This is a genomic window from Acidovorax sp. CCYZU-2555 (assembly GCF_018413525.1).
In the GTDB taxonomy this organism is placed as follows: domain Bacteria; phylum Pseudomonadota; class Gammaproteobacteria; order Burkholderiales; family Burkholderiaceae_C; genus Comamonas.
In genome coordinates, this window is the sequence record NZ_JAHCDD010000047.1 from 1 (window position 1) to 46,287 (window position 46,287).

49 protein-coding genes and 1 pseudogene are annotated in these 46,287 nt (G+C 66.0%); 30 read left to right on the forward strand and 20 right to left on the reverse strand.

From position 1 onward, the window contains the following. The 4 genes from KHY18_RS16590 to KHY18_RS16605 all read left to right on the forward strand — a co-directional run. On the forward strand, nucleotides 1-580 hold a 580-nt coding region (locus KHY18_RS16590), incomplete at its 5' end, for a peptidylprolyl isomerase (RefSeq protein WP_213302169.1). Between the two features lie 68 nt (nucleotides 581-648). Continuing rightward, a complete protein-coding gene (locus KHY18_RS16595) occupies nucleotides 649-1,155 on the forward strand; it encodes a peptidylprolyl isomerase (RefSeq protein ID WP_213302172.1) in 507 nt (168 codons plus the stop codon). A gap of 103 nt (nucleotides 1,156-1,258) precedes the next feature. Then, entirely contained in the window at nucleotides 1,259-2,074 is an 816-nt protein-coding gene (locus KHY18_RS16600; RefSeq protein WP_213302176.1) for a UDP-2,3-diacylglucosamine diphosphatase, read from the forward strand. Beyond that, a complete protein-coding gene (locus tag KHY18_RS16605) occupies nucleotides 2,071-2,895 on the forward strand; it encodes a M90 family metallopeptidase (RefSeq protein WP_213302179.1) in 825 nt (274 codons plus the stop codon). Before KHY18_RS16600 ends, KHY18_RS16605 begins: the two co-directional genes overlap by 4 nt. A gap of 3 nt (nucleotides 2,896-2,898) precedes the next feature. Here KHY18_RS16605 and KHY18_RS16610 read toward each other — a convergent pair whose 3' ends face one another. The 5 genes from KHY18_RS16610 to KHY18_RS16630 all read right to left on the reverse strand — a co-directional run bounded on the left by KHY18_RS16610 (nucleotide 2,899) and on the right by KHY18_RS16630 (nucleotide 5,771). Next, nucleotides 2,899-3,552, reverse strand: a complete 654-nt coding sequence (locus KHY18_RS16610; protein ID WP_213302318.1) for an alpha/beta hydrolase — start codon at nucleotides 3,550-3,552, stop codon at nucleotides 2,899-2,901. Between the two features lie 66 nt (nucleotides 3,553-3,618). Beyond that, a complete protein-coding gene (gene arfB, locus KHY18_RS16615) occupies nucleotides 3,619-4,026 on the reverse strand; it encodes an alternative ribosome rescue aminoacyl-tRNA hydrolase ArfB (RefSeq protein ID WP_213302182.1) in 408 nt (135 codons plus the stop codon). Next, nucleotides 4,023-4,877 (reverse strand): alpha/beta fold hydrolase, encoded by an 855-nt coding sequence (locus tag KHY18_RS16620; RefSeq protein ID WP_213302185.1) that lies wholly within the window; start codon nucleotides 4,875-4,877, stop codon nucleotides 4,023-4,025. The genes arfB and KHY18_RS16620 overlap by 4 nt, the downstream gene beginning before the upstream one ends. Further along, nucleotides 4,871-5,314, reverse strand: coding sequence for a type II 3-dehydroquinate dehydratase (gene aroQ / locus KHY18_RS16625; protein ID WP_213302188.1), 444 nt, complete (start codon nucleotides 5,312-5,314; stop codon nucleotides 4,871-4,873). Before aroQ ends, KHY18_RS16620 begins: the two co-directional genes overlap by 7 nt. A gap of 64 nt (nucleotides 5,315-5,378) precedes the next feature. Then, nucleotides 5,379-5,771: a hypothetical protein gene (locus KHY18_RS16630; RefSeq protein ID WP_213302191.1), complete on the reverse strand. Its 393-nt coding sequence runs from the start codon at nucleotides 5,769-5,771 to the stop codon at nucleotides 5,379-5,381. Between the two features lie 191 nt (nucleotides 5,772-5,962). Between KHY18_RS16630 and KHY18_RS16635 the strand changes: the two genes are divergently transcribed. The 3 genes from KHY18_RS16635 to KHY18_RS16645 all read left to right on the forward strand — a co-directional run bounded on the left by KHY18_RS16635 (nucleotide 5,963) and on the right by KHY18_RS16645 (nucleotide 9,680). Then, nucleotides 5,963-7,777 (forward strand): glutamine--tRNA ligase/YqeY domain fusion protein, encoded by a 1,815-nt coding sequence (locus tag KHY18_RS16635; RefSeq protein ID WP_213302194.1) that lies wholly within the window; start codon nucleotides 5,963-5,965, stop codon nucleotides 7,775-7,777. A 71-nt stretch (nucleotides 7,778-7,848) separates the two neighbouring features. Beyond that, on the forward strand, nucleotides 7,849-8,784 hold the full coding sequence (locus tag KHY18_RS16640; protein WP_213302197.1) for a class I SAM-dependent methyltransferase: 936 nt from the start codon (nucleotides 7,849-7,851) through the stop codon (nucleotides 8,782-8,784). Between the two features lie 41 nt (nucleotides 8,785-8,825). Next, entirely contained in the window at nucleotides 8,826-9,680 is an 855-nt protein-coding gene (locus KHY18_RS16645; protein WP_213302201.1) for a M23 family metallopeptidase, read from the forward strand. A gap of 5 nt (nucleotides 9,681-9,685) precedes the next feature. On the opposite strand, the gene KHY18_RS16650 is transcribed toward KHY18_RS16645, so the two are convergent. Further along, nucleotides 9,686-10,237, reverse strand: a complete 552-nt coding sequence (locus tag KHY18_RS16650) for a DUF2242 domain-containing protein (protein WP_213302321.1) — start codon at nucleotides 10,235-10,237, stop codon at nucleotides 9,686-9,688. Nucleotides 10,238-10,546: 309 nt separating this feature from the next. Here KHY18_RS16650 and KHY18_RS16655 point away from each other — a divergent pair, with 309 nt between their 5' ends. After that, nucleotides 10,547-11,374, forward strand: coding sequence for an META and DUF4377 domain-containing protein (locus KHY18_RS16655; protein WP_213302204.1), 828 nt, complete (start codon nucleotides 10,547-10,549; stop codon nucleotides 11,372-11,374). 37 nt (nucleotides 11,375-11,411) lie between these two features. On the opposite strand, the gene KHY18_RS16660 is transcribed toward KHY18_RS16655, so the two are convergent. Beyond that, nucleotides 11,412-11,750 carry a MoaF-related domain-containing protein gene (locus tag KHY18_RS16660; protein ID WP_213302209.1) on the reverse strand — a complete coding sequence of 113 codons (339 nt, stop codon included), beginning with the start codon at nucleotides 11,748-11,750 and terminating at the stop codon, nucleotides 11,412-11,414. A gap of 239 nt (nucleotides 11,751-11,989) precedes the next feature. Here KHY18_RS16660 and KHY18_RS16665 point away from each other — a divergent pair, with 239 nt between their 5' ends. Further along, nucleotides 11,990-13,261, forward strand: coding sequence for an MFS transporter (locus KHY18_RS16665; RefSeq protein WP_249729178.1), 1,272 nt, complete (start codon nucleotides 11,990-11,992; stop codon nucleotides 13,259-13,261). Between the two features lie 4 nt (nucleotides 13,262-13,265). On the opposite strand, the gene rarD is transcribed toward KHY18_RS16665, so the two are convergent. Next, nucleotides 13,266-14,153 carry an EamA family transporter RarD gene (rarD, locus tag KHY18_RS16670; RefSeq protein ID WP_213302211.1) on the reverse strand — a complete coding sequence of 296 codons (888 nt, stop codon included), beginning with the start codon at nucleotides 14,151-14,153 and terminating at the stop codon, nucleotides 13,266-13,268. 157 nt (nucleotides 14,154-14,310) lie between these two features. Here rarD and KHY18_RS16675 point away from each other — a divergent pair, with 157 nt between their 5' ends. Continuing rightward, nucleotides 14,311-15,123 (forward strand): pseudouridine synthase, encoded by an 813-nt coding sequence (locus tag KHY18_RS16675; protein ID WP_249729179.1) that lies wholly within the window; start codon nucleotides 14,311-14,313, stop codon nucleotides 15,121-15,123. On the opposite strand, the gene KHY18_RS16680 is transcribed toward KHY18_RS16675, so the two are convergent. After that, nucleotides 15,062-16,012, reverse strand: coding sequence for a DHH family phosphoesterase (locus tag KHY18_RS16680; RefSeq protein ID WP_213302218.1), 951 nt, complete (start codon nucleotides 16,010-16,012; stop codon nucleotides 15,062-15,064). The two genes, KHY18_RS16675 and KHY18_RS16680, sit on opposite strands and share 62 nt — an antisense overlap. 65 nt (nucleotides 16,013-16,077) lie before the next feature. Then, nucleotides 16,078-16,524, reverse strand: coding sequence for a hypothetical protein (locus KHY18_RS16685; protein WP_213302221.1), 447 nt, complete (start codon nucleotides 16,522-16,524; stop codon nucleotides 16,078-16,080). Between the two features lie 206 nt (nucleotides 16,525-16,730). Here KHY18_RS16685 and KHY18_RS16690 point away from each other — a divergent pair, with 206 nt between their 5' ends. Beyond that, the gene (locus KHY18_RS16690; RefSeq protein WP_213302224.1) at nucleotides 16,731-17,288 is read left to right on the forward strand and encodes an MgtC/SapB family protein; all 558 of its coding nucleotides are present in this window, start codon (nucleotides 16,731-16,733) and stop codon (nucleotides 17,286-17,288) included. A 129-nt stretch (nucleotides 17,289-17,417) separates the two neighbouring features. Further along, the gene (locus tag KHY18_RS16695; RefSeq protein WP_213302227.1) at nucleotides 17,418-18,614 is read left to right on the forward strand and encodes a M20 aminoacylase family protein; all 1,197 of its coding nucleotides are present in this window, start codon (nucleotides 17,418-17,420) and stop codon (nucleotides 18,612-18,614) included. Nucleotides 18,615-18,638: 24 nt separating this feature from the next. Here KHY18_RS16695 and ylqF read toward each other — a convergent pair whose 3' ends face one another. After that, complete coding sequence (gene ylqF, locus KHY18_RS16700; RefSeq protein ID WP_213302230.1) at nucleotides 18,639-19,604, reverse strand: ribosome biogenesis GTPase YlqF; 966 nt, start codon at nucleotides 19,602-19,604, stop codon at nucleotides 18,639-18,641. Nucleotides 19,605-19,687: 83 nt separating this feature from the next. Here ylqF and KHY18_RS16705 point away from each other — a divergent pair, with 83 nt between their 5' ends. Together KHY18_RS16705 and KHY18_RS16710 are read left to right on the forward strand one after the other, a co-directional pair. Continuing rightward, nucleotides 19,688-19,981 (forward strand): hypothetical protein, encoded by a 294-nt coding sequence (locus tag KHY18_RS16705; protein ID WP_249729180.1) that lies wholly within the window; start codon nucleotides 19,688-19,690, stop codon nucleotides 19,979-19,981. 8 nt (nucleotides 19,982-19,989) lie between these two features. After that, the gene (locus KHY18_RS16710; RefSeq protein WP_213302327.1) at nucleotides 19,990-20,193 is read left to right on the forward strand and encodes an oxidoreductase-like domain-containing protein; all 204 of its coding nucleotides are present in this window, start codon (nucleotides 19,990-19,992) and stop codon (nucleotides 20,191-20,193) included. 121 nt (nucleotides 20,194-20,314) lie between these two features. On the opposite strand, the gene gshA is transcribed toward KHY18_RS16710, so the two are convergent. After that, nucleotides 20,315-21,844: a glutamate--cysteine ligase gene (gene gshA / locus KHY18_RS16715; RefSeq protein ID WP_213302233.1), complete on the reverse strand. Its 1,530-nt coding sequence runs from the start codon at nucleotides 21,842-21,844 to the stop codon at nucleotides 20,315-20,317. A gap of 607 nt (nucleotides 21,845-22,451) precedes the next feature. Here gshA and KHY18_RS16720 point away from each other — a divergent pair. The 13 genes from KHY18_RS16720 (at nucleotide 22,452) to KHY18_RS16780 (ending at nucleotide 34,374) form a co-directional block, all read left to right on the forward strand. Continuing rightward, nucleotides 22,452-22,748, forward strand: coding sequence for a 2Fe-2S iron-sulfur cluster-binding protein (locus KHY18_RS16720; RefSeq protein WP_213302236.1), 297 nt, complete (start codon nucleotides 22,452-22,454; stop codon nucleotides 22,746-22,748). Between the two features lie 207 nt (nucleotides 22,749-22,955). Next, a complete protein-coding gene (gene ribBA / locus KHY18_RS16725; RefSeq protein WP_213302239.1) occupies nucleotides 22,956-24,077 on the forward strand; it encodes a bifunctional 3,4-dihydroxy-2-butanone-4-phosphate synthase/GTP cyclohydrolase II in 1,122 nt (373 codons plus the stop codon). Between the two features lie 3 nt (nucleotides 24,078-24,080). Then, nucleotides 24,081-24,545, forward strand: a complete 465-nt coding sequence (gene ribH / locus KHY18_RS16730; protein ID WP_213302242.1) for a 6,7-dimethyl-8-ribityllumazine synthase — start codon at nucleotides 24,081-24,083, stop codon at nucleotides 24,543-24,545. Between the two features lies 1 nt (nucleotide 24,546). Beyond that, nucleotides 24,547-25,083, forward strand: a complete 537-nt coding sequence (gene nusB / locus KHY18_RS16735; RefSeq protein WP_213302245.1) for a transcription antitermination factor NusB — start codon at nucleotides 24,547-24,549, stop codon at nucleotides 25,081-25,083. A gap of 82 nt (nucleotides 25,084-25,165) precedes the next feature. Then, nucleotides 25,166-26,350 carry a pyridoxal phosphate-dependent aminotransferase gene (locus KHY18_RS16740; RefSeq protein WP_213302248.1) on the forward strand — a complete coding sequence of 395 codons (1,185 nt, stop codon included), beginning with the start codon at nucleotides 25,166-25,168 and terminating at the stop codon, nucleotides 26,348-26,350. A gap of 6 nt (nucleotides 26,351-26,356) precedes the next feature. Beyond that, complete coding sequence (gene ybgC, locus KHY18_RS16745; RefSeq protein ID WP_213302251.1) at nucleotides 26,357-26,764, forward strand: tol-pal system-associated acyl-CoA thioesterase; 408 nt, start codon at nucleotides 26,357-26,359, stop codon at nucleotides 26,762-26,764. After that, nucleotides 26,761-27,465 (forward strand): protein TolQ, encoded by a 705-nt coding sequence (tolQ, locus tag KHY18_RS16750; protein ID WP_213302254.1) that lies wholly within the window; start codon nucleotides 26,761-26,763, stop codon nucleotides 27,463-27,465. The genes ybgC and tolQ overlap by 4 nt, the downstream gene beginning before the upstream one ends. 21 nt (nucleotides 27,466-27,486) lie before the next feature. After that, entirely contained in the window at nucleotides 27,487-27,915 is a 429-nt protein-coding gene (locus tag KHY18_RS16755; RefSeq protein WP_213302257.1) for a biopolymer transporter ExbD, read from the forward strand. Between the two features lie 29 nt (nucleotides 27,916-27,944). Beyond that, nucleotides 27,945-29,078: a cell envelope integrity protein TolA gene (gene tolA / locus KHY18_RS16760; RefSeq protein ID WP_213302261.1), complete on the forward strand. Its 1,134-nt coding sequence runs from the start codon at nucleotides 27,945-27,947 to the stop codon at nucleotides 29,076-29,078. Nucleotides 29,079-29,565: 487 nt separating this feature from the next. Then, nucleotides 29,566-30,930: a prephenate-dependent tRNA uridine(34) hydroxylase TrhP gene (gene trhP, locus KHY18_RS16765; RefSeq protein ID WP_213302264.1), complete on the forward strand. Its 1,365-nt coding sequence runs from the start codon at nucleotides 29,566-29,568 to the stop codon at nucleotides 30,928-30,930. A gap of 70 nt (nucleotides 30,931-31,000) precedes the next feature. Then, nucleotides 31,001-31,795, forward strand: coding sequence for a plasmid replication/partition related protein (locus KHY18_RS16770; RefSeq protein ID WP_213302267.1), 795 nt, complete (start codon nucleotides 31,001-31,003; stop codon nucleotides 31,793-31,795). Between the two features lie 31 nt (nucleotides 31,796-31,826). Further along, nucleotides 31,827-32,936 (forward strand): NADH:flavin oxidoreductase/NADH oxidase, encoded by a 1,110-nt coding sequence (locus KHY18_RS16775; protein ID WP_213302270.1) that lies wholly within the window; start codon nucleotides 31,827-31,829, stop codon nucleotides 32,934-32,936. Nucleotides 32,937-32,961: 25 nt separating this feature from the next. Next, the gene (locus KHY18_RS16780) at nucleotides 32,962-34,374 is read left to right on the forward strand and encodes an aminotransferase-like domain-containing protein (protein WP_213302330.1); all 1,413 of its coding nucleotides are present in this window, start codon (nucleotides 32,962-32,964) and stop codon (nucleotides 34,372-34,374) included. Here KHY18_RS16780 and KHY18_RS16785 read toward each other — a convergent pair. The 7 genes from KHY18_RS16785 to gabT all read right to left on the reverse strand — a co-directional run bounded on the left by KHY18_RS16785 (nucleotide 34,371) and on the right by gabT (nucleotide 43,079). After that, nucleotides 34,371-35,138: a DNA alkylation repair protein gene (locus tag KHY18_RS16785; protein ID WP_213302274.1), complete on the reverse strand. Its 768-nt coding sequence runs from the start codon at nucleotides 35,136-35,138 to the stop codon at nucleotides 34,371-34,373. The two genes, KHY18_RS16780 and KHY18_RS16785, sit on opposite strands and share 4 nt — an antisense overlap. Next, the gene (locus KHY18_RS16790; RefSeq protein WP_213302277.1) at nucleotides 35,135-35,644 is read right to left on the reverse strand and encodes a MarR family winged helix-turn-helix transcriptional regulator; all 510 of its coding nucleotides are present in this window, start codon (nucleotides 35,642-35,644) and stop codon (nucleotides 35,135-35,137) included. Before KHY18_RS16790 ends, KHY18_RS16785 begins: the two co-directional genes overlap by 4 nt. 459 nt (nucleotides 35,645-36,103) lie before the next feature. Further along, a complete protein-coding gene (locus KHY18_RS16795) occupies nucleotides 36,104-37,102 on the reverse strand; it encodes a Bug family tripartite tricarboxylate transporter substrate binding protein (RefSeq protein ID WP_213302281.1) in 999 nt (332 codons plus the stop codon). A gap of 51 nt (nucleotides 37,103-37,153) precedes the next feature. After that, nucleotides 37,154-38,935, reverse strand: a complete 1,782-nt coding sequence (ilvD, locus tag KHY18_RS16800) for a dihydroxy-acid dehydratase (protein ID WP_213302303.1) — start codon at nucleotides 38,933-38,935, stop codon at nucleotides 37,154-37,156. 190 nt (nucleotides 38,936-39,125) lie between these two features. Then, nucleotides 39,126-40,577, reverse strand: a complete 1,452-nt coding sequence (gene ccoG, locus KHY18_RS16805) for a cytochrome c oxidase accessory protein CcoG (RefSeq protein ID WP_213302306.1) — start codon at nucleotides 40,575-40,577, stop codon at nucleotides 39,126-39,128. A gap of 285 nt (nucleotides 40,578-40,862) precedes the next feature. Further along, nucleotides 40,863-41,792, reverse strand: coding sequence for a 2-hydroxyacid dehydrogenase (locus KHY18_RS16810; RefSeq protein ID WP_213302308.1), 930 nt, complete (start codon nucleotides 41,790-41,792; stop codon nucleotides 40,863-40,865). Nucleotides 41,793-41,795: 3 nt separating this feature from the next. Further along, entirely contained in the window at nucleotides 41,796-43,079 is a 1,284-nt protein-coding gene (gabT, locus tag KHY18_RS16815; RefSeq protein WP_213302310.1) for a 4-aminobutyrate--2-oxoglutarate transaminase, read from the reverse strand. Nucleotides 43,080-43,405: 326 nt separating this feature from the next. Here gabT and KHY18_RS16820 point away from each other — a divergent pair, with 326 nt between their 5' ends. From KHY18_RS16820 to KHY18_RS16830, 3 genes are all read left to right on the forward strand, one after another. Further along, nucleotides 43,406-44,020 carry a helix-turn-helix domain-containing protein gene (locus KHY18_RS16820; RefSeq protein ID WP_213302312.1) on the forward strand — a complete coding sequence of 205 codons (615 nt, stop codon included), beginning with the start codon at nucleotides 43,406-43,408 and terminating at the stop codon, nucleotides 44,018-44,020. 97 nt (nucleotides 44,021-44,117) lie between these two features. After that, nucleotides 44,118-44,885, forward strand: coding sequence for a class II aldolase/adducin family protein (locus tag KHY18_RS16825; RefSeq protein WP_213302314.1), 768 nt, complete (start codon nucleotides 44,118-44,120; stop codon nucleotides 44,883-44,885). A gap of 348 nt (nucleotides 44,886-45,233) precedes the next feature. Then, nucleotides 45,234-46,112 carry a Bug family tripartite tricarboxylate transporter substrate binding protein gene (locus KHY18_RS16830; protein WP_349630309.1) on the forward strand — a complete coding sequence of 293 codons (879 nt, stop codon included), beginning with the start codon at nucleotides 45,234-45,236 and terminating at the stop codon, nucleotides 46,110-46,112. On the opposite strand, the pseudogene KHY18_RS16835 reads toward KHY18_RS16830, so the two are convergent. After that, nucleotides 46,105-46,287, reverse strand: a pseudogene (locus KHY18_RS16835) (GntR family transcriptional regulator); the annotation flags it as partial. The gene KHY18_RS16830 and the pseudogene KHY18_RS16835 sit on opposite strands and share 8 nt — an antisense overlap.

Below are 46,287 nucleotides of genomic sequence, written 5' to 3' on the forward strand. Positions count from 1 at the left end.
TTCCCGCAGAAAAACCACTTTCGCGCTGGCCGGTCTGGCCCTGTCCACCGGCCTGTTCGCGGCCACCGGCGCCAGCGCGCAGACTTCGCCCCAGGTCGAACTCAAGACTTCGCTGGGCGCGATCGTGCTCGAACTCGACCCTGCCAAGGCGCCCAAGACCGTCGCCAATTTCCTGCAGTATGTGAACAGCAAGCACTACGACGGCACCATATTCCACCGCGTGATGGACGGCTTCATGATCCAGGGCGGTGGCTTCACCGCCGACATGCAGCAAAAGCCCACGCAGCCGCCGATTCCGCTCGAAGCGCGCAACGGCCTGAAGAACGACAAGTACACGGTCGCCATGGCGCGCACCGGTGACCCGAACTCGGCCACGGCCCAGTTCTTCATCAATGTCGCGGCCAATGCCTCGCTCAACGCGCCCCAGCCCGACGGCCACGGTTACGCGGTGTTCGGCAAGGTCGTGCGCGGCACCGACGTGGTCGACAAAATCCGCGCGGTCGCCACGGGCAATCGCGGCATGCACCAGAATGTGCCCACGACGGCAGTGACCATTCTCTCGGCGCGCGTGCTGCCCTGAGAATCGTCTGAGCGGCCTGTCTGGGCCACAATGCCTCCCCCTTTTCCACCCCATCCAAAGGAACTCCCATGAGCAACCCACAAGTTGAACTGCACATCGCCGGCCAAGGCGTGATCACCATCGAACTCGACGCCGAAAAGGCGCCCAAGTCGGCCGAAAACTTCCTGGCCTATGTGAACAAGGGCTACTACAACAACACGATTTTCCACCGTGTGATTCCCGGCTTCATGGTCCAGGGCGGCGGTTTCGAGCCTGGCATGACGCAGAAGGACAGCGACGCGCCCATCGAGAACGAAGCCAAGAACGGCCTGAAGAACACCAAGTACACCCTGGCGATGGCACGCACCAGCGACCCGCACTCGGCGTCGGCCCAGTTCTTCATCAACGTCGCCGACAACGGCTTCCTGAACCACACCGCTCCCAGCGCCCAAGGCTGGGGCTACGCCGTGTTCGGCAAGGTGATCAAGGGCACGGAAATCGTCGACGCAATCAAGGGCGTGAAGACCGGCCGCAAGGGCTTCCATGACGACGTGCCCCTGACCGACGTCGTGATCGAAAAGGCCGTGGCCCTGTAAATGGCACGACCGCTGCCTGCATGCGCCGGCCAGCGCCGCCTTGGTGCGGCGCTGCGCAATATGGCGCGCAGGCAGTTTTTCCGGCCGCATCGGAAAGCCGCCCATGCCGCATCCTGATGCGCCCGCCCTGCCCTCGGCCCCCGCAGCGTTCGAGCTGCGCGTGCCCGCCGAGTGGCAGCGCCTCGAATTCATTTCCGACCTGCATCTGCAGGCCGGCGAGCCGCGCACCGTCGCTGCCTGGCTCGATTACCTGACCCATACGACGGCCGACGCCGTATTCATGCTCGGCGACCTGTTCGAAGTCTGGATAGGCGACGACGTGCTGGACGATGCGCAGAGCTTCGAAGCGCAATGCTGCGCGCGCATGCGCGCGATCGCGCAGCACAAGGCCTTGTTCTTCATGCAGGGCAACCGCGATTTCCTCACGGGTCAGACGTTTGCCGAGCGCAGCGGCTGCACCTGGCTCAGCGACCCCACGGTGCTCGAATTCGCGGGCCGGCGTTATCTGCTGAGCCATGGCGACGCGCTGTGCCTGGACGACACCGACTACCAGCGCTTTCGCGCGCTGGCGCGCACGCGCGCCTGGCAGGACGCATTCCTGCAGCAGCCGATAGAAACGCGCCGCGCCCAGGCGCGCGGCATGCGCGACCAAAGCCATTCGCACCAGCGCGCGGCCCTGGTCTACGCCGAGCTCGACAGCCAGGCCAGCATTGCATGGCTGCAGGCCGCGCGCGCGACCACGCTGGTCCACGGGCACACCCATAGACCGGCCGACCACGACCTGGCGCCGGGCCTGCGGCGCGTGGTGCTCAGCGACTGGGACCTCGACGCCACGCCGGCACGCGCCGAAGTGCTGCGACTCGATCGCGCCCAGGGCCTGCAACGCCTGCCCTGGCCAGACGCCGGCGCCGCCGCATGAAGCCGCCTTCCGCGCTGCAGCGGTTGTGGAGCCGCCTGCGCCGGCGCTTCGCGCCCCTGCCCGAAATCGACGCCGGCCTGTGGCTCGCTGCCATACAGGCCTATCCGTTCCTGCACGCCCTGCCCCTGGCCGACCAGGCCAAGCTGCGCGCGCTGGCCGCGCTGTTCCTGCAGCGCAAGCAATTCCATGGCGCGCATGGCCTGGTGGTGACCGACGCCATGGCGGTGCAGATCGCCGCCCAGGCCTGCCTGCCGCTGCTGCATTGGGGCACGCCGCGCGAAGCGCTGACCTGGTATGACGACTTCGTGGGCATCGTGGTCCACCCCGGCGAAGCCGTGGCGCGGCGCGAGTCCGTGGACGAAGCCGGCGTGGTCCATTACTACAACGAAGTGCTGCTGGGCGAAGCCATGGAAGGCGGGCCCGTGATGCTCAGCTGGCAAGCCGTGAACGACAGCCGCCACAGCGCGGCCGAAGGCACGAGCGTGGTGATTCACGAATTCGCGCACAAGATCGACATGCGCAACGGCGCGGCCGACGGCTGCCCGCCGCTGCCGCCGGGCTTCATGGGCAGCACCGGCACGCGCGCGGCGCGCGCGCTGTGGCATGCGGCCTGGGAGCCGGCCTATGAGCAGTTTCGCGAACAGGTGATCATTGCCGAGCGTTTCGGCGGCGCCCAGCCCTGGCTCGACAGCTATGGCGCGACGGCCCCGCCCGAATTCTTCGCCGTGGCCTGCGAAGCCTATTTCGTCAATCGCGCGCAGTTTGCGCAGGAATTCCCCACGCTCGCGCCGCAGCTCGCGGCGTTCTTCGGCAGCGCCTGACGTTCAGCGCAGCGCGTCCAGCCACTGCATGCTGGCCTGCAGTTCGTCGGGGCGGATTTCATGCGCGCTCGCGTACTCGTGGTAATCGAGCGCCAGCGGCAGGGCCTGCACGTGGTCGCGCATGGTGTGGGCACTGGTCAGCGGAATCACGTTGTCGTAAGTGCCGTGGCTGATCCACAGCGACTTGCCGGCGAACGCCTCGGCCGGTGCCTGCAACGAACGCACTTCGGGCAGCAGACGGCTGTGCCAGACCATGGCCGCGCGCAGCGACTGGGGCTGGGTCAGCAGCGCCGAAAGCGCCATGATGCCGCCCTGGCTGAAGCCGCCGAGCACCGTGCGCTCCGGCGGAATACCGAGTTCCTTTTGCGCCTGCGCCAGCGTGCGCTCGAGTTGTTCACGCGCGGTGCGCTCCTGCGCGACGTTGATGTGGCGCGTGCCATTGGTGTCGACGGTGAACTGGAACCAGGCATGGGCCTGCGGGCCCATGGGGTAAGGCGCGCGCAGGCTCAGCACATGGAAATGCGCGGGCACATAGGACGCCAGGCCAAACAACTCCTGTTCGTTGCTGCCCACGCCATGCATCAGCACCAGCAACCAGGGATCAGTGCCCTGCGTCAGGGGCGCGCGCTGGAGAAATGCCAGCGGCAGATCGGTCAATTGGTTCATGGCATTCCTTTTTCAACATTCTTGCATGCGAAACCGCGGTTGCAGCGCGGTTTCGGCTCATTCACCGCGCAGCTTGCCGCGCAAGGCCTTGGTCTCGCTGCGCTGGCTTTTTCCTTCGAGCCGGCGCATCTGCGAGCCGCGTGTGGGCCGCGTGGCGCGGCGCGCCTTGGGCGGCTTGGCCACGCTGCGCACCAACGCTTCGAGGCGCTCGAGCGCATCCCAGCGATTTTGCTCCTGGCTTCTATATTGCTGGGCCTTGATGACGACCACGCCCTCCTGGGTGATGCGGCTGTCGTTCAAGGCCAACAGCCGCTCCTTGATCGCCTCGGGCAGCGACGAAGCGCGGATGTCGAAACGCAGGTGCGCGGCCGACGAGACCTTGTTGACGTTCTGACCGCCGGCCCCCTGGGCGCGCATGAAGCTGAATTCGACTTCGCGCTCGTCGATCAGGCCCGGATCGCTCATCGCCCGCCCGCCTCCAGGCAAGCCAGCAACACCTGATCAAAGCGTTCAGGCTGCTCGAATTGCACCCAATGGCCGGCATCGGCAATCCATTGCAGGCCTTCGAAATGCGGTGTCGTCGCGGCCAGCGCCTGCTCCAGCGCGGCATGGCGGCCCAGATAAAGCGCGTCATGCAGACCATAAATGGCGTTCACCGGGCAGACAACCTGGCCCAGCGCCTGGGCCAGGACATCAGTCTGCGACAGACGCCGGCGCGGCAGGCGATCGCGCAGCACATTCTGCACATGCAGCGCCAGCGTGTCGGCGTCTATGCGCGCCGGGTCATGCAGCATCAGCGCCTGCAGGTTGTGCCTGTGGGCCTGCTCCCGCGCCTTCTCGCTTTCCAGGTGGCGCCAACCCAGCAGGCGCACGGCCTTGTCGCTGCTGGCCCAGATCGCTGGCGCGCCGACAACCACCAGCTGGCGCACGCCCTGCGGATAACGCGCGGCCAACATGCCGGCCGTCATTGCGCCGAACGAAAACCCGACGAGATCAAAGCTACGCTCCCCCAGCAGCGACCGCAGGCCGGCATGCAAGGGATCGAGCATGGTGTCGGCGTCCTGCCCTCCAGGCACGCCATCGGAGTCGCCAAAGCCCGGCAAGTCGGGCACCCAGACTTCACGGCCCGTCGCCGCCAGCGCTTCGATGTTGCGCAGCCAATGGGTCCAGCTGCCGCTGCCGCCATGCAGCAGCACCAGCGGCACGCCGCTGCCGCCCTCGCCCCAGACATGCCAGACAATCTGCGCGCCGTCGGCAATCGGCGTGGTCGTGCGCCGCGCCTGCGCCTGGAGCGCCGCGATGGCGGTGTTCACCATTGCGCGACGGCGTCTATCGCCAGGCTGTAGCCGGCCACGCCGAAACCGCACATCACGGCGCGCGCCGCGGCCGACAGGTAGGAATGATGGCGAAAGCTTTCCCGCGCATGCACGTTGCTGATGTGCAGCTCGACCAGCGGCACGCCCGTGCCCTTGACGGCATCGAGCAAGGCCACGCTGGTGTGCGTATAGGCCGCGGCATTGAGGATCAGGCCCGCGAGCTGGCCCTGCGCATGCAGGCGGCCGGCTTCGTGGATCCAGTCGACGAGCTGACCTTCGTGGTTGCTCTGGTGGAAAGCGAGCGCCAGGCCATGGCGCGCGCAGGCCTGTTCGCACAGGACCTGCACGTCGGCCAGCGTGGCCGACCCATAAATGGTCGGCTCGCGCGAGCCCAGCAGATTGAGATTGGGGCCGTTCAGGACATAGACAGTTTTCACACAATACTCCGGACGTCAGACCGCCGGATTATGCGGGTCCCAGCGGCCGCTGGCTGCCGTGGGCTCAGCGATGGCCGTGGCGATGCAGCTCGCGGCGATCGTGGTGGCGGTGACCATGACCACGGTGCTTGTCGTAATGGCGCGGGTGGTCACGATAGTGGTGGGGCCGGCCGTAATAGCCGCGGTGCGAAGGCACGACGTACACCGGAGCGGCCTGGTAAATGGGGCGCGGCGCGTAATACACCGGCGGAGGCGGCGCGTAATACACCGGGCCGGAAGCGACGTAGACGGGCGGCGCATTGGCAATGCCCACGGCAATGCCCGGCGACTGCACGCCCACCGACCAGACCACATCGCGCGCCTGGGCTGCACCGGCGCCGGCCAGCGCGGCCAGGGCCATGGCGGCACCGGCCACACGCGCACGCCACGATTTCAGCGAAAGCTTGGTTGTTGTCATCTGGAACTCCTTGTTCGAATCGGCATGCCGGGATCGGCCTGCCGCAGCGCAAAAAGCACCGCTTGAAGTACTTAACGCGCGACCATGGCAGTAGGATGGCCTAAAACCACGATGAAATTGTTTCTATTCGCGACGAACAAGTTTCCGTTGGTAAGAACCCCTCTGTCGGGCCTCGCGCCTAAAATGCTGCAATGAGTTCTTCCGACGCCATCAACACCCCCCCAGAACCGGTCAAGCCGAGTAACTTTCTGCGCCAGATCATCGAGGCCGACCTGGCCCGCGGCGCACATGCCCAGCGCCGCTGGGGCGGAAGCCCTGGCGATGCCGCCCATCACGCGGCCGGCGAGCCCGACCCCGCCAAGATCCGCACGCGCTTCCCACCCGAGCCCAACGGCTATCTGCACATCGGCCACGCCAAGAGCATTTGCCTGAACTTCGGCCTGGCGCGCGATTACGGCGGCATCTGCCATCTGCGCTTCGATGACACCAATCCTGAAAAGGAAGACCAGGAATACGTCGACAGCATCATGGATGCCGTGCGTTGGCTGGGCTTCGACTGGGCCCAGGGCGGAGAAGCCCCGGGCCAGGCCGCGCCCTACCAGGCCAGCGACTATTTCGACTTCATGTACCGCGCGGCCGAATACCTGGTCGAGCAGGGCCTGGCCTATGTCGATGAGCAGACGGCCGAAGAAATGCGCGCCAACCGCGGCGACTTCACCAAGCCCGGCACGAACAGCCCGTTCCGCGATCGCACTCCGGCGGAAAACCTCGAGCGTTTTCGCGCCATGCGCGACGGCAAGCTGGCCGATGGCGCCGCCGTGCTGCGCGCAAAAATCGACATGGCCGCGGCCAACATCAACATGCGCGACCCGGCGATCTACCGCGTGCGCCATGCAGAACACCACAACACCGGCAACAAGTGGTGCATCTACCCGATGTACACCTTTGCCCACCCGATCGAAGATGCGCTGGAGCACATCACGCATTCGATCTGCACGCTGGAGTTCGAAGACCAGCGCCCGTTCTACGACTGGCTGCTCGACCAGTTGGTCACCGGCGGCCTGATCGCCGCGCCCCAGCCGCGCCAATATGAATTCGCGCGTCTGAACCTGACCTATGTGATCACCAGCAAGCGCAAGCTCAAGCACCTCGTCGACAACGGCATCGTGCAAGGCTGGGACGATCCGCGCATGCCCACCGTGGTCGGCCTGCGCCGCCGCGGCTACACGCCGCAAAGCCTGCAGACCTTCTGCGAGCGCATAGGCGTGACCAAGGACTACAGCTGGATCGACTACGCCACGCTCGAAGGCTGCCTGCGCGAAGACCTCGAGAACCAGGCCCACCGCGGCATGGCCGTGCTCGACCCGGTCAAGCTGGTACTCGAGAACTGGGACGACGTCATGGGCGCGGGCCACCTCGAGCCCTGCACCCTGCCCGCGCTGCCCCACCCGCCCGAAGGCCAGGAGCCCGCGCTGCGCCACTTCACCATCGGCCGCGAAGTCTGGATCGAACGCGAAGACTTCCAGGAAGTGCCGGTCAAGGGCTACAAGCGTCTGTTCCCCGGCAACAAGGTGCGCCTCAAGGGCGGCTATGTGATCGAGTGCACTGGCTGCAACAAGAATGCCGACGGCGAGATCACCGAGGTGCTGGCCCAGGTCGTGCCCGACACCAAGAGCGGCACGCCCGGCGCCGACAGCGTCAAGGTCAAGGCCGCGATCACCTGGGTGGGCGTGGCCGACGGCGTCGCCGCCGAAGTGCGCATCTACGACCGCCTGTTCACCGACGCCCAGCCCGATGCGGGCGGCAAGGACTTCCTGACGCTGCTCAATCCCGACAGCCTCAAGGTCGTGACCGCGTTCGTCGAGCCTTCGCTGGCCGACGCCGCGCCCGACACGCGCTTCCAGTTCGAGCGCCACGGCTACTTCGTGACCGACCGCCAGGACCATGCGGCAGGCAAGCCGGTGTTCAACAAGATCACCGGACTGAAAGACAGCTGGGGCAAGTAAGCCCGGCATCCGACGCCCGCAAAGGCTGCCGCTGGCAGCCTTTTTCACTTTTACGGAAATCCGACGACACCATGCAAGCCCTGCTCGACGCCATCGCCACGATGGAACTGCCCACCGATGCCCGGCGCATCTTCCACGGCCGCGGCGGCCTTTTCCCGGGCTGCGAACAATGGGCGCTGGACGCCTACGCGCCCGTGCTGCTGCTGACCAGTTTCAAGCCCGTGGCTGACGAGGAACTCGCGACCATAGGCGCGGCGCTGGACGCGCGCTGGCAGCAAATTGGCGCCGACACGCCGCTGAACTGGGTGTTCCAGTGCCGCTACGAAGGCCAGAGCGACACCCGGCTGATGGCCGGCAGCGTGCCCGAGCCGCATGTGGTGACCGAGAACGGCACGCGCTACCGCGTGCATGTGCTCAAGGGCCAGAACCACGGCCTGTTTCTCGACATGGCCGAAGGCCGGCGCTGGGTGCGCGAGCATGTGGCGGCCCACCCCGAACTCGAACGCCCCGGGCTCAAGGTGCTGAACCTGTTCGCCTATACCTGCGCATTCTCGGTCGTGGCGCGCCAGGCCGGTGCCCGGCAGGTGCTCAATCTCGACATGAGCCAGGGCGCGCTGGCCATAGGCCAGCAGAACCACCAGATCAACGAGATCAGCGACGGCGCGAGCTTTCTCGCCCACGATATCTTCAAGACCTGGGGCAAGATCACGCGCGGCGGCCCCTACCATCTGGTCATCATCGACCCGCCCAGCTACCAGAAAGGCAGCTTTGTCGCGACCAAGGACTACGCCAAGCTGATGCGCCGCCTGCCCGACCTGCTGCGTCCCGGCGGCCATGCGCTGCTGTGCCTCAACGCGCCCGAACTGGGCCAGGACTTCCTGCAGAGCCAGATGCAGGAACTCGCGCCCGAACTCGCCTTCGTCGAACGCGTGGCCAACCCCGCGGTGTTCGCCGATGTCTCGCCCGAGCGCTCGCTCAAGGTGCTGGTCTACCGCGCACCCGGCTGAGACCTACGAACCAGGGCCTGGGACGGCGGCACAATGGCGGTATGCACCTGACCCACTCCTTTTTGTCGCGGCGCACGGCGCTGCAAGCCGCACTGTGCACGCTGGCCAGCCCCGCAGCCTTCGCAGCGCCTGCCAAGTTCGACATCTGGCCGCAAGAATCGCGCGTGCCCGGCGGCGTCGCCCGGCTGTCGCTGGGCCCCTCGCCCCAACGGCCCAAAGTACAGGCGGGCGACATGCCCGCGATGGTCGTGGGAGACATGATCGAATGGACGGCCATTGTCGGCATTCCGCTGTCGGCCGCGCCGGGCCTGCACCGCGTTCAGGTGGAGAGCAGTGACGGCAAGCGCAGCCTCGAATACACGGTGCGCGACAAGCGCTATCAACAGCAGCAGCTCAAGGTCTCGCCCAAGACGGTGGACCTCGCGCCCGAAGACCTTGCGCGCCATGAACGCGAGCGCGCCCACCAGCAGCAAGTGATGGCGCTGTTCACCGCGCCGCGCAGCGATGACCTGCGCATGCGCGTTCCCGTGCCGGGCCGGCGCTCGAGCTCCTTCGGCCTGCGCCGGGTGTTCAACGGCCAGGCGCGCAATCCGCACAGCGGCATGGACATCGCCGCGGCGACGGGCACGCCCATCGTCGCCCCGCTGCCGGGCAAGGTCGTCGATGTGGGCGATTACTTCTTCAACGGCGGCACGGTCTGGCTGGACCATGGCGCGGGCCTGCTGAGCATGTACTGCCATCTGAGCCGCACCGACGCCAAGCTGGGCGATGTGCTCGCCACCGGACAGGCCTTTGCCGCCGTGGGCGCGACCGGGCGCGTGACCGGGCCGCATCTGCATTGGGGCGTGATGCTCAACCAGACCATGGTCGACCCCGCGTTGTTCGTGCCCGCGTAAGCAGCTTATTCTTCAGGCAGCGCTTCCGACTGCAGGAAGCGCTTGACCAGATCGAAGAAGTTTTCGTAGAAGGCGTCGACCGCGATGGTCTCGCTGCCAACCTTGATCATGGAGTCGTTGCTGGCCGCGAACGGCAGCGACACCGAGCCCAGCGCGCCCACGCCCAGGCTCGCGGAATTCGCGCTTTTCTTCAGCGCGTAGCGGTCCTGCAGCGCGGTCACAAAGCCCAGGCTGATGCCATGATCGGCGCTTTCGGGCACGCAGACCACGCGGATCAGCATCTGCAGATGCACTTCGGGTTCGGGCTGAAAGCTCTTTTGGCCCTCGACCAGATCGGTGCGCGCGTTGTTGATCATGTAGCCCTGGCTCAGCAGCGCGCGGCGTGCGGCCTCGCAGGTTTGCGCGGGCGTCGCATCGAACAGCCGTGAATAAGTGGCGGTGGAAGAGAAATCTTCCTGCGACTTCACGCGCTTCATCGGCTCGCTGCTGCAGCCCGCCAGTGTCCCGGCCAGCACAAGCCATGCCACCGGCCAGAGGCTGCGCCGCCATCCGCCCATCCGTGTCTGCTTCACCACCAGGTGCTCCTTGTTCAATCGGTTACAGACGACTTTGTCTACCCGCAAAATGCTATCAAATTTTATAGCACACTGATGGCATCGACGTTGCCCTACGGGTTACAGATCTGGAGTTCCTGTAGCCTGCGCATACGCCCTCCACCAACACGGCGCCTATGCGTACAAGCCCAGGCGCGGCCGTCCCACAGAGGACTGCTTGACCCAACTACGCAAGCGTCAGCGGTGGAGATTGCATGCTTGCAACTGTTGCAAAATTTTCAGCCGACACGGCTGGCATTGAAAGGAAACGCCATGCGATTTTTGGGAATTTTGGCCTTGTCGGCCGGCATCACGGCCTGCGCGACTTCACAGACCGCAACCCCCGACACCGGCGCCGATGCCGCCACGCTCGAGGCCTACCATTGGCAATTGCGTGAAGTCCGCAACGCCCAGGGCCAGCCGCAGTCGGGCTGGACCCTGCCGCCCGCCCCGGCCGCGGCCGGCGTTGCGCCGCCGGACGGCGCGCGCACCGTGGTGCTGAACTTCGCCCAGAACCAGGTGTCTGTCGGCCGCCTGTGCAATGCGCTGGGCGCAAGCTACAGCCTGCAAGGCAATGCGCTGCATATCGGGCCCGTGCGCGGCACGCTGATGGCCTGCCCCGACTCCGCGGCGATGGTGCTCGAGCAGCAGGTCGGCCAACGGCTGCCACAGGCCAGCCAATGGCGCATCGCCACGCCCGCGCCCCAGGCCGGCAGCACGCCGACACCTGTGTTGACGCTGGTCTTCTCGGACGGCGGCCAGTGGGTGCTCGAAGGCGCGCCCACCAACGCCACGCGCTACGGCAGCGCGGGCGAGCGCATGTTTCTCGAAGTCGCACCGCAGCGCGTGGCCTGCAGCCACCCGCTCATTCCCAACTACCAATGCCTGCAGGTGCGCAAGATCGAATATGACGGCCAGGGGCTGAAGACGCGCGTCGGCGAATGGGAAAACTGGTATGGCGACATCCAGGGCTATACGCACCAGCCCGGCGTGCGCAATGTGCTGCGCATTCAGCGCTACCCCGTGGCGAATCCGCCCGCCGATGCGCCGGCTTTTGCCTATGTGCTCGACATGACCGTCGAGTCGGAAATCGTGCGCTGATCGGCGGCGAAAGCGCAGCCCCCGTGGGGCGGCGCTTTCAGCGGAAGCGGAAGTGTCCGTCGACGAACATCGACGCGCGCTGCGCGCCGTTGGTGTTCTCGTCGGTATAGGACCAGAAAGCCTTGACCGTGCCGCGCGCGGTGTCGACCACCTGGCTCACGGTGAAGCCGCTTTTTTCAATCCAGTTGAGAAAGTGCAAGGTGTCGCTGAGCTGCAGATAGCTCAGGCGTTCACGCCCTTCGGACGTACTGCCCTTGCAGTCGGTGACTTTCCAGAACAGCACGCCCTGCGGTGAGTACTGCACGACGGCCTGGCTGTCGGGAAAGTCGATGATGGCCTCGCGTCCCAGGAGAGAGCTGGTGTTGAGCAACGACATGGCGCGGTTCCTTTGCAGGTTGAATAAACCACTCACTGGGCAGGCAACTGGTTGAGATTGTTGGATGCAAAACTGGCGAAAAAATGTGGGAATAGACCTCGTTCCCGAGTCAGCCAAATTGCAGCCTCCTACAGCACGCGCGCCGCGCTCAGCAGCCGGCGCGGCTTTGGCGCACAATCTCGGCGCGTGCCGGGGCCGCCTTTTCATGGCCCGCGCGCCTTTCCAGACAGGTCCGCGCTTTGGCTTCTCCATTCTCTCTTTCCGCTTCTGGCGCCCTGCGCCAGCCTGGTTTTCTTCCTTTTCTCACCGCACGCCTGCTGGGGGTCTTCGCCCAGCAGATGCAGGCCGTGGTCGTTGCCTGGCAGGTCTATGACCTGACGCGCGACCCGCTGTCGCTGGCCTACGTGGGCCTGGCGCAGTTCCTGCCCATGCTGCTGCTGTTGATTCCCGCGGGCGATCTGAGCGACCGCATGAGCCGCAAGCGCATCCTGGGCGCGAGCTGGAGCGTCGCCGCGCTGTGCGCCGGCCTGCTGTTCTGGCTTTCGGCCCAGCACACCACCAACGTCCACCTGATCTATGCGGTGCTGGTGCTGTTCGGCTGCAGCCGCGCGTTCACCGGCCCGGCGATGCAAAGCCTGCTGCCGCAGATCGTCGCGCGCGAGCACCTGGCCCAGGCGCTGGCCACCAACAGCATGCTGATGCGCACGGCCTCGATTGCCGCGCCCGTGCTCGGCGGCGTGCTCTACGCGCTGGGCGGCGGCGAACTGACCTATGGCTGCGCGATGATCGCGCTGGTGCTGGCGGTACTGATGCTGATGCGCGTGCCGGTGCTGCATGCCATGCCGCGCACCGCGCTGACCGGCCGCATGTGGCAGCGGTTCGGCGACGGCATACAGTTCATTCGCAGCCGCCCCATCATCCTGGGAACGATTTCGCTGGACCTGTTCGCGGTGCTGCTGGGCGGCGTGATCGCGCTGCTTCCTATCTACGCGCACGAAGTGCTCAAGGTCGGCCCCGAAGGCCTGGGCATGCTGCGCAGCGCCATGGCCATAGGCGAAGTGGCCACCGGTCTGTGGCTCAGCGCCCGCCCCGTGCGCCGCCATGTGGGCCGCGTGATGTTTGCCGCCGTGGCGGTGTTCGGCCTGGCCAATCTGGTGTTCGCGCTGTCGACCTGGTTCTGGCTGTCGATCGCCGCGCTGATGCTCGCCGGCGCGGCCGACATGGTCAGCGTCTATATCCGCTCGGCGCTGGTGCAGTTTTCCACGCCCGACACCATGCGCGGCCGGGTGAATGCGGTCAACATGCTGTTCATCGGCTCGTCGAACGAACTCGGCGAGTTCCGCGCGGGCAGCAGCGCGGCCCTGCTGGGCGCCGTGCCCGCAGCGATCGCGGGCAGCCTGTGCACGCTGGCCGTGGTCGGCGGCTGGATGACCTGGTTCAAGCCGCTGCGCGACGTGGACCGCCTGGAGGACGCAGCGCGTATCTCGGGCGCGCCCGAAAACCAGGCCTGACGACTCAGCGCCGACGCTTGCGCTGGCGCAGCAACTGCGAAATGCCCTCTGCGAGCAGCACGGCAATCGCCGCAAACACCAGCGCATAGGTAGGCCACTGGCCGGGCTGCAGGCTTTCGCCCAGCAGCAGCGCGACCAGCACCAGCAGCACGGGCTCCACATACGACAGCAGCCCGAACAGGCCCAGCGGCAGCCAGCGGCTCGCGGCCATGTAAAGCGCCAGCGCCACGGCGCTGACTACGCCCAGCAGCGGCAGCAGCGCCCACAGCGCGGGGTTGTCGGCCAGCAGCGCCCAGCTCGAAGGCGCGCGGCCCATGAACCACAGCGCGGCCGGCAGCAGCAAGGCCATGTCCAGCCAATGGCCCACGACGCCCGGAATGTCCAGGCGCCGGCGCAGGGCGAAATACACGGGATAGCCCAAAGCCACGATCCAGGTCTCCCACGACATTCCGCCCGCGAACCAGAGCTCATGCGCCACGCCCAGCGCCGCGAGCAAGGTGGCCAGCGACTGCGCGCGCGACAGGTGTTCGCCATAGACCACGCGGCCCACCAGCACCATCGTCAGCGGCAGCAGGAAATAACCCAGCGACACCGGCAGCGCGCGCCCATGCAACGGCGCCCACATGAACAGCCACAGCTGCACGCCCAGCATGGCCGCGCTCGCGAGCAGCGCCAGCGCCAAAGCCGGGCGCGCGCAAACGCGCCGCCAGACCGCGGTCAGCAGCGCGGTTTCCCCCAGCCACAGCAACATGAGCGTCGTGAACGGCAACGTCAGCAGCACGCGCCAGCCGAAGATCTGTTCGCCATCGAGCGGCGCCAACCAGGGAGAGAACGAATAAATCGCGCCGAACAACACCGATGCGAGCACCGACGCGACAATGCCTTTGAGCATTCAAACCTCTCCAATGCGGCGCACCGCGACAATCCAGTTTCGGGAAAACCCTCAATTGTGACCGCAGCGCACGCGCACCGCAATGGTGCACACCCCGCTCCCGGCTGGTCTGGCTTACAGTGCGGTCCCGCCCCGCCTTTTTCTCAGGACCCGCGCCTTGCCCGATCTGCCGCCCACCGACCACGCCCCCGCCCTGCATGTGCTCTGGCGCGACGAACACTTGATCGCGGTCTACAAGCCCGCGGGCTGGCTGGTGCACCGCACCGGCCTGGACGCGCACGAAACGCGCTTCGTGATGCAGACGCTGCGCGACCAGATAGGCCAGCGCGTGTTTCCCGTGCACCGGCTCGACAAGGGCACCTGCGGCGTGCTGGTGATGGCGCTGCATGCCGACGCGGCGCGCGCGCTGGGCCAGGCGTTCGAAAACCAGCAGACGCACAAGCGCTACCTGGCGCTGGTGCGCGGCTGGCTGCCCGGCGAACTGTATGTGGACCACGCGCTCAAGCCCGATGACGCGCCTGCCGATGCGCCCGTGCAATCGGCGCAGACCATGCTGCGCTGCCTGGCGCGACTGAACTGGCCCGAGGCCTACGATCCGCGCCATGCGGGCACGCGGCTGTCGCTGGTCGAAGCCCTGCCGCTCACGGGCCGGCGCCACCAGATACGCCGCCACCTCAAGCATGTGGCGCACCCCATCATCGGCGACGCCACGCATGGCAAGGGCCCGCTCAACCGCTGGTGGGCCGAGCGCCTGGGCCAGCAGCGGCTGTGGCTGCATGCGCAGTCATTGAGCCTGCCGCACCCGGTCAGCGGCGAGATGCTGCATTTGCAGGCCGATTGGCCCGCACTCGCGCAGCATGTGGCCGAAGTGCGTGATTGGCAGGCCTTGATGGCCTTGCCGGGGTGGGTTACTGCGCCGCATCCGGGTGCAGCGCCACCGGTTCAGGCTGGGCCACAAACGTCCCGCTGAGCAGTTCGCCCAGGCGGGCAATGGGCATCTTGAAACCGCAGGCCTGGGCATGGCCGCCGCCGCCCATGGATTCGGCCATGGGAATGCAGTTGAATTCGGAGCGCGAGCGCAAGCCCACCTTGACGCCGCTGGTGCTCGCATTCCACATCAGCGCGAACGTGCCGCTTTGCTTGGCCAGCAGATCGCCGACCTGGCTGTGGAACATGCCGGGCGCGTTGACCATCAGGCCCGCCACGCCATTGAAAACCACGGGCTGCGCGCCTTCGGCGATGTCGGCGCAGAGCTTCTGGTACTTCTCGTCCATGGCATCGCCACGCGCCATGAAAGCGATTTCCTGCTCGGGCGTGAACGCCGCGATTTCGGCCCAGCGCTCGAAAGTGCGCGGCTCCATGTCGAGCGCGGCGAGAAACGCCGGGCTCTCGGGGTACTGCCAGGTCCAGATGTCGCGGTCTTCGATGCAGCGAATCAGTGCCGGCACGGGCTTGTCGAATTGGAAGAACTCCCAGGCCAGGCGCGCGCCCGACTTGTGCATGTCGAAATGCACCACGCCGCAGCGGCAGGAGTAGCCGTGCAGCTTCTCGGCCGCGCTCTTGTGGTGGTCCAGCAGCACCAGCTTGGAAACGCGCGATTCGATTTCGGCCAGCAGCTCGGGGCCGAAAGCGAAGTCGAGCACGTAGACCGCGCGGCCCGCGAGGTCGCCCAGTTCGTCGGCGCTGTTGATCTCGCCATGGTCGAGACCGCGGAATTCGGCCTGGCCTTCATAGAACAGCCAGGCGGCGAGCGCCGCGCCATAGCCATCGGGGCAACGGCGTCCGTGGTACAGGATCAGGGGACGGGGGTCGTTCTTCGCGGGTCCGACCAGCAACTGCAGGGGCAAGATAGTTTTCATATTGGCGCCGATTGTCGCGCGTCTGGCGTTTGGATGCTGGGCAATAGCCGGCGCCAGCGCACGCTTCAATCTTCGCCGTCCTCTTCTTCGGGATAGTCGTCATCGTCCTGGTCGGGCACCAGTTCCTCGATGACCAGTTCGCGGTAATGGAAGGCGGCGGTCGCGCCGTAGGCGTTGAGCACTTCGGCGACTTCATGCGCGTCGTCATGGCCCAGCGCCACGAGCAGACCGTGATGGCCTTCGTGCGCGAGTGCGCCTATGCGCTGCACGATTTCCCCTTCCAGGCCGGCCGACTGCAATTCGTTTTCTTCCACGCCCAGCGTGGGCACGATGTCGGTCAGCACGGTTTCGGGCGTGGCGTGGCGCACCGCGCCGCCATAGCCCAGGGCATGCAGCGCCTCGGCCGCGGCATGGGCCACATCGTCGCTGGGCACCATCGCGAACACATGGCCGGTGGGGTAGAAAACGCCTCCCATGGAGGTCATGCTGGAATCTAGAGAGAACGGGGTCATGGTCATCTCCTCGGCAACAGGAGCCACCACTAAACCACAAGGTCCGCGTCTTGGCTATAGGCCAATGCAGCGAAATGTGCGCGCGCCGGACGTAGGCCTGGGCGCACACGCGATGCCGGTCTGCGCTGCCCTGTGGCGTCGGCGTTGTGGCGCACAGTCGTTGCCGCAGCAGCGATTCCTGCGCAACCCGCTCCTAAGGATTCTTGATGGACCACTGGTGGAATATTGTCGGGCGCACCGTCGCCTCCGAGTTCGCAGACGTGAACGATATCGAGCAACTCACGCGTGTCGTGCTGCGGCTCACACTGGCGGCGCTGCTCGGCGGTCTGCTCGGTTGGCAGCGCGAAATCCACGGCAAGGCGGCGGGCATTCGCACGCACATGCTGGTGTCCATGGGCGCGGCGCTGATCGTCATGGTCGCGCAGCAGGCGGGCGGCAATGCGGCCGATCTGAGCCGGGTGCTGCAGGGCCTGATCGCGGGCGTGGGCTTTCTGGGCGCGGGCACGATTCTCAAGACCGACCGCAACGGCGACGATGTCGACCAGGTCAAGGGCCTGACCACGGCCGCGGGCATCTGGCTCACAGCGGCCATAGGCGCCGGCGCCGGCATAGGCAAGGAAGTGACGGCCGTGCTCAGCACCGTGCTGGCCTTCGGCGTGCTGAGCCTGGTGCCGTTGCTCGCGCCCGCAGTGCGTGCCGCGGCCAACGAAAATGCCGAAAAGCACAAGGAACATGCCGAACGCAAGGCGGGAAATGCACCTTAAAACCGCTATACCGCTGTGCCATTGCCGCACCAAAGGACTGGGCGCGCTGCGCGGCCGGATAATGCTTCATTGATTCTGATTTGCCGCAGTCACCGGCGATCCCTGCCCGGTGCAGCTGCGGCCTTCTGTATGCACACGACTCCCGACATCACTCCCCATCTTGGCCAGCTGCTGCGCTTTCGCCATGACTTGCACGCCCACCCCGAGCTCAAATACGAAGAGCACCGCACGGGCGACAAGGTGGCGGCCTATCTGAAGGCCCTGGGCCTGAACGTGCACCGCGGCCTGGGACAGACCGGCGTGGTCGCAACCATCCACGGCAAGGGCCGCAGCGCCGAGAACCCCGGTCGCAGCATAGGTATACGCGCCGACATGGACGCGCTGCCGGTGCAGGAACTCAACAGCTTCGGCCACATCAGCACCCACCCGGGTCGCATGCACGCCTGCGGCCACGACGGCCACACGACCATGCTGCTGGGCGCGGCCACGCTGCTGTCGCAGCAACCCGACTTCGACGGATCGGTGCACCTGATTTTCCAGCCCGGTGAAGAAGGCGGCGCGGGTGCGCGCGCAATGATGGAAGACGGGCTGTTCACGCTGTTCCCCTGCGAAGCGGTGTTCGCGCTGCACAACTGGCCGCTGCTGCCCGCGGGCAAGATGGCGGTGCGTGTCGGCCCCATCATGGCTTCGGCATTGCGCTTCGAGATCCGCATCAGCGGCAAGGGCGGCCATGCGGCCATGCCCCACACCACCATCGATCCAATTCCCGTGGCCTGCGCGCTCGTGGGCCAGCTGCAGACGCTGGTGTCGCGCAGCACCGACCCGCTCGACAGCGCGGTGGTGACCGTGGGCCAGATCAATTCAGGCACGGTGGAAAACATCATTCCCGACGACGCCGTGATCTACGGCACGGTGCGCACGCTGCAGACCAGCACCGAGAAGATGATGATAGACGGCCTGCACCGCATCAGCGAGCATGTGGCCGCGGCGCATCTGTGCAAGGCCGAAGTCATCATCAAGCCCGGCTACCCCAACACCACCAACCATGCGCATGAAGCCCGCTTCATGGCCGGTGTGATGCGCGAGATCGTCGGCGAAGAGAATGCCGACGGCGACATCCTGCCCGCGCTCACGGCCGAAGATTTCGGCTTCATGCTCGAAGTCGTGCCCGGCGCCTATGGCTGGATAGGCAACGGCCCCAACGGCAAGACCGGCGTGGGCCTGCACAACCCGGCCTACGACTTCAACGATGAAAACCTGGACCGCGGTCCGCGTTTCTGGGATCTGCTGGCGCGCCGCTGGTTTGAAACCCCAACCGTGAAATAAAGCAATGGCGCGCCTTTCGGCCACTCAGGCCGAGGGCGCTGCCGGTTTGCGATTACGGATGCCGGTCTTCTTGGGCTTGGCGCGCGCGTCCTTCTTGGCCTGGCGCAGCGCGTCGAGTTCCATGCCCTTGGTGAACCATTCCTCGTATTCCGCGGGCGTCTCGAGCGTAATACGCCCGAGGTTGTGGATGCGGAAATCGGTGATCACGATTTCGGCCGCCTTCTGCACGTTCACGCGCCCGCCGGTCATCACCGCGCCGCGCTTGCGGCCCACCGCTTCGAGCAGTTCGTCGTCGGGCAGCGCGGCGATTTCGGCATCGGTCTGCGTGAGCTTGTAGCGCTCGCGCAGGTTGGGCGCGTAGTTGCGCTGCGCATAGCGCAAGAATTCCAGCGCCACCAGCTCTTCGTCATAGGCATTGCGGCCCACGGCGCCGCTCACGGCCAGGTTGTAGCCGCTTTGCTCGACCGAAATGCGCGGCCACAGCATGCCCGGCGTATCCCACAAATAAAAGTCATCGGCCAGCACGATGCGCTGCTCGAGCTTGGTCACGCCGGCTTCGTCGCCGGTCTTGGCCTGGCCCTTGTTGCTCATCGAGTTGATCAGCGTCGACTTGCCGACGTTGGGCACACCGCAGATCAGCACGCGCATGGGCTTGGCCATGCCGCCGCGACCCGGCGACAGCAGCTGGCAGGCTTCGATCAGCCGGCGCGTGGGCGTGGGCTCGGACGCATCGAGCGCGACGGCGCGGGTTTCGGGCTGGGCGTTGTACCAGTCGAGCCACGTCACGGTGCGCGCGGGATCGGCCACGTCCTGCTTGTTGAGGACCTTCAGCCGCGGCTTGTGGCCCGTGAGTTCCTGCAGCAGCGGGTTGGCGCTGGAGCCCGGCAGGCGCGCGTCCAGCACTTCAATGACCACGTCAATGTCTTTGATGCGCTCGGCGATCGCCTTGCGTGTGAGATTCATGTGACCGGGAAACCATTGAATGGCCATGGGGCAATACTTTCTGAAGATTCGTCGCTAACAAGGGGCGCAAGGATAATCGGGTTCTGCTTTTTTCACGCACCGGTCGCTACATGTCCATACCAAACTCCATTCCCGCCCAGCACCAGGCCAACAACGACCTGCTGATCAAGGGCGTGACCTGCGCCATCATCGGCCTAGTCGTGCTCGTCGCGCCATTCTTCATGCAAGCCAGCGATCTGAGCAACCTTTTCCGCCAGGGCTACATCGTCGGCTGGTTCGCGCTGGCACTGGGCGCGGCCTTCGTCATCCAGGGTCTGGTGCGCCGACGCAAGACCATGCAGGCCGAAGCCATGCTGGAGACCAAGACCACCTACACCGCCGAGCGCAAGAAGAACAAGCGCTGATGGAGACCATGGCCCCGGCGCTGCAGGCCGCTTGCGCGGCATTCGCGCGCTACCAGACACTGGCCGAACAAGCCGGCGTGGCGCTGCGGCCCACGCCCATCCAACCCACCAGCTGCTGCGGCCGCGGCTGCAACGGCTGTGTCTGGGAAGGGTTTTATGACGCGGCGACGTTCTGGATCGAGGACGCCGAGACCGCGCTGACTGCCGCTTAGAGCCGCTAACACAACCCTTGCTGCGTCGTTGCGTCGCCTTGTCGTGCCACTTGCACTGCCTGCGGCGCCGCGCCTAGCACCAACCGCAAATCTTCGATTTGCTGGGTCGTGTGAGCGGCTCTTAGCCCAGTTCCTGGGGTGCCATGTAGCGTTGGCGCCATTCCTCGAAGGGCAGCGTATCGGCGGCTTCGCGCTCGCGCTGCGCCACTATCGATTCCTGCGCCTGGGCCTGGGCCTTGGCCTGCTGCTCGGCGGTCCAGGGCAGGTTCAGCAGCGTCTCGCGCGCCAGCTCCGACTGCGCCAGCGTGAAGTCGAGAAAACTGCTGTCGTACTGCTCGACCATGGTGCGCAGCACCTGGGCCGAAGGCGTGGTTTCGGGCGCGGCAACGCGCGCCTTGGCCAGGGCCAGCGCCTGGCTGTAATCGGTCGTGCCATGCGTCTGGTCCAGCGACGCGGCCAGCGGCGCGCAGGCGCTGAGCACTTCATCGGCCCAGTCGCTCAGCAGCACGTCGCGCCCGCCGCGCTGCAGATGCAGGCCGGGCTCGCGACCGCGCTCGGCGGCCAGATGCTGGTTGTGCTTGAGTTCGGCGATTTCCGCGGGCGTGTCGGGCGGGCTGTCGCTGAGCAGGCAATGCAGCAGGAACACGTCGAGCATGCGCATGGTGCTTTGCGCAATGCCCACGGGCTCGAACGGATCGAGATCCATCAGCCGCACTTCGACATATTCGACGCCGCGCTCGCGCAGCGCGTGCAGCGGCCGCTCGCCGCTGCGCACCGTGCGCTTGGGGCGGATGGTGCCGTAGAACTCGTTCTCGATCTGCAGCAGGCTGGTGCCCAGCTGGTTGTAGTCGCCACCGGGGTTGCGAATGCCCAGCTGCTCATAGGCCGGATAAGGCTGAGTCAGCGCTTCGTGCAGCGACTTGGCGTAGCCGTCGAGGCCGTTGTAGCTGACGTTGATCGCCGCCTGCGCATCGCTCTGGTAGCCCAGGCGGCCCATGCGCAGCGAAGTCGCATGCGGCAGGTGCAATGTGCGGCCGCTCGCGTCGAGCGGCTGCAGGCTGTGCTCGCGGCCTTCGACAAAGCACGAACACAGCGCGGGCGAGGAACCGAACAGGTACAGCAGCACGAAAGCGTGGCGGCGGAAATTGCGGATCAGCGCGAAATACTGGTCGCTGTCGACACCCGGCAGCGACCAGTTGTAGTGGATGCCTGAAATCATCTGCATGCGCCGGCCGTAGCGGTGGCCCAGGCCCATGCGGTAGACGCTTTTAGAGCGGCCGGCGTTCGACGAGCCGTAGCGCGCCAACGGAATGGTCTCGTCGGTGGGCAGTCCGCAAGGCATGCTCGACACCCACAGCATCTCGTTGCCGGCCTGCTTGAGGCTATGGTAGACATGCTGGTGGACTTCGATCAGCTCATCGAGGCATTCATCGACGCCGCGGTGGGCGCCGGTGATCAGCTCGATCTGCGATTCGCTGTAATCGGTGGTGATGTTCGGATGCGTCAGTGCCGATCCCAGCGCAATCGGGTGCGGTGTCAGCGCCAGGCCCCCTGTAGGCAGTGCGCGCAATCCTTCCTTCTCGATGCCACGGCGGATCTGCGCCAGGCGGTCGGAGGTGGGGACTGGCAAGAGCTCCTGCGATTTATTCATTCTTGGGTACCGATACAACTGGGTGGGAGCCGGAACTTAGCACGCCCAGCCCGGACGCCGAGATAATAGAGAAATGCCTGCCTGCGCGTGGCGCGGTTACAGATATTCACGTGCGCGCGTCCTGTCTCCCTGGCACGGTCGCGCACGCTAACGCAGATTGTGATGGGGTTGCAGATTGCCTGCTTGCAGCCCAACGCTGAAAAATGAGGCAGCCTGTCATCCATCGTACAAAGTTGTTACCGGGTTTTCTGGACAAGCATGTGCACAACTTTCGTTTTTCGCCGTTTAACTGCCGTAAGTCATTGATTTCAAAAGAACCAACTCTGTTTGCTTAAAAAACAGGCAGCACCGACAATGCGCGGGCACCGGCGTGCAGAAGCCAACGCCAAGGCACTCAACCAAGGGTTAACCCTTTGTCCGGTTGCAGTTATGCCCGACAAAACTGGACAATCATGTGGATAAGTTTCGGCAATCGCTGTAAGAGCCACGCAAGCTGTTGATTTGCCTGGAATTTATCCACATTGCCTAAAAATAAGGCAGACCGCATACCCTTTCATGCGCGAAACCGCCTTCCGTCCTTGCCCCTTTTCTCCCCGCCCGACTGCGCATGAGCAACCCTTTCACTCCTGATTTCTTCATCGCCAAACTCACGCCCAGCGGCGCGCAATGCGACGCCTGGGCCGACCAGCCGCTGCTGCACTCGCTGGAACAAGGCTCGCTCGACTGGCCCAGCTCCTGCCGCAACGGCACCTGCCGCACCTGCATAGGCACTCTGGTCTCGGGCAGCGTGCGCTACGAGATCGAATGGCCCGGCCTGAGCGAAGATGAAAAAGCCGAAGGCTGCGTGCTGCCCTGCGTCGCCTACCCGCTGGGCGATGTGGTGCTGCAAGACCCTACGCGCTGAGTTCGCCGGGAATGCTCGGCGCGCGCGGCGCGCGGCTGGACTAAAATGCTCGTTTGAGGGTTTGGCTGCCATCCGGCAACCGACCCCGGAGCGGCCCGGGCCGCATCGATCGTTCTTTGGGGGCACTGCCTGCGGTGCCAGCGACAGTTCCCCCTGGAATGCACGCTGCCTGCGCCGATTGAACACCGGCATCCCAAGAAAGTTCGCATGACTGCCCCCCTGCATCCCGTAGCCATCTCCCCGGTGGAAGACATCATTGCCGACATGCGCGCCGGTCGCATGGTGGTGCTGATCGATGAAGAAGACCGCGAAAACGAAGGCGATCTGGTGCTGGCCGCCGATCACGTCACGCCCGAAGCCATCAACTTCATGGCGCGTTTCGGCCGCGGCCTGATCTGCCTGACGCTGACGCCCGAGCGCTGCGCGCTGCTCAAGCTCCAGCCCATGGCCACGCGCAACGGCACCAAGCACTCGACGGCTTTCACCGTCTCGATCGAAGCCGCCGAAGGCGTGACCACGGGCATTTCCGCCGCCGACCGCGCGCGCACCGTGCAGGCCGCCGTCGCGGCCAACGCCCAGGCCGACGATCTGGTCCAGCCCGGCCACATCTTCCCCCTGCAGGCCGTGCCTGGCGGCGTGCTGATGCGCGCCGGCCATACCGAAGCCGGCTGCGACCTCGCCGGCATGGCCGGCTGCAGCCCCTCGGCCGTGATCTGCGAGATCATGAAGGACGACGGCACGATGGCGCGCCTGCCCGACCTGCAGATCTTCGCCGCCGAACATGGCCTGAAAATCGGCACCATCGCCGACCTGATCCACTACCGCAGCCGCACCGAGTCGCTGCTCGAAGCCGTCGACAGCCGCCCCCTGCAGACGCCGTTTGGCGAATTCACGGTGCGCGTGTTCCGTGACCAGCCCAGCCGCTCGGTGCACCTCGCGCTGGTCAAGGGCAGCTGGAACGCCGACGACGAAGTGCCGGTGCGCGTGCACGAGCCGCTGTCGATTCTCGACCTGCTCGAAGTCGACCGCGAAATGCATTCCTGGAGCCTCGACAGCAGCCTGCGCTATATCGATGCCCAGGGCCAGGGAGTGGCCGTGCTGCTCAACTGCGGCGAAAGCGCCGAGCAGCTGCTGTCGCAGTTCGACGGCAGCGCACGCCCGGCCCAGGCGCCCGAGCGCGGCCGCATGGACCTGCGCACCTACGGCGTGGGCGCGCAGATCCTGCGCGAATGCGGCGTGCTCAAGATGCGTTTGATGGGCCAGCCCCGCCGCATGCCCAGCATGGCCGGCTACGGCCTCGAGATCACCGGTTACATCCCCAAGGAATAAAAAATGTTTGGCGCAGAACAGGGCACAGGCCCGCAACTCAACGGCGCAGGCTTGCGCATCGGCATCGTTCAGGCCCGCTGGAACGAAAGCATCACCAACGCGCTGGCCGCGGCCTGCCGCGCCGAGCTGCTGGCGCTGGGCGTGGAAGAACAGAATATCGACCATGTGCAAGTCCCCGGAGCGCTCGAAGTGCCCGTGGCGCTGCAGGCCATGGCCGAACGTGAGCAGTACGACGCCCTGGTGGCGCTGGGCTGCATCATCCGGGGGGAGACATACCACTTCGAACTGGTGGCCAACGAATCGGGCGCCGGTGTGACCCGCCTGTCGCTGGACCACCAACTGCCGATCGCCAATGCGATCATCACCACCGAAAACATGGAGCAGGCCATTGCACGCCAGACCGACAAGGGCCGCGACGCGGCCCGCGTGGCGGTCGAAATGGCCCAACTGCTCGCCACCTTGAACTGACATGAGCGAAGAACAATCCCCATCGGCCTCGGCCCGCCCCCCACGCCAGCAGCGCGCCGGCAACACCGCCACGGGCGCGCGCAAGGCCGCGTCCAAGTCCAACCGCAGCCGCGCACGCGAATTCGCGCTGCAGGCGCTGTACCAGCACATCGTGGGCCGCAACGACGCCACCGCGATCGACATGTTCACGCGTGACCTCGCGGGCTTCCACAAGGCCGACACCGCGCATTACGACGCGCTGCTGCACGGCTGCATCACCACCGAAGCCGACCTCGACGCGCTGATCCTGCCCAAGCTGGACCGCCAGATGAGCGAAATCTCGCCCATCGAACACGCGGTGATGTGGATCGGCGCCTACGAGTTCCTGCACTGCCCCGACGTGCCATGGCGCGTGGTGCTCAATGAGTGCATCGAGCTGGCCAAGGAATTTGGCGGCACCGACGGCCACAAGTACGTCAACGCCGTGCTCAACGGCCTGGCCCCCAGCCTGCGCAGCGCCGAAGTCACGGCCGACAAGGGCAAGAAGGCAGCCGACTGACGCGCGCCGGGCCGCCCGCAGCGGCGGCCCTCCTTTGATCTCTGTTAACGCCCGCGCCCTGCGGGCAGGATGGCACCCGCGGATGCAAGTATCGAAACGCGCCCAGCGCATCGAGCCGTTTTATGTGATGGAAGTGGCCAAGGCGGCGCAAGCCCTGGCACGCGAAGTCGCCGACACCAACGAGCCGATGATCTTCCTGAACATCGGCGAGCCCGACTTCACGGCACCGCCGCTGGTGCAGCAGGCCGCGGCGCGCGCCGTCGCGCAAGGCCAGACGCAGTACACGCCGGCCCTGGGCCTGGACGCGCTGCGCGAACGCATCAGCCAATGGTATGCACAGCGCTTTGGCGTCGATGTGCCCGCGCGGCGCATCGTCGTCACCGCGGGCGCCTCGGCCGCGCTGCAGCTGGCCTGCCTGGCGCTGATCGATTCGGGCGACGAAATTCTCATGCCCGACCCGAGCTACCCCTGCAACCGCCACTTCGTGAGCGCGGCGGATGGCAAGGCGGTGCTGATTCCCACGACGGCCGCCGAGCGCTTTCAGCTCAGCGCCGAAAAAGTCAGCGAGGCCTGGGGCGAGAAGACGCGCGGCGTGCTGCTGGCCTCGCCGTCGAACCCCACGGGCACATCGATCGCGCCCGACGAACTGCGCCGCATTCACGACGTGGTGCGCGCCCGCGGCGGCCTGACGATCATCGACGAAATCTACCTGGGCCTGTCGTATGACCCGGCCTACTCCCAGACCGCGCTGGCGCTGGGCGACGACCTGATCAGCATCAACAGCTTCAGCAAATACTTCAACATGACGGGCTGGCGCCTGGGCTGGATGGTCGTGCCCGAAACGCTGGTGCCGGCCATAGAACGCGTGGCGCAGAACCTGTTCATCTGCGCCAGCACCATTTCCCAGCATGCGGCCCTGGCCTGCTTCGAGCCCGAGAGCCTGGCCGAGTTCGAGCGCCGCCGCGCCGAGTTCAAGGCCAGACGCGACTATTTTCTTCCCGAGCTGGAGAAGCTGGGCCTGCGCGTGCCTGTCATGCCCGACGGCGCGTTCTACGCCTGGGCCGACTGCACCGACGCCGCACGCAAGCTGGGCGTCGAAGGCAGCTGGGACTTCGCCTATGCGCTGATGCAGCGCGCCCACCTGGCGATCACGCCCGGGCGCGATTTCGGCACGGCGCAGACTGCGAACTACGTGCGCTTTTCCACCGCCAACTCCCTGCCCCAGCTGCAGGAGGCCGTGCGCCGCCTGCGCGCGCTGCTGGGCTGAACGCGCATGGATTTCGCGTTCCCCATTCGCATCTACTGGGAAGACACCGATGCCGGCGGCATCGTGTTCTACGCCAACTACCTCAAGTTCTTCGAACGCGCGCGCACCGAGTGGCTGCGTTCGCTGGGACTGGAGCAACAAAAATTACGGGAACAAACCGGCGGTATGTTTGTCGTAACTCAGGCACAGGTCGATTACCACCGGCCCGCACGCCTGGACGATCAACTTTTGGTTACCGCCCGCTTACAAGCGAGCGGCCGTGCGTCGTTGACAATACGCCAGCAAGCTTTCCTGCAATCTCCCGCGGACGGTCCGCAATTGCTCAGTGAAGCGTCGATACGCATCGGCTGGGTCGATGGCGCAAGCATGCGTCCGGTACGAATTCCGATCAGCCTTCTGGAACAACTTTCATGAATTCCCAAAACATGTCCATATTCAGCCTGGTCCTGCAGGCCAGCTGGGTCGTACAGCTCGTCATGCTGGCCCTGGTGGTCGCATCGGTCGCCAGCTGGGCCGCGATTTTCCGCAAGTCCAGCCTGCTCAAGCGGGTGCGCGCGTTCAACGACGCGTTCGAACAGGAATTCTGGTCGGGCACCAGCCTCAACGACCTTTATGCGTCGGCCGCGCAGAACGCCAAGCGCGGCGGCCCGATGGAGCGGATTTTCGCCAGCGGCATGCGCGAGTACCAGAAGCTGCGCGAACGCCGCATCGGCGATGTCGCCACGCTGATGGACGGCACGCGCCGCGCGATGCGCGCGAGCCTGCAGCGCGAGATGGACGAAATCGAAGCCGGCCTGCCGTTTCTCGGCTCGGTCGGTTCGGTCTCGCCCTATGTCGGCCTGTTCGGCACGGTGTGGGGCGTGATGCACGCGTTCACGGGCTTTGCCAGCATGGAACAAGTCACGCTGGCCACGGTCGCTCCCGGCATCGCCGAAGCGCTGGTGGCCACGGCCATGGGTCTGTTCGCCGCGATTCCCGCGGTCACGGCCTATAACCGCTTCGCCCACCAGACCGACCGCGTCGCCAACCAGCTCGACACCTTCATCGAAGAGTTCTCCAACATCCTGCAGCGCAACGTGGGTTCGACCGCGAGCAGCACCGCGTCCGGCCACTGAGCCGCCACCAGGAGCCCATCCATGCCCGCAGTGTCTTCACGAGGTGGCCGCCAGCGCCGCACGGTCAACGAAATCAACATGGTGCCCTTCATCGATGTGATGCTGGTGCTGTTGATCATTTTCATGGTGACCGCGCCCATGCTCACGCCTGGCGCGATCAACGTGCCCAGTGCGGGCAAGGCCTCGCGCCTGCCGACCGAGAACCTGGCGCGCATCCTGATCGAGAAGGACGGCTCCATCCGTCTCAAGACCGGCAGCAGCGAACAGGTGGTGCGCCTCAACGAGCTGGGCGCAGCCGCCAAGGCCTGGCAGGCCCAGCAGCCCGAGGACAGCGCCGTCGTCATTTCCGCCGACAAGACACTCAGCTATGACACCGTCATGCAGACCATGGGTCAATTGCAGCGCGCGGGCGTGAAGCGCGTCGCACTCGACGTCAAATCCAGCCAGTAAACCCGGCCGTCCCCAGATCCTTGCCCTCCATGTCCCGACCGCCAGAACACGACCCCTTCGCCCCGCCCCCTCCTCCGCCGCGCCTGCGCGCGTGGCTTCTGGCGATCGTGGCGCACGGCCTGCTCGTGGCGGCAATGCTCTGGGCCGTGCGCATGCCGCCCGCAATGCAGGAGGCCGCGATCGAGGCCGAGCTCTGGTCCGCCCTGCCCCAGGAAGCCGCGCCGCCGGCGCCCACGCCCGAGCCAACGCCTGCGCCCCCGCCGGAAGTGAAGCCCGAGCCGCCACCGCCGCCGCCACCTCCTCCGGTCGTCGTGCCGCCGCCGCCACCACCGCCACCCGTGGTGCAAAAGGACGACGACCACGAAGCCGAAATTGCGCTCGAGCGCAAGAAAAAGCGCGAAGAGGCGCAAAAGCTCGAACGCGAAAAGGCCGAGAAGGCGGAAAAAGCCGATCGCGAACGCGAGGAAAAAGCACGCGAACGCCGTGAAAAGCTTGCCGAAGAGCGCAAGGAACGCCTGGAAAAGGAAAAGGCCGACAAGGCCGAGCAGGCAAAAATAGACAAGGCGGAGAAAGCCAAGGCCGAGAAAGCCGAGAAGGCCAAGGCCGAGCGCGAAGAAAAAGCGCGCGCCGAAAAAGCCGAGAAGGCGGAGAAGGAAGAAAAAGCCAAGGCAGACAAGGCCAAGGCCGAAAAAGCAGCCGCGGAGAAAGCCGCTGCCGACAAGCGCAAGAAGGAAGACGCGGCCAAGGAAGCCAAGGCCGCCGAAGCGCGCCGCGCCGAGAACCTGCGCCGCATGCAAGGCTTGGCCGGTGCGGGCTCCGACGACTCCAAGGGCAGCGCCGAACGCGGCAGCAGCCCCAACCAGGGCCAGGGCAACGGCTCCTCGTCGGGCGGGCCTTCGGCCGGTTACGGCGCCAAGGTCGCGGCCAAGGTCAAGCCCAATATCGTCTACCCCGACGATGTGGCCGGCAACCCGCGCGCCGAAGTCGCGGTGCGCACTTCGCCCGACGGCACCATCGTCAGCGTGCGCGTGACCCAGTCCAGCGGCAATGCCGCCTGGGACCAGGCCGTGGTGCGCGCGCTGCACAAGACCGACACGCTGCCGCGGGATACCGATGGGCGGGTGCCGAGTTCGCTGACGATTGGGTTCAGGCCAAGGGATTAAGCGCATGCTTGATTTCTAAAGCAGAACGTTCATCCTTCGAAAAGCTCTCAAGAAACAGCTTTTTTTGTCAAATAAATCAATGACTTAGAAGGTGGTCGGATTTTGGCAAAAGGCGGCAAAACAGTGACCCGTTCGTGGTGAGCCTCCCTGGCCGGGCGCGTCGCACCATGAACGGCCTGTCCTCATGCCTTGAGCGCAGGCCGTTCACCCTTCGACGGGCTCAGGGCGAACGGGAATTTTGAAGCCCGCTATTTCTTTTGAGCGCCTTGCGAGACCCCGTCTCGCTTACCCCGCTCAGGACGAACGGGGGGAGAGCAACTCGCTACCCCCTCGGGTATAACTCGCCAACGCCGTTCGCCCTGAGCCTCCCTGCGCGGGCAGGTCGAAGGGCGTTTGAGGGCGGGCGCTGCGCGCGACTTTGCCCTATACCCGGCAGTTTCAGGCCATGACCGCCACCCGATTTCTCCCAATCGGAGACAATTGCGCCATGCCTCTCAAAGCCCCCGAACTTCTGCTGCCTGCCGGCTCGCTCGACAAGATGCGCGCCGCCTATGATTTTGGCGCCGACGCCATCTACGCGGGCCAGCCCCGCTACTCGCTGCGCGCGCGCAATAACGAGTTCCGTCTCGAACAGATCGGCCAGGGCATTGCCGAAGCCCATGCCCGTGGCAAGAAATTCTTTGTCACCAGCAATCTGCTGCCGCACAACGACAAGGTGCGCACCTATCTGCGCGACATGGAGCCCGTGATCGCGTTCAAGCCTGACGCGCTGATCATGGCCGATCCCGGCCTGATGATGATGGTGCGCGAGAAGTGGCCCGAAGTGCCGATTCACATCTCGGTGCAGGCCAATACCGTCAACTATGCAGCCGTCAAGTTCTGGCAGCGCATGGGCATTGCCCGCATCATCCTGTCGCGCGAACTGAGCCTGGACGAAATCGAGAAGATCCGCCAGGAATGCCCCGACATGGAACTCGAGGTGTTCGTGCACGGCGCGCTGTGTATCGCCTACTCGGGCCGCTGCCTGCTGTCGGGCTACTTCAACCGCCGCGATCCCAACCAGGGCACCTGCACCAACGCCTGCCGCTGGAACTACGCGACCCAGGAGACCGCGGTCGACCCGAACACCGGTGAAGCCATGCCGCTGAAGATGGAAGGCGACTTCGACTTCGCCAAGGCCCAGCAGGAAGCCGAAACCGGCTTCTCGGCCTGCAGCAGCGAGCCGCGCCATCCCAAGGCCGACAATGTGTACCTGCTCGAAGAGCAAGGCCGTCCCGGCGAGCTGATGCCCATCATGGAAGATGAGCATGGCACCTACATCATGAACAGCAAGGACCTGCGCGCCATCGAGCACATCGACCGCCTGACCAAGATCGGCGTCGATTCGCTGAAGATCGAAGGCCGCACCAAGTCGCTGTACTACGTCTCGCGCACTGCCCAGACCTATCGCCGCGCCATCGACGACGCCGTCGCCGGCCGTCCGTTCAACCCGAACCTGATCACCGAACTCGAAGGCCTGGCCAACCGCGGCTACACCAGCGGCTTCCTCGAACGCCGCCCCGCGCAGGACTACCAGAACTACGAGACCGGCCACTCGGTGCTGCAGCGCAGCCACTTCGTCGGCGAAGTGCGCGGCTGGGCCGACGGCCTGGCCGAGATCGAGACCAAGAACCGCTTCTCCGTGGGCGACACGCTGGAAATCATCCACCCCAGCGGCAACCGCCAGGTGCTGCTCGAGAAGATGTTCAACCTGGAAGGCGAACCCGTGACCGTTGCCCAGGGTAATCCAGTCCGCGTGCGCATTCCGCTCGAAGGCCCGGTCGACGGCGCCTTGATTGCCCGCCTGCTCTGAGCCGGCGGCACAGTCCACCCTACCCTGTGGGCTGCTTTTGCAGCCCCTTTCTTTTTTCTGCGTACGCCCCATGAATATTGTTGTCAACGAAGAACTCAAGGCCTACATCGATCCGCTGAGCGCCGATGAACACGAAGCGCTGGAGCGCAGCATTCTTGCCGAAGGCTGCCGCGACGCGCTGGTGCTGTGGGGCGATCTGCTGGTCGACGGCCACAACCGCCACGGCATCTGCGTCAAGCACGGCCTGCCGTTCGAGACCGTGCAGGCCACGCATTTCCAGAACATGGACGATGTCCACCTCTGGATGATCGACCAGCACCTGGGCCGGCGCAGCGTGTCCGACTTCCAGCGCGGCGTGCTCGCGCTGCGCAAGCGCGAAATCGTCGCCGCGCGCCGCGCCAAGGCCGCGGAACACGCGCCCGCGCCCAGCGACGCCGCGCCGGCCGAGCCCACGGCCGACGACCAGGCGATGGCCACGCGCGAGGCGCTGGCCCGCGTCGCGCGCCTGAGCAGCACCCAGGTCAAGCAGATCGAGACCATCCAGCAGAAAGCCACGCCCGAAGTCGTCGCTGCCGTCAAGGCCGGCGACATTTCGATCAACGCCGCCGCCGCCGTGGCCCAGCTGCCCGCCGAAGAACAGGTGGCAGCCGCTGCCGCGGGTAAAGACGAACTCAAGCAGGCCGCCAAGCGCGTGCGTGAATCCAAGAAGAAGCCGCGCGACGAAAGCGCGGGCGACGACGCCCCGGCCGAAGAGCGCGTGGATGTCGCCGCCTTGCAGCAGCGCGTCGAGACGCTGGAGCAGGAAAATGGCATGCTGCGCCAGCAGATCAAGGCCTTGCAGGAATTGCTGCAAGAAAAGGCCTGATCTTTTTTCCTTTTCTTTTTCACGGGATGCCATGACCGCCTTGTTCTCTCCCCTGCCCCTGGGCAACGTCGAACTGTCCAACCGCATCGTGATCGCGCCGATGTGCACCTACAGCGCCCACGAAGGCGGTGCGACCGACTGGCATCTGATGCACTACGGCCAGTTGGCCCAGTCGGGCGCGGGCCTGCTGATCGTCGAATCGACGGCCGTCGAAGCCATGGGCCGCATCAGCCCCTGGGACCTGGGACTGTGGAGCGATGCGAACGAAGCCGCGATGCGCCCCGTGATCGAACATGTGCGCCGCTTCAGCGACATCAAGCTGGGCGTGCAGCTCAACCATGCAGGCCGCAAGGCCTCGAGCCTGCAGCCCTGGGCCGGCGGCGGCCCGCTGCCCCAGGACCAGCGCTGGCCCACGGTGGGCCCGAGCGCGCTGTCGGCTGCGCCCGAAGTGCCCACGCCCGCAGCCGCGACGCTGGCCGATCTGGTGCGCATCAAGAAAGCCTTGGTGGACGCCGCGCTGCGCGCGCAGCGCCTGGGCTATGACCTGATCGAACTGCACGCGGCCCATGGCTATCTGCTGCACCAGTTCCTGTCGCCGCTGAGCAATCAGCGCAGCGACAACTATGGCGGCAGCCTGGAGAACCGCCTGCGCCTGCTGCTCGAAGTGTTCGCCGCGGTGCGCGCGGCGCTGCCCGACAGCATTCCCGTGGGCGTGCGCATTTCGGCCATGGACTGGATAGAAGGCGGCTGGGATGTCGAACAGAGCGCGGTGCTGGCCAAAGAACTGCAGGCGCTGGGCTCGGCCTTCCTGCATGTGTCCAGCGGCGGGCTGAGCCCGGCGCAGAAGATTCCCGTGGGCCCGGGCTACCAGCTGCCGCTGGCGCGCGCGCTGCGCGCCCAGCTCACCACGCCCGTGATCGGCGTGGGCCTGATCACCGATCCGCTGCAGGCCCAGGCCGCGCTCGATGCGGGCGATGCCGACGCGATCGCGATCGCGCGCGCCGCGCTGTACAACCCCCGTTGGCCCTGGCATGCGGCCCAGGTGCTGGGCGCCCAGGTAACGGCATCGGCGCAATATCTGCGCTGCCAGCCGCATGGCGCGGGCGCGCTGTTCGCGCCGCGGGTGCCGGTTGCGGCCTAGTTCCGGGCCCGGCGCAGAACTGCGCCTGAAACGCTACGAAGCCCTGGCCGGCGATATCGAAACCTCGATACGCAGCGGCGTGCTGCAGCCCGGCGACCGGCTGCCTTCGGTGCGCAGCCTGTGCCACAGCCGCGGCATCAGCGCCTCCACCGTGTTCCAGGCCTACTACCTGCTCGAGGCGCGCGGCGTGGTGAGCGCGCGCGAGCGCTCGGGCTACTTCGTCGCTTCGGGCGTGCGGCGCATGCCGCCCGAGCCCGAGCAGGCTTCGCAGCCGCCCGATGCGTCGGTGTCGGTCGATGTCAGCGCGCGCGTGTTCGACATTCTTGCGGCCAGCGATGCGCGCAGCGTCGTGCCGCTGGGCTCGGCCTTTCCCAGCCCGCTGCTGTTTCCGCTGCAGCGCCTGGGCCAGGCCATGGCGCGCGCCACGAAGACGCTGGACCCGTGGAGCACGGTCGATGACCTCACGCCGGGCAATGCCGCGCTGCGCCGCCAGATCGCGCTGCGCTATCTGGCCCAGGGCATGGCCGTGCCCACCGAAGACATCGTCATCACCAACGGCGCGCTCGAAGCGCTGAACCTGTGCCTGGCGGCCGTGACGCGGCCCGGCGACGCGGTGCTGGTCGAGTCGCCCGCGTTCTATGCGGCGCTGCAGGCGCTCGAACGCCTGGGACTGCAGGCCATCGAAGTACCCACCCACCCGCGCGAAGGCATGGACCTGGCCGCGCTCGAAGCGGCCATCGTGCGCCACCGGCCCAAGGCCTGCTGGCTGATGAGCAACTTCCAGAACCCGCTGGGCAGCCTGATGCCCGAGGCCAAGAAGCGCGATCTCGTCGCCCTGATCACACGCCACCAGCTGCCGCTGATCGAAGACGATGTCTACGCCGAGCTGTATCTCGGCGCGCAGCGCCCGCTGCCCGCCAAGGCCTTCGACAGCGAAGGTCTGGTGATGCACTGCACCTCGTTCTCCAAATGCCTGGCGCCGGGCTGGCGCATAGGCTGGACCGTGGCCGGGCGCTTCTCCCAGGCTGTCGCGCGGCAAAAGCTCACGACCACGCTGGGCGCGAATGCGCCGGCCCAGGCGGCGCTGGCCGAATACCTGGAGGGCGGCGGCTTCGACAAGCATCTGCGCCGATTGCGCCAGTTTCTTGCGGCCGCGCAGGCGCCGTTCGCCGAAGCCGTTGGCCATTACTTTCCACCAGGAACGCGCGCCACGCGGCCCGAAGGCGGCTATTTTCTGTGGGTCGAGTTGCCGCCCGGCTGCGACGCGCTGACCCTGCACGCCCAGGCGATCGCGCGCGGCATCAGCGTCGCGCCAGGCCCGATCTTTTCGGCGTCGCACGGCTTTCGCCACTGCCTGCGGCTGAACTACGGCCATGGCTGGGATGCGCGCATCGAAGACGCGCTGGCCGTGCTGGGCCAACTGGCCCGCGGCGCCTAGAGGCTGCGCATGGCGCGCTGGCAGATACGCCGCGTCGCGGCGCCGGCCTCGGCCTGCAGCCACTGCGCGCACAACGCACGCACCCAGTCGGGCTGGTTCTTGGCCGCGTCGTTGAGCCAGTTGGCGACCGAGTCCTGCACATAGACCGACGCATCGGCATGCAGCGGCGACAGCAGCGGCAAGCCGCGTTCGGGCTGCTGCTTGAGCGCTGCGATGTGCGCGCACCACACGCCGCGCGGGCGCAGCGCTTCGCAGGCAAAGCGGCGCAGGCGTTCGGAAGGCTCGTGGGTCCACACCGTGAGCTGCGCAATGGCCGCATCCAGCTCGGCCGCCAGGTGGGGACGCACTGCCATCCAGGCCCATTCGCGCACGCCGAAATGTGCGTCGTCGGCCAGCGGGCGAATCGCTTGCAGCCGCGCGGCGAGATCCAGCCCCGGCTGGGTGCCGACCATGAAACAGGCCCAGCCGCGCACGGTGTCTGACGCATGCGCGCTGCAGGCGGCGATGCCCGCGCTGCCCAGCGCGTCGAACAGCAGGCTGCCGATACCGTTCATGCGCTGCAGAATGCCGCGTTCGCAGACCTCGGCCGCGGCCGCCAGCACGGGCGCGGGCAGCGCGGGAAAAACCGCGCGCAGCAGCTGTGCCTGGTCCACGGCCAGGCCTTCGACCAGCGTGGCGCTCCGCGCCTGGCCCAGCGACAACGCCTGCAGCAGATCGGCGGGAATATCGGCGCCGCGGCGCGCGCCCTTGCGTGCGGTCGTCATGGCGGGCCCGCTTCGCTGCGTGCGGCAAGGCCGGCGCCGACCTTTTCCAGCAGACCCGCAAGCTGGCTGCGCTCATCCACCGAAAGCCCGCCGAACACGCCTGCAATCCAGCGGCCATGCTCGGCCACCACGGACTGTGCGAGTTGCCGCCCCCGGGGCGTGAGTTGCACGCGCAGCGCGCGCCGGTCCGCGGCGTCGGCCTGGCGCTCGACCAGCGTGTCACGCTCCAGACCGTCCAGCAGGCCGGTGACGGTGGCGCGCGTCACGCCGGCTTGCTCGGCCAGTTCGCGCGGTGCCAGTCCGGCGCTGGCCGCTTCGAGTAGAAAAAGCAACACAAAGCGCCCTTCGGACAGCCCGTAGCCTGACAGCACGCGCGCGCAATCGCGATCGATGGCCGCGGCCAGCGAAAGCGTTTGAAAACACAGGCGGATACGGTCCTGGCCAGGCCATTGGCGGCGCTGGGCTTCACCCAGCAGCGCCTGGTATTTTTGTTCGAATTCTTGCATGTCACCATATTATATGGCGCCTAACAAATTGGCAAAAAAATACTCCAGGACCAACGTCATGGAGTATTTTGTCCCGGACCCGCTGCCTTGACGGCAGTGCCCGTGCACATATGCCGACTGGACGTCGGCGGCTGCGCAGGTCAGCTCTGCAATTACTGGTTGGCCAGGCCGATGTGGGCTTCGCGGTAGTCAGCGATGAAAGTGATCAGGGTGTTGATGGCTTGACGCATGGTGTGCTTTCTATGAGATGCACTCAAACAACTGGTGGCTAGCATCTCCAACACCACCAGAGCGGGACACCTAAGTAGTAACCCGTAGCCTCTAGTATAAACCCTATACGCGTTTTTACGCAGCCAGTGCGACAAAACAACATGGTATGCATGTGGGATTGTCACGACACCATCAAAAACGGGAGCCAAGGCTCCCGTTGTGTTTTTTGCGCCGCGGCGCAGCCCCCTCTCAACCTTCGGCGGTAAAGCCCACGCGTTGCACGATGGGGCCCCACTTCGCGACTTCCGACTTCACCAGCGCCGCGAGTTCGGTGGGCGTGGAAGACATGGCTTCGAGGCCGAAGACCGCGAGGCTGTCGACCACGTCCTTCGAGGCCAGCGCAGTGCGCATATGGCCGTTGAGGCGCTGCACCAATTCGGGCGCGGCCTTGGCCGGCAGGAAAAACGCAAACCATTCGCTGTGCGCCATGTCGGCATAACCTTGCTCGACCAGCGTCGGCACCTGCGGCGCGAAACGGCTGCGGCGCTGGCCGCTCACGCCCAGGATGCGGATCTTGCCGCTGGAAAGATGCTGCAGCATGTCGCCCACGGGGCCGCACACGGCAGAGACATTGCCGCCCATCATGTCGAGCAGCGCGGGCTGCGTGCCGCGGTAGCCCGCGTGCTTGAGCTCCACGCCGCCGTGCTGACCGAGCAGCGCGCCGATGAAATGCGGTGTCGATCCCGGTGCGGGCGAGCCAAAGTTCGCGCCCAGCGGGTTGGCCTTGGCCCAGGCCAGGAACTCGCGCACATTGGTCACCTGCGCCGGCACTGCGGGGCCGACCGCAAAACCGAAGTCGAACACGCAGCCCAGCGTCACCGGCGTGAGATCGGTGACCGGGTTATAGGCAAGCTTCTTGTAGATGTGCGGATAGATGGACAGCATCGACGTGGGTGTCTGCAGCAGCGTCGCGCCGTCGGCCGGCCGGCCCTTGACGTAGTTGATCGCGATCTGGCCGCCCGCGCCCGTGCGGTTCTCGACCACCGCGATCTTGGCGTAGCCCGGCGCCAGCTGGGTTCCGACACGGCGGCAGATGGCGTCGGACGTGCCGCCCGCGGCAAAGCCCGTGATGATGTTGAGGCTCTCGAGCGCTGCCTGGGCATGGGCCTGCATTCCGATGCTGGCCAACAGGGCACCCGCGCCGCCCGCGCCCGCAGCGCCCAGCCATTCACGTCGATTCAGAGTCATTGATTGCTTTCTTGATATTGATAGGGAAGACGCGCAAGGCCGCCCTCTCGTTCAGCCTTCGTCACGCAGCCAGGTGACCGCGCCCGAGTGCGTCACCGCGCCCTGGTGGGCCGGTCGCACCGTCAGCGCGTATTTTTCCAGCAAGCCGCCCCAACGCACTCCCGTATTTACGCGAGCATGGGCGTTTTCCTGCAGCCGCTGCGCAAGTTCGGCCTCAGACAGCGCGACGCTGATGGAACGCGCCTGCGGGCGCGCGTCTATGCTGACCATGTCGCCATCGCGCAGCACCGCGATAGGCCCGTTGTCGGCGGCTTCGGGCCCGGCGTAGCCTATGCACAGGCCGCGCGTCGCGCCCGAAAAGCGCCCGTCGGTCAGCAGCGCCACCTTGTCGCCCATGCCCTGGCCGTAGAGCAAGGCCGTGATGCCCAGCATTTCGCGCATGCCGGGGCTGCCCTTGGGGCCTTCGTTGCGGATCACGATCACATCGCCCGCGGCATAGCGCATGGCCTGCACCGCGGCCTGGGCCGCTTCTTCCGATTCGAACACGCGCGCCGGGCCGCTGTGCACCAGCGTCTTGAGGCCCGCGGTCTTGAGCAGCGCGCCGTCGGGGCACAGATTGCCCTTGAGCACGGCCAGGCCGCCGTCGCGCGAGATCGGGTTGTCGATGGCGCGCACCACCTGGCCGTCGGGCGCCTGGGCCGACGCGAGTTCCTCGGCCAGCGTGCGCCCGGTGAAGGTCAGTACATCGCCATGCAACAAGCCCTGGTCGAGCAGGCTGCGCATGATCACGCCCGCGCCGCCGATGTAATAGACATCGCGCGCCAGATAGCGGCCGCCGGGCCGCAGATCGGCGATCAGCGGTGTGCGCGCGAACACTTCGGCGACATCGTCGAGGTGAAAGCGTATGCCGGCCTCGTGTGCGATTGCCGGCAGATGCAGCGCCGCATTGGTCGAGCCGCCCGTGGCGCTGACCACGGCGCAGGCATTTTCGAGCGCCTGGCGCGTGACGATGTCGCGCGGCAGCGGGCCCCGGCCTTCGGCGCTGGCCCACACGGCGCGCATCAGCGTCTTCGCCGCGCGGCGCATCAGCGGCGCGCGCTCGCTGAACACCGCGGGCACCATGCTCGAGCCTATGGGCGCCAGGCCCAGCGCTTCGCTGACCATGCCCATGGTGTTGGCCGTGAACTGCCCCGCGCAGGCGCCGGCCGTGGGCAGGCAGCTGCGGCTGATCTGCGCGAGGTCCTGCTGCGTGGCCGTGCCGGCCAGTACCTGGCCTATGGTTTCATAGGTGTCGACAACGTTCAGGTCGCGGCCCTCGGCTCCTGGCGTCTGGCCCGGCAGCGCCGAGCCGCCGTGCACGAACACGCTGGGCACATTGCAGCGCAGCATGCCCATCATCAGTCCCGGCAGATTCTTGTCGCAGGCGCCGATCGCGAAGATGCCGTCCCACTGGTGGCCGCGCACCGAAGCTTCGACGCTGTCGGCAATCAGCTCGCGCGAGATCAGCGAAAAGCGCATGCCCGAATGCGCCATCGTGAGGCCGTCGCTCACCGAGACCACCGGGCATTCGTGCGGCGTGCCGCCGCCCGCGTAGATGCCGGTCTTCGCATGCTGGGCCTGGTCGCGCAGGTTCAGATTGCAGGGGCTCATTTCGCCGCCGGTATGGAACACACCGATATGCGGGCGTTCTATATCTTCATCGTCCTGGCCCAGCGCATGCAGGAAGCTGCGCGTCGTGGCGCGCACCGTGCCCTGGCGGATGATGGCGGAGCGAAAGCCGGGAGCGGCGGCGGGCTTGGCGTCTTCGGGCGCGCTGTCGTGAGGATTTGTCATGGTGTTATGCGGACTGAACGGGGGTGCGCACACCATAACCAAACACCGCGCCGACATGCTAGCCATGGGCGCTGAGGCGTCACCGAGGTGACAACGCGCTCAACTGCCCCCGTTCGCCCTGAGTCTGCCCATGCCCACCCATCGAAGGGCGAACGTCTGCACTATGACTGAAGGCGCAGTGCGAACACCATCACCGCGGCACCAAAAACGTCGTCTTCGCCTGCACCGCAATGGAAGCATCGACCGGCGAATGCACTTCCAGCTGCACCGGGTGCGAGCCCGCGGAGGCCACGCCGTACGGTGCCTGCAGGCGCACGACGATCCAGCGGTCGGCCGCGGCGTCTACCGTGACTTCGGTGTCCGAGGCCACGCGCAGGCCGTCAAGGCCCGAGGCCGAGAGCTGCAGGCGCTGCGGCTGTTCGGTCGCATTGCCCAGTTGCACGCGGTAGATGTTCTCGATCTGGCCGCCGGCGACGATGCGCGACAGCGTGCCGCGATCGCGCACCACATCGACCTTGAGCGGAACGCGCACATAAAGGCTCACCACCATCGCCACCGTGAGACCCAGCAGCACCGCGCCGTAGATCAGCACGCGCGGACGCAGCATGCGGCGCACGACCTGCATGCCGCGCCAGCCACGCGCCAGCGCGTTCTCGGTCGACAGCCGTATCAGCCCGCGCGGGTAATGCATCTTGTCCATCACCGAGTTGCAGGCGTCTATGCACAGGCCGCAATTGATGCACTGGTATTGCAGGCCGTCGCGGATATCGATGCCCACGGGGCAGACCTGCACGCACAGCTTGCAGTCGATGCAGTCGCCCAGGCCCTGGGCCTTGTAATCGATGTCCTTGGCGCGCGGGCCGCGGCTTTCGCCGCGCGCGGCGTCATAGGTGACCAGCAGCGTGTCCTTGTCGAACATCGCGCTCTGGAAGCGCGCATAGGGGCACATATGGGTGCAGACCTGCTCGCGCAGAAAGCCCGCGTTGCCATAGGTGGCCAGCGCATAGAACAGCACCCAGAAAATCTGCCATGCGCCCTGCAGCGCCATGACTTCGACGGCCAGCGTGCGGATGGGCACGAAATAGCCGACGAACGTGAAGCCGGTCCACAGCGCGATCAGCAGCCACAGCAGATGCTTGGAAGTGCGCTTGAGCAACTTCTCGCGCGTCCAGCCGCTGTTGTCCAGGCGCAGGCGCGCGCTGCGGTCGCCTTCGGTCTTGCGCTCTATCCACATGAAGATTTCGGTGTAGACCGATTGCGGGCAGCTGAAGCCGCACCACAGCCGTCCGGCAACCGCGGTGAACAGGAACAGCGCCAGCGCCGAAATGATCAGCAGCGTGGTGAGATAAATGAAATCCTGCGGGTACAGCAGCCAGCCGAAGATATAGAAGCGCCGCTGTTCGAGATCGAACAGCAGGGCCTGGCGATCATTGATCTGCAGCCAGGGAATGCCGTAGAAGAACAGCTGCGTGATCCAGACCATGGCCCAGCGCCAGCGCGCAAAGACCCCGCTGATCGAGCGTGGCTGGATTTTCTTGCGCGCCTCGAACAACGGCTGCTCGTGCTCTTCAATGGGCACGGGTGCGATGGGAATGACCTTGCGCGGTACTTTGCCGCGCTGTGACGTGGGGTGATCTGACATAAGGCCTCAAAGACAACGGTGGCGGCGACGCTTCGCGCAGCGCCGTACCTTGTCCGCTACTATGCGCCGCAAGCACTTTGGGCAACAGCAGCAGATGGGACGATTTGGACCGTATCAGATGGTTTATTGATCTAAATCACCGTATCAGTTCCCGCGCGAACGCCGCCCTCCCACGCCGCCGGCCGCCCGGCGCCCGCGGGAGACCGCAACGCCAGGCATCATCCGGGGTTTTGGATTCCGCACCAAAAGCCTTTGGCATGCGCGCCCCCGCGCCGGGGCCGGCCTTCAGTAGCCCGAAGCGCGCTGCACCATGCGCAGCAGCGGCTGCCCCGCGAGCAGCCGTTCGCAGTTTTCGGCGATCTGGCCGACCACGTCGGGCATGGGCATCACCGCGGCCATGTGCGGCGTCACCATGACCTTGGGGTGGCGCCACAGCGCGTTGTCCACGGGCAGGGGCTCGACCGGAAACACATCGACCAGCAGCCCGCCGAGCTGGCCCGACTCCAATGCCGCCAGCACATCGGCCTCGACGAAATGCGGGCCGCGCCCCACATGGATCAGCTTGGCGCCGGGCGCGAGCCGCGACAGCAGATCCCGCGAAAGAATGCCTTCGGTCTCGTCGGTCAGCGGCAGCACGCAGATCAGCACTTCCGTCGCCTGCAGAAAAGGCCCCAGCCCGTCGGCGCCAGAAAACGTCTCTATGCCGTCCATGGTCCGCGGGCTGCGCGACCAGCCTCTGACCCGGTAGTGCTGGGCCGCGAGCGCGCGCGCCATGTGCGCGCCGATTTCACCCAGGCCCATGACGCCCACAACGACATCGGCCGCCGCGCGATTGGCCGGCCGCTGCCACAGCAGTTCGCGCTGGTTGCGCGCGGCGATGTCGAAGCCGCGGTGAAAAGTCAGCGTGCCCCACAGCGCGTATTCGGTCAGGCGCTGCGCCTGCGCCTGGTCGATGACGCGGCAGATGGGAACATCGGGCAAGCCGGGGTCGCGCACCAGGCTGTCGACGCCCGCGCCTATCGAATGCACCATGCGCAGACCCGGCAGCTGCTGCCAGGTGTCGCGCGGCTGGTCCCAGCAGACCGCGACGCAGGCGTCGCTGGCCGCGGCATCGCCGGGCCGTACGATGGTCCAGTCTGGCAGCCGCTTGCGCAGCAGTTCTTCGACCGCAGTCTTGTGGTGCAGATAGGCACCGGCAACCGCCAACGTGGGCATCTCTCAAGCCTCCGCGACGACTTGGGCCAGCAGCGCCAGGCCTTCCTCGAACACGCTGTCTTCTATGGTCAGCGGGAACAGAAAGCGAATGACATTGGCATTGACCCCGCAGGTCAGCAGCAGCAGTCCTCTTTCCAATGCGAGGTCCTGGATGCGCTTGACCCGGGCGGCCAGCGGCGCGCCCGTGGCCGGGTCCTTGAATTCGGCCGCGACCATGGCGCCCAGGCCGCGCACTTCGGCAAGCTCAGGCACCGTGGCCTGCAGGGAGCGCAGCACCTGCGTCAGCTTTTCGCCCAGCTGCTGTGCGCGCGCCGGCAGCTGCTCCGCTTGCATCACTTCGATGACTGCGAGCGCCGCGGCCACGGCCAGCGGATTGCCCGCGTAGGTGCCGCCCAGCCCGCCCGGCGCCGCGGCGTCCATCAGTTCCGCGCGGCCCGTGAGCGCCGACAGCGGAAAGCCGCCCGCAAGGCTCTTGGCCATGGTGATCAGGTCTGCCTCCACACCCATGTGCTCCAGCGCGAACAGTTTGCCCGTGCGCCCGAAACCGGTCTGCACTTCGTCCACGACCAGCAAGATGCCATGCGCGTCGCAGATTTCGCGCAGCTTGCGAAACAGCGCCGGGGGCGCGATATAGAAGCCGCCTTCGCCTTGCACCGGCTCCAGGATGATGGCCGCGACACGCTTGGGATCGACATCGGCCTTGAACAGTTTCTCTATGGCCGCGATGCTGTCGTCGACCGTCACGCCCAGGGCTTCAGCGGGGAAAGGCACATGCCAGACGTCGGCCGGCATGGCGCCGAAGCCGGCTTTGTAGGGGTGGACCTTGCCGGTCAGCGCCATGCCCATCAAGGTGCGGCCGTGGAAGGCGCCCGAGAAGGCGATGACCGCGCTGCGGCCCGTCGCGGCCTTGGCCACCTTCATCGCGTTCTCGACGGCTTCGGCGCCCGTGGTGAACAACGCGGTCTTCTTCGGGTAGCTGCCGGGCGTCAGCGCGTTGAGCTTCTCGCACAGCGCGATGTAGCTCTCATAGGGCGTGACCTGGAAACAGGTGTGATGAAAGCTGTCGAGCTGCTGCTTGACCGCGGCCACGATGTGCGGATGGCGGTGGCCGGTGGCGAGCACGGCGATGCCGCTGCCGAAGTCGATCAGGCGCTTGCCGGTCACATCCCAGATTTCGGCATTCAGGGCCGAGGCCGTGAACACCTGCGTCTGTACGCCCACCCCGCGCGGGCAAGCGTCCTGCCGGCGTTGTTCGAGGGCTGCATTCGGGTTGGCAACTTGGAGCATGGGGATTCCTGGGGCTGATGGAAGGGATGGGCGATGATTGATTGACAAATTCTAGCCCCTTGGTGAAATACAACAATCGTTTTTTCACCAAACTGAACTAATTTTCAAAACATTTCACCCTATCGTCTTGCGGCCCGAGTTGGCGCAAAATACGGCTCTGCCTGCGGCAAAAGAGGCGCAGCGCGCGCCCATTTGCCATGCCGCGGCAAGGCCCGCCCGATACCCACGAAGAAATGCCAACAAACCGCCCCAGCCCCCCCAAGCCCGCCAAAGGAACCGCGAACCCGCGCAAGGCTGCGGCGAAGAGCCCAGCCAAGCCGAAGGCCGTGAAACCGAAAGCAGTCAAGCCAGCACCCGCTGCCGAGCCGGCGAAGTCGGTCGATCCCATGGAATGGGTGGGGCGCGAAATCAAGGGGCTGCGCAAGGCCAAGAACCTGTCGTTGCAGCAGGTGGCCGAAATCTGCGGAAAGTCCATAGGCTTTCTGAGCCAGGTGGAGCGCGGCAAGAGCACGCCGTCCATCAGCGACCTGCACCAGATCGCCGAAGCCCTGGGCGTGCAGATCAGCTGGTTCTTCCCGCAGGGCGGAACCGTCGAGCCGTCCGACGGCGGCGTCGTGGTGCGCAAGGCACGGCGCCGGCGCCTGGCGTTCGCATCGGGCATCTCCGATTTCCTGCTCTCGCCCAACCTCGAAGGCCCACTGGAACTGCTCTTTTCCACCATGGAGCCGGGGTCGGACAGCGGCCATGACACCTACGAACATGTGGGCCACGAGGCCGGCGTGGTGCTGAAGGGAACGCTGGAGCTGTGGATAGGCGCGCAGCACTTCACGCTGGACGAAGGCGACAGCTTCAGCTTCGCGAGCAGCACGCCCCACCGCTATCGCAATCCGGGCAGCACCGCGACCGAACTGATCTGGGTGGTAACGCCCCCTTCCTACTAGTCTTGCTGCGTCCTGTGGCGTTTACGACGCGCAGGAATTGGTCAATAATGAAAATATCATTATATATTTTCACGTTGATGGAATTCCACAGGACACCATGCGCACGACATACATCTACCCCGAAGTGAAGGCGGCCGTCAGCGCGGCGGAATGGGAGCAGCGCGTCAATCTGGCGGCGTGCTACCGCCTGATGGCGCACTACCGCATGACCGACCTGATCTACACGCATGTGTCCGCGCGCGTGCCCGATGCCCCGCACGAATTCCTCATCAATCCCTACGGCCTGATGTTCGACGAGATCACGGCGTCCAGCCTGCTCAAGGTCGACCACGACGGCAAGATCATCCAGGACCCCACGGGCATAGGCTGCAACCCGGCAGGCTTTGTGATCCACAGCTGCATACACCACGCCCGCGCCGATCTGAACTGCGTGCTGCACACGCATACCGCGGCGGGCATGGGCGTCGCGGCCCAGGAGCGCGGCCTGCTGAACCTGTCGCAGCACGCGATGCGCTTTCATGGCGGCCTGGCGTACCACGACTATGAAGGCGTGGCCCTGGACGCCGACGAGCAGCCCCGGCTGGTGCGCGACCTGGGCAACCACCAGGTCATGATCCTGCGCAACCACGGCCTGCTGTCGGCCGGCGCCACGGTGCGCGAGGCGTTCGACCTGATCTATTACCTCGAGCGCGCCTGCCAGGCGCAGATCGCGGCCCAGGCGGGCGGCGCGGCGCTGCGTGAATGCAGCGACGCAGTCGCGGCGAAAGTGGCGCGCCAGTTCAGCGTCTCCGACGGCAGCGACGAGCGCGACTGGCCGGCCTTGCTGCGCATGCTGGACCGCATCGACGACAGCTACCGGCAGTGAGCTCCTAGGCCTTGTGCCTGCAACCCGGGCCCGCTTTGGCGGGCCTTTTTTTCGCGCGTCTTTCGCGCTCGCCTGCACCGACCTGTGCACCCGGGCGCGCGCCCTGCCCCAAAAAAGTCCGCGGCTTCACCAATTCAGTGACTGGCGTTAGCCCTATTCCTGTTTTGTGAAAATTTAATGCAAAATTTTCACTGGCATGCAAATTGCGACAGCAGTTGTGCCAAAACTGGATAAACCTAGGAAGTACTCATGCGCCGAATTTTCCTCAGGGCAGCTCTCAGCTGCGTCGCTCTTGCCATCCCCTTCGCCGCTGCGGCGCAGGACGGTGCCTCATACCCCCACAAATCGGTGCGCCTCATCGTGCCTTTCCCTCCGGGAGGCGGCACCGATGCCATCGCGCGCGCGCTCGGCGAACGCATGTCCGTGGACTTGAAGCAGTCCATGGTCATAGACAACAAGCCGGGCGCGGGTGGCATGATCGGCGCCGAGGCGACGGCGCGCAGCCCGGCCGACGGCTACACCTTGTTCGTGGGCACGAACAGCTCGCTGGTGACCAACAAGTTCCTGTACGCCAAGATGCCTTACGACCCCGACGGCTTCGAGCTGATCGGCCTGGTCGGCATCACGCCCCTGGTCGTGGTCATCAACCCGGCCGTTCCGGCGCGCACCATTCCCGAGCTGGTCGCCTACGCCAAGGCGAATCCGGGCAAGCTGACCTATGCGTCGTTCGGCAACGGCACGACATCGCATCTGGCCGCGGAGCTGTTCAAGCAGCGCGCGGGCATAGACATGCTGCATGTGCCCTACAAAGGCGCGTCCGAAGCCCTGCCCGCCATCATCGGCGGCCAGGTCTCGGTCTACTTCGACACCATCGTCAGCTCGATTCCGCATGTGAAGAGCGGCAAGCTGCTGGCGCTGGGCGTGACGTCGGCCAAGCGCTCCCAGACGCTGGCCAATGTGCCGACCATCGCCGAGCAGGGCTATCCCGGCTACGACATGTATCCCTGGTACGGCCTGGTCGCGCCCAAGGGCACGCCCAAGGAGGTGCTGGAGAAACTGCGCGCCAGCTTGACGCGCGCGCTGGCCGACCCCAAGCTGGTCGAACGGCTGGGCCCCACAGGCGCGGAAGTCACGCCCATGACCGCCGCCGAATTCCAGGAGTTCGTGCGCATCGACACGGTGAAAACCGAAAAGGTCGTGAAGGCCGCGGGCGTGGCGCTCAACTAGCGGGCTGGCCGGCGCGCATGGCGCGGGTAATGCCCGCGGCCGTGCGGCGCACATGCGCGCGCATTTCCTGCTCCATGCGGTCCGCGTCGCCCGACTGCAGCGTGGCCAGCAGCCGCTGGTGCACCTGCTGCACAGCGCCGGACGCGGGATCGTTCTCCAGCCAGATACGCATCAG

Coding starts and splice junctions, on each gene's coding strand:
- KHY18_RS16740 (WP_213302248.1), top strand. CDS start 25,166: ATGCAAGTATCGAAACGCGCCCAGCGCATCGAGCCGTTTTATGTGATG.
- KHY18_RS16645 (WP_213302201.1), top strand. CDS start 8,826: ATGCACCTGACCCACTCCTTTTTGTCGCGGCGCACGGCGCTGCAAGCC.
- KHY18_RS16605 (WP_213302179.1), top strand. CDS start 2,071: ATGAAGCCGCCTTCCGCGCTGCAGCGGTTGTGGAGCCGCCTGCGCCGG.
- KHY18_RS16775 (WP_213302270.1), top strand. CDS start 31,827: ATGACCGCCTTGTTCTCTCCCCTGCCCCTGGGCAACGTCGAACTGTCC.
- gshA (WP_213302233.1), bottom strand. CDS start 21,844: ATGAATAAATCGCAGGAGCTCTTGCCAGTCCCCACCTCCGACCGCCTG.
- KHY18_RS16705 (WP_249729180.1), top strand. CDS start 19,688: ATGTCCATACCAAACTCCATTCCCGCCCAGCACCAGGCCAACAACGAC.
- ylqF (WP_213302230.1), bottom strand. CDS start 19,604: ATGGCCATTCAATGGTTTCCCGGTCACATGAATCTCACACGCAAGGCG.
- KHY18_RS16660 (WP_213302209.1), bottom strand. CDS start 11,750: ATGTCGTTGCTCAACACCAGCTCTCTCCTGGGACGCGAGGCCATCATC.
- arfB (WP_213302182.1), bottom strand. CDS start 4,026: ATGAGCGATCCGGGCCTGATCGACGAGCGCGAAGTCGAATTCAGCTTC.
- ribH (WP_213302242.1), top strand. CDS start 24,081: ATGTTTGGCGCAGAACAGGGCACAGGCCCGCAACTCAACGGCGCAGGC.
- KHY18_RS16650 (WP_213302321.1), bottom strand. CDS start 10,237: ATGGGCGGATGGCGGCGCAGCCTCTGGCCGGTGGCATGGCTTGTGCTG.
- KHY18_RS16810 (WP_213302308.1), bottom strand. CDS start 41,792: ATGCCCACGTTGGCGGTTGCCGGTGCCTATCTGCACCACAAGACTGCG.
- KHY18_RS16695 (WP_213302227.1), top strand. CDS start 17,418: ATGCACACGACTCCCGACATCACTCCCCATCTTGGCCAGCTGCTGCGC.
- KHY18_RS16770 (WP_213302267.1), top strand. CDS start 31,001: ATGAATATTGTTGTCAACGAAGAACTCAAGGCCTACATCGATCCGCTG.
- rarD (WP_213302211.1), bottom strand. CDS start 14,153: ATGCTCAAAGGCATTGTCGCGTCGGTGCTCGCATCGGTGTTGTTCGGC.
- KHY18_RS16690 (WP_213302224.1), top strand. CDS start 16,731: ATGGACCACTGGTGGAATATTGTCGGGCGCACCGTCGCCTCCGAGTTC.
- KHY18_RS16630 (WP_213302191.1), bottom strand. CDS start 5,771: ATGACAACAACCAAGCTTTCGCTGAAATCGTGGCGTGCGCGTGTGGCC.
- KHY18_RS16755 (WP_213302257.1), top strand. CDS start 27,487: ATGCCCGCAGTGTCTTCACGAGGTGGCCGCCAGCGCCGCACGGTCAAC.
- trhP (WP_213302264.1), top strand. CDS start 29,566: ATGCCTCTCAAAGCCCCCGAACTTCTGCTGCCTGCCGGCTCGCTCGAC.
- tolQ (WP_213302254.1), top strand. CDS start 26,761: ATGAATTCCCAAAACATGTCCATATTCAGCCTGGTCCTGCAGGCCAGC.
- KHY18_RS16640 (WP_213302197.1), top strand. CDS start 7,849: ATGCAAGCCCTGCTCGACGCCATCGCCACGATGGAACTGCCCACCGAT.
- KHY18_RS16595 (WP_213302172.1), top strand. CDS start 649: ATGAGCAACCCACAAGTTGAACTGCACATCGCCGGCCAAGGCGTGATC.
- ribBA (WP_213302239.1), top strand. CDS start 22,956: ATGACTGCCCCCCTGCATCCCGTAGCCATCTCCCCGGTGGAAGACATC.
- KHY18_RS16600 (WP_213302176.1), top strand. CDS start 1,259: ATGCCGCATCCTGATGCGCCCGCCCTGCCCTCGGCCCCCGCAGCGTTC.
- KHY18_RS16790 (WP_213302277.1), bottom strand. CDS start 35,644: ATGCAAGAATTCGAACAAAAATACCAGGCGCTGCTGGGTGAAGCCCAG.
- KHY18_RS16680 (WP_213302218.1), bottom strand. CDS start 16,012: ATGAAAACTATCTTGCCCCTGCAGTTGCTGGTCGGACCCGCGAAGAAC.
- gabT (WP_213302310.1), bottom strand. CDS start 43,079: ATGCTCCAAGTTGCCAACCCGAATGCAGCCCTCGAACAACGCCGGCAG.
- ilvD (WP_213302303.1), bottom strand. CDS start 38,935: ATGACAAATCCTCACGACAGCGCGCCCGAAGACGCCAAGCCCGCCGCC.
- nusB (WP_213302245.1), top strand. CDS start 24,547: ATGAGCGAAGAACAATCCCCATCGGCCTCGGCCCGCCCCCCACGCCAG.
- tolA (WP_213302261.1), top strand. CDS start 27,945: ATGTCCCGACCGCCAGAACACGACCCCTTCGCCCCGCCCCCTCCTCCG.
- KHY18_RS16710 (WP_213302327.1), top strand. CDS start 19,990: ATGGCCCCGGCGCTGCAGGCCGCTTGCGCGGCATTCGCGCGCTACCAG.
- ybgC (WP_213302251.1), top strand. CDS start 26,357: ATGGATTTCGCGTTCCCCATTCGCATCTACTGGGAAGACACCGATGCC.
- KHY18_RS16685 (WP_213302221.1), bottom strand. CDS start 16,524: ATGACCCCGTTCTCTCTAGATTCCAGCATGACCTCCATGGGAGGCGTT.
- KHY18_RS16785 (WP_213302274.1), bottom strand. CDS start 35,138: ATGACGACCGCACGCAAGGGCGCGCGCCGCGGCGCCGATATTCCCGCC.
- KHY18_RS16635 (WP_213302194.1), top strand. CDS start 5,963: ATGAGTTCTTCCGACGCCATCAACACCCCCCCAGAACCGGTCAAGCCG.
- KHY18_RS16825 (WP_213302314.1), top strand. CDS start 44,118: ATGCGCACGACATACATCTACCCCGAAGTGAAGGCGGCCGTCAGCGCG.
- KHY18_RS16720 (WP_213302236.1), top strand. CDS start 22,452: ATGAGCAACCCTTTCACTCCTGATTTCTTCATCGCCAAACTCACGCCC.
- KHY18_RS16795 (WP_213302281.1), bottom strand. CDS start 37,102: ATGACTCTGAATCGACGTGAATGGCTGGGCGCTGCGGGCGCGGGCGGC.
- KHY18_RS16620 (WP_213302185.1), bottom strand. CDS start 4,877: ATGGTGAACACCGCCATCGCGGCGCTCCAGGCGCAGGCGCGGCGCACG.
- KHY18_RS16655 (WP_213302204.1), top strand. CDS start 10,547: ATGCGATTTTTGGGAATTTTGGCCTTGTCGGCCGGCATCACGGCCTGC.
- ccoG (WP_213302306.1), bottom strand. CDS start 40,577: ATGTCAGATCACCCCACGTCACAGCGCGGCAAAGTACCGCGCAAGGTC.